Origin of the sequence: Arthrobacter sp. 49Tsu3.1M3 (genome assembly GCF_900168135.1) — a bacterium.
Lineage (GTDB): Bacteria > Actinomycetota > Actinomycetes > Actinomycetales > Micrococcaceae > Arthrobacter.
In genome coordinates this window covers 166,834-212,661 of sequence record NZ_FUZD01000006.1, presented here as the reverse complement: position 1 = coordinate 212,661, position 45,828 = coordinate 166,834, and the positions used below count along the sequence as shown (strand labels likewise).

At 67.6% G+C, this 45,828-nt stretch carries 34 protein-coding genes and 1 pseudogene (1 of these 35 only partly in view); 17 read left to right on the top strand and 18 right to left on the bottom strand.

What is annotated here, in order from left to right; translation table 11 throughout:
* The 14 genes and pseudogenes from B5X90_RS09955 to B5X90_RS09890 all read right to left on the bottom strand — a co-directional run.
* Positions 1–653: pseudogene (locus B5X90_RS09955) on the bottom strand (bifunctional D-altronate/D-mannonate dehydratase); the annotation flags it as partial.
* A 34-nt stretch (positions 654–687) separates the two neighbouring features.
* A complete protein-coding gene (gene uidB, locus B5X90_RS09950; RefSeq protein ID WP_079552468.1) occupies positions 688–2,118 on the bottom strand; it encodes a glucuronide transporter in 1,431 nt (476 codons plus the stop codon).
* Positions 2,119–2,176: 58 nt separating this feature from the next.
* The gene (gene uidA, locus B5X90_RS09945) at positions 2,177–3,988 is read right to left on the bottom strand and encodes a beta-glucuronidase (protein WP_079552466.1); all 1,812 of its coding nucleotides are present in this window, start codon (positions 3,986–3,988) and stop codon (positions 2,177–2,179) included.
* A gap of 209 nt (positions 3,989–4,197) precedes the next feature.
* Positions 4,198–5,631 (bottom strand): mannitol dehydrogenase family protein, encoded by a 1,434-nt coding sequence (locus B5X90_RS09940; RefSeq protein ID WP_079552463.1) that lies wholly within the window; start codon positions 5,629–5,631, stop codon positions 4,198–4,200.
* Entirely contained in the window at positions 5,628–7,034 is a 1,407-nt protein-coding gene (gene uxaC, locus B5X90_RS09935) for a glucuronate isomerase (RefSeq protein WP_079552461.1), read from the bottom strand. Before uxaC ends, B5X90_RS09940 begins: the two co-directional genes overlap by 4 nt.
* 85 nt (positions 7,035–7,119) lie before the next feature.
* Positions 7,120–8,196 carry a LacI family DNA-binding transcriptional regulator gene (locus tag B5X90_RS09930; protein WP_079552459.1) on the bottom strand — a complete coding sequence of 359 codons (1,077 nt, stop codon included), beginning with the start codon at positions 8,194–8,196 and terminating at the stop codon, positions 7,120–7,122.
* 94 nt (positions 8,197–8,290) lie between these two features.
* Positions 8,291–9,457, bottom strand: a complete 1,167-nt coding sequence (locus B5X90_RS09925; protein ID WP_079552457.1) for a Gfo/Idh/MocA family protein — start codon at positions 9,455–9,457, stop codon at positions 8,291–8,293.
* 31 nt (positions 9,458–9,488) lie between these two features.
* Entirely contained in the window at positions 9,489–10,349 is an 861-nt protein-coding gene (locus B5X90_RS09920) for a sugar phosphate isomerase/epimerase family protein (RefSeq protein ID WP_256860154.1), read from the bottom strand.
* A gap of 99 nt (positions 10,350–10,448) precedes the next feature.
* The gene (locus B5X90_RS09915) at positions 10,449–11,324 is read right to left on the bottom strand and encodes an ATP-binding cassette domain-containing protein (protein ID WP_079552452.1); all 876 of its coding nucleotides are present in this window, start codon (positions 11,322–11,324) and stop codon (positions 10,449–10,451) included.
* Complete coding sequence (locus B5X90_RS09910; RefSeq protein ID WP_079552450.1) at positions 11,321–13,186, bottom strand: dipeptide/oligopeptide/nickel ABC transporter permease/ATP-binding protein; 1,866 nt, start codon at positions 13,184–13,186, stop codon at positions 11,321–11,323. Before B5X90_RS09910 ends, B5X90_RS09915 begins: the two co-directional genes overlap by 4 nt.
* Positions 13,183–14,124 carry an ABC transporter permease gene (locus tag B5X90_RS09905; protein ID WP_079552448.1) on the bottom strand — a complete coding sequence of 314 codons (942 nt, stop codon included), beginning with the start codon at positions 14,122–14,124 and terminating at the stop codon, positions 13,183–13,185. Before B5X90_RS09905 ends, B5X90_RS09910 begins: the two co-directional genes overlap by 4 nt.
* A 106-nt stretch (positions 14,125–14,230) precedes the next feature.
* A complete protein-coding gene (locus tag B5X90_RS09900; protein ID WP_079552446.1) occupies positions 14,231–15,760 on the bottom strand; it encodes an ABC transporter substrate-binding protein in 1,530 nt (509 codons plus the stop codon).
* Positions 15,761–16,067: 307 nt separating this feature from the next.
* Complete coding sequence (locus B5X90_RS09895) at positions 16,068–17,075, bottom strand: Gfo/Idh/MocA family protein (protein ID WP_079552443.1); 1,008 nt, start codon at positions 17,073–17,075, stop codon at positions 16,068–16,070.
* 52 nt (positions 17,076–17,127) lie between these two features.
* Positions 17,128–17,976: a sugar phosphate isomerase/epimerase family protein gene (locus B5X90_RS09890; RefSeq protein ID WP_079552503.1), complete on the bottom strand. Its 849-nt coding sequence runs from the start codon at positions 17,974–17,976 to the stop codon at positions 17,128–17,130.
* A gap of 233 nt (positions 17,977–18,209) precedes the next feature.
* Here B5X90_RS09890 and B5X90_RS09885 point away from each other — a divergent pair, with 233 nt between their 5' ends.
* A complete protein-coding gene (locus B5X90_RS09885) occupies positions 18,210–19,235 on the top strand; it encodes a LacI family DNA-binding transcriptional regulator (protein ID WP_256860153.1) in 1,026 nt (341 codons plus the stop codon).
* A 216-nt stretch (positions 19,236–19,451) separates the two neighbouring features.
* A complete protein-coding gene (nadE, locus tag B5X90_RS09880; RefSeq protein ID WP_079552438.1) occupies positions 19,452–20,273 on the top strand; it encodes an ammonia-dependent NAD(+) synthetase in 822 nt (273 codons plus the stop codon).
* Positions 20,274–20,326: 53 nt separating this feature from the next.
* Here the strand turns inward: nadE and B5X90_RS09875 are convergent, their stop codons facing one another.
* Together B5X90_RS09875 and B5X90_RS09870 are read right to left on the bottom strand one after the other, a co-directional pair.
* Positions 20,327–21,232 (bottom strand): NADP-dependent oxidoreductase, encoded by a 906-nt coding sequence (locus B5X90_RS09875; RefSeq protein WP_079552435.1) that lies wholly within the window; start codon positions 21,230–21,232, stop codon positions 20,327–20,329.
* 136 nt (positions 21,233–21,368) lie between these two features.
* Positions 21,369–22,151 carry an IclR family transcriptional regulator gene (locus tag B5X90_RS09870; protein WP_079552501.1) on the bottom strand — a complete coding sequence of 261 codons (783 nt, stop codon included), beginning with the start codon at positions 22,149–22,151 and terminating at the stop codon, positions 21,369–21,371.
* A 249-nt stretch (positions 22,152–22,400) separates the two neighbouring features.
* Between B5X90_RS09870 and B5X90_RS09865 the strand changes: the two genes are divergently transcribed.
* The 8 genes from B5X90_RS09865 (at position 22,401) to B5X90_RS09830 (ending at position 31,137) form a co-directional block, all read left to right on the top strand.
* Positions 22,401–23,147 carry a CoA transferase subunit A gene (locus tag B5X90_RS09865; RefSeq protein WP_079552433.1) on the top strand — a complete coding sequence of 249 codons (747 nt, stop codon included), beginning with the start codon at positions 22,401–22,403 and terminating at the stop codon, positions 23,145–23,147.
* A gap of 81 nt (positions 23,148–23,228) precedes the next feature.
* Positions 23,229–23,909, top strand: coding sequence for a CoA transferase subunit B (locus tag B5X90_RS09860; protein WP_079552430.1), 681 nt, complete (start codon positions 23,229–23,231; stop codon positions 23,907–23,909).
* Positions 23,906–25,102, top strand: coding sequence for an acetyl-CoA acetyltransferase (locus B5X90_RS09855; RefSeq protein ID WP_079552428.1), 1,197 nt, complete (start codon positions 23,906–23,908; stop codon positions 25,100–25,102). Before B5X90_RS09860 ends, B5X90_RS09855 begins: the two co-directional genes overlap by 4 nt.
* Positions 25,103–25,247: 145 nt before the next feature.
* The gene (locus B5X90_RS09850) at positions 25,248–26,303 is read left to right on the top strand and encodes a zinc-dependent alcohol dehydrogenase family protein (protein WP_079552425.1); all 1,056 of its coding nucleotides are present in this window, start codon (positions 25,248–25,250) and stop codon (positions 26,301–26,303) included.
* Between the two features lie 145 nt (positions 26,304–26,448).
* Positions 26,449–26,766 carry a hypothetical protein gene (locus B5X90_RS09845; RefSeq protein WP_079552423.1) on the top strand — a complete coding sequence of 106 codons (318 nt, stop codon included), beginning with the start codon at positions 26,449–26,451 and terminating at the stop codon, positions 26,764–26,766.
* 126 nt (positions 26,767–26,892) lie between these two features.
* Positions 26,893–29,754 carry a PEP/pyruvate-binding domain-containing protein gene (locus B5X90_RS09840; RefSeq protein ID WP_256860152.1) on the top strand — a complete coding sequence of 954 codons (2,862 nt, stop codon included), beginning with the start codon at positions 26,893–26,895 and terminating at the stop codon, positions 29,752–29,754.
* Positions 29,755–29,838: 84 nt separating this feature from the next.
* On the top strand, positions 29,839–30,786 hold the full coding sequence (locus tag B5X90_RS09835) for an alpha/beta fold hydrolase (protein ID WP_079552419.1): 948 nt from the start codon (positions 29,839–29,841) through the stop codon (positions 30,784–30,786).
* A 147-nt stretch (positions 30,787–30,933) separates the two neighbouring features.
* Positions 30,934–31,137, top strand: coding sequence for a cold-shock protein (locus B5X90_RS09830; protein WP_009357211.1), 204 nt, complete (start codon positions 30,934–30,936; stop codon positions 31,135–31,137).
* A 121-nt stretch (positions 31,138–31,258) separates the two neighbouring features.
* Here B5X90_RS09830 and B5X90_RS09825 read toward each other — a convergent pair whose 3' ends face one another.
* Complete coding sequence (locus tag B5X90_RS09825; protein ID WP_079552499.1) at positions 31,259–33,235, bottom strand: amino acid transporter; 1,977 nt, start codon at positions 33,233–33,235, stop codon at positions 31,259–31,261.
* Positions 33,236–33,422: 187 nt separating this feature from the next.
* On the opposite strand from B5X90_RS09825, the gene B5X90_RS09820 reads away from it, so the two are divergent.
* From B5X90_RS09820 to B5X90_RS09810, 3 genes are read left to right on the top strand one after another with little or no spacing between them, the layout of a single operon-like run.
* A complete protein-coding gene (locus B5X90_RS09820) occupies positions 33,423–36,143 on the top strand; it encodes a DUF4118 domain-containing protein (protein WP_079552417.1) in 2,721 nt (906 codons plus the stop codon).
* The gene (locus B5X90_RS09815; RefSeq protein ID WP_079552415.1) at positions 36,140–36,814 is read left to right on the top strand and encodes a response regulator; all 675 of its coding nucleotides are present in this window, start codon (positions 36,140–36,142) and stop codon (positions 36,812–36,814) included. Before B5X90_RS09820 ends, B5X90_RS09815 begins: the two co-directional genes overlap by 4 nt.
* Before the next feature lie 40 nt (positions 36,815–36,854).
* Positions 36,855–38,702, top strand: coding sequence for a sensor domain-containing diguanylate cyclase (locus B5X90_RS09810; protein ID WP_179129096.1), 1,848 nt, complete (start codon positions 36,855–36,857; stop codon positions 38,700–38,702).
* A 15-nt stretch (positions 38,703–38,717) separates the two neighbouring features.
* Here B5X90_RS09810 and B5X90_RS09805 read toward each other — a convergent pair whose 3' ends face one another.
* Complete coding sequence (locus B5X90_RS09805; RefSeq protein WP_256860162.1) at positions 38,718–39,851, bottom strand: acyl-CoA dehydrogenase family protein; 1,134 nt, start codon at positions 39,849–39,851, stop codon at positions 38,718–38,720.
* A gap of 342 nt (positions 39,852–40,193) precedes the next feature.
* Between B5X90_RS09805 and B5X90_RS09800 the strand changes: the two genes are divergently transcribed.
* The 4 genes from B5X90_RS09800 to B5X90_RS09785 form a co-directional block, all read left to right on the top strand.
* Complete coding sequence (locus tag B5X90_RS09800; protein WP_079552408.1) at positions 40,194–41,951, top strand: AMP-binding protein; 1,758 nt, start codon at positions 40,194–40,196, stop codon at positions 41,949–41,951.
* 2 nt (positions 41,952–41,953) lie between these two features.
* Complete coding sequence (locus B5X90_RS09795; RefSeq protein WP_028277447.1) at positions 41,954–42,460, top strand: MarR family winged helix-turn-helix transcriptional regulator; 507 nt, start codon at positions 41,954–41,956, stop codon at positions 42,458–42,460.
* A gap of 47 nt (positions 42,461–42,507) precedes the next feature.
* Complete coding sequence (locus B5X90_RS09790) at positions 42,508–43,506, top strand: zinc-binding metallopeptidase family protein (protein ID WP_079552406.1); 999 nt, start codon at positions 42,508–42,510, stop codon at positions 43,504–43,506.
* Positions 43,507–43,681: 175 nt separating this feature from the next.
* On the top strand, positions 43,682–45,828 hold the 5' portion of the coding sequence (locus B5X90_RS09785) for a bifunctional cytochrome P450/NADPH--P450 reductase (RefSeq protein WP_079552404.1). The gene runs 1,033 nt beyond the window's last position; 2,147 of the gene's 3,180 nt are visible here — the first part of the coding sequence; the start codon lies at positions 43,682–43,684; the stop codon falls past the right edge of the window.

The following is a 45,828-nucleotide window of genomic DNA, read 5'->3' as shown; positions in this document are numbered from 1 at the left end:
CCGTCATGCAGCAGCGGGATGTCCGGGCCGAACTCGTTGCGCACGGCCTCGAACACGGTCGGCAGGTGGCGGAGGTAGGCGCGGGTGTCCCAGTCCTCTTCCTGCGGGAACGCCCCGCGCCCGGCCGGTTCGTAGTCATAGCGTTCCCCGGAGGCCTGGGCCTGGGCCGCGACGCCGTAGACGGCCTTGATCCCGGGCACGGCGGTCTGGATCCGGATCGACTTGTAGCCGAGCTCGAGGTGTTCGCGGACCGAGTCGAAGAGCGAGGGCAGGTCCGCGCCGGAGGCGTGGCCGTAGGCGCGCAGCCCGTTCCGGGACGCCCCGCCCAGGAGCTGGTAGACCGGCATCCCGGCGAGCTTGCCCTTGATGTCCCACAGCGCCATGTCCACCGCGGCGATCGCGGCCATCGTGACCGGGCCGCGGCGCCAGTACGAGGACCGGTACAGGAACTGCCAGGTGTCCTCGATCCGGTGCGGGTCCTTGCCGATCAGCAGCTGCGCGACGTGCTCCTTCAAATACGCGGCCACCGCGAGCTCGCGCCCGTTCAGGGTCGCGTCCCCGATCCCGGTCACGCCGTCCTCGGTGGTGATCCGCAGGGTCACGAAGTTCCGGGAGGGGCTGGTGACGAACACTTCAGCGGCAATGATTTTCACAACAGGTCCTTATCTGCTCTAACGGGGGGGTGTCTTAGTGGCCCGGCGCCAGCGGCCCGGCCTCGGCCGAAACGACCGGCGCGGCGTCGGAGGTTCCGGCAGCGCTGCCGGTGCTTCCGCCGGACGAAGCTCCGGCGCCGGTGCGGCGGGCCTGGATCTCGGTGAGGATGCGGGCGTGCATGGCATCGGTGAGCGTGTACTTGGCCATCACGATCACGGCCAGGATGGTCATGACCGCGGGCAGGGCGCCGGCGGCGAGCTGGATGCCGAAGACGGCGTCGGGCGTCTGGACGGCGCCGGACTTGTAGCCGCCCAGGGCCAGGGCGTAGGCCGCGAGCGCGCCGCCGACTGCCTGGCCGGTCTTGCGGGTGAAGGAGAACAGCGCGTACGTGATGCCCTCGGTGCGGACGCCGGTCTTCCATTCGCCGTACTCGACTGTGTCGGCTTCGAGGGCCCACACCACGATGTTGACCGCGAGGACGCCTACGAGGCTGATGACCAGGCCGGTGAAACCGATCCAGACCTGGCTGGCCGGGGTGAAGAAGACGATGGCGCCGCCAATCACCGTGAACAGCGACGAGAAGATGTAGACGCGCTTCTTGCCAAGGCTTCGGACCAGCCTGGGCATGAAGGCCGCCAGCACGAAAGTGAGGACGAGCTGGGTGATGGACAGCACCGGGTACAGGTCCAGCCGTCCGAGGACGTCGCGGAGGTAGTAGAGCTGGACCGAGGTGAGGGCCAGGTAGCCGGTCAGGAAGAAGAAGGAGCTCAGGCACAGCATCAGCAGCGGCCGGTTGCCCCTGAGGGTGTCCATGCTCTGCTTGAACGTGACATTGGGGACGGCGCGGTAAACCCGCTCCTTGGCGGTCAGGACGGTGAAGAAGTACAGGGCCGCACCGATAACGACGAAGGTCAGGGTGATCGTGGTGAACGTTGCCTGCAGGTCGGCGCCGGGCTTGATCAGCGGGGCCACGAAGATGCCCAGGGCGGAGCCGACCAGCAGCGCGCCGATCATCCGGGCGGAGCCGAGCTTGGCGCGTTCCGCCGGGTCCTGGGTCATGGCGCCGGCGAGGGAGCCGTAGGGGATGTTGACCAGGCTGTAGGCCAGGCCCAGGGCGGCGTACGTGACGTAGGCGTAGAGCAGGGTGCCGGATTCGCCGAGCTCAGGGATGGAGAAGGTGGCCACGCTCAGCAGCAGTAACGGGATGGATCCGAACATGATGAACGGACGGAACTTGCCGAACCGCTTGCTGTAGGTCCGGTCCACCACGCGGCCGGCAAAGACGTCGGCGAAGGCGTCGAAGATCCGCACCACCAGCAGCAGGGTGCCGGCGGCCGCGGCGGAGATCCCGGCCACATCCGTGTAGTACACGAGCAGGAACATCGTAGCGGTGGTGAATGCCAGATTGTTTGCGGCGTCGCCGGCGCCATAGCCGACGATGCTGAGCTTGTTCAGCTTTTTCATGATGGGGCTCCTTTACCCGTTGCCGGACCTGGGTCCGGCGAAAAATGTGCGGTGAGGCCTACGCCCTGGAGGTGCTGTTCTTGGTGCCGGCCAGTGCCGTCCACCGTTGGCGCAGGGCATAGGCGGCGGGTTTGGGCCGCCTGTCCCGGGTGAAGACGCCCTTCTTGTTGCCGTCCACGCGCATGATGCCGTTGGAAGTCTGGAAGTCCGCGAAGTTCCAGACCTGTTCACCGACCATGGCGTCGACCCGGTCGAAGACCCGGTGGTACATGGCCAGGAACGCTGCCTGGTATTCCTCGCTCCAGGGCTGTTCATAGATGGAGTGGAAGCCGGGCATGGTGTCCGGTCCGTACTCGGTCATGATCATCGGCTTGCCGTACTTGGCTTCCCACTCGCGCAGCTCCTTCTCGAGGTGCTGCTCGGCGGTTTCGAGGTCGCCGTTATCGACGTACCAGCCGTAGTAGCGGTTGAGCATGATCACGTCGAACAGGTCCCCGAGCAGTTCCTTGTCCGGGGTGTCGAACAGGACGTTGACGTAGCCGACGGGCCGGGTGGGGTCCAGGCTGCGGGTCAGCTCCGCGAGGGGTGCGAAGTACTCGCGGGCGCCCTCCTCGGAACCGTTGGGTTCGTTGGCGATCGACCAGATCACGACGGAGGGGTGGTTCTTGTCGCGGGCGACGAGTTCGGTAATCGCCTGCCGGTGGTTGGCGGCGGTGTTGGCGTCCACTCCGCCCTCGACGTAGGTCTTTTTGGCGATGCCGCCGAAGACGGCGCCGAAGCCCAAGTGCAGCCCGACGGCGGCGGTTTCGTCGATCACGACGATCCCGTGCCGGTCCGCGAACTCCATGACTTCCTCGGCGTAGGGGTAGTGAGAGGTCCGGAACGAGTTGGCGCCCACCCAGTCCAGGAGCTGGAAGTCGTTGACCATCTGGGCGTTGCTGTGGCCCTTGCCGATGGCCACGTGGTCCTCGTGCATGCCGAAGCCGGTGAAGTAGAAGGGTTCGCCGTTGATGAGGAATTCCTTGCCGCTGACTTCCACCGTGCGGATGCCGACCGGCAGGGTGTAGCTGTCCAGCAGCCTGCCGCCGTCGCGGATCACCGCGGTGAGGTTGTACAGGTAGGCCGCGCCGGGCTTCCAGAGCACGACGTCGGCGACCGTCAGGGTGCCGCGGGCGCCGTCGGCGCGGCCGACCTCGACGCCGTCGGCGTCGCGGAGGGAAACGGTGACCGTTTCGCTGCCGGTCCCGCCGGCGGTGGCAATCGTGTAGTCGACGCTGCCGGTGGTTCCGTCGAAGCCGGTGACGACGGTGATGTCATCGACCGTGACGGTGGGGGTGCTGAACAGCCAGAGGCTGCGGTGCAGTCCGGCGTAGTTGTAGAAATCGTGGAGGTAGCTCTGCTGGCGGCGGCCGTCCCCGGTGACGGTGATGGTCCCGGGCGGGATGGTGGCCTGCGTGAGCTCGTTGTTGACCGAGACCGTCAGCCGGAAGGCCTGTCCGGGTGTCACGTGGTCCGTGATGTCCGCGCTGAACGGCATGTAGCCGCCGGTGTGCTGGGCCACCAGGGTGTCATCCACCCACACCATGCCTTCGTGGGTGGCCGAGTCGAGGCGGATGTGGATGCGCTCCCCTGCCCAGCCGCGCGGGACGCGGACGTCGCGCTGGTACCAGACGTAGCCCACGTGGTCCCGGACGGCCTTGTCGGGGAAGACGTCGTTGTAGCTGGCCGGGACACCCATTTCCAGGCCTGTGTCCAGGGGCGCCTTGAACCATTCGTCCCGGTGGCCGGAGCGGTCAAAGTCGACCTTGAAGCGGTACAGGCCGTCGAGATTGACGATCTCGCGGGTTTCGCTGGCCTGGGGCTTGAGCATTGGGAGGTCCTATCGCGTCTTTGCGGGCAGTGCCGGGGTGTATTTTTTGGGGTCCGGCGGCGGGGCCGGTTTGTGCTCTTGCTGTAATCCTAATCACTTGGCAATCAAATGGCAAGCGGTTGCCATACCTTTGTTGAAAGTTCATCGAAGCACTGCTGCCCGGCTCCCGATGATCCGGGAGCCGGGCAACAGCGCTTGCATGCGGGGCGTTACGGGGAGACAGCCTGCTCCCCGAATGTTCCGTGCAAGCTTTCAATGAGGTCCAGGACGGAACCGTCACCGGCCAGTGCCGGATCCACCAGGGCCAGCAGGGCACGGGTCCGCTCGGCGCCCGCGAGCCGGTTGGCTGTGGCTACCTCCTCGGCCAGCGGATCCTGGAGCGCGGCGGAGGCGGCGCTGTAGTCCATCCAGGCGGCAATCATGAGCGCTGCCGCCGCGCCGGGCCTGCCCGCGGCACGCTCGGCCTGCAGCACCGGAACGGCGCGCATCCGCAGCTTCGTGCTGCCGTCCATGGCGATCTGTGCGAGGTGGTGGGCAATCCGGGCGTTGCCGAATCGCTCCAGCAGGGCGGCGCGGTAGGCCGGAATCTGCAGCTCGGCGGCATGTCCCGCAGGCCCGGACAGATTTGCCTCCGCCTCGTCCCAAAAGCTTTCAATGGCCTGTAGGCACAGCGGGTCCGCCAGGGCCTGGGCCACGGTGGTGTGGCCGCGCAGTTGGCCGGCGTAGGCCAGCAGGGAGTGTGCGCCGTTCAGGAGCCAGAGTTTGCGGTTCTCGTAGGGCTCGATCTCGGCGACGAACACGGCTCCGGCGTCTTCCCAGCGCGGCCGCCCGGCGGGGAACTCCCCGCTGAGCACCCAGTTGGAGAAGGGCTCGGCCACCACGGGCGAATTGTCGCGGTAGCCGCACGCGGCCTGGACGGCGGCGATGTCCGCCTCCGTGGTGCGGGGAGTGATGCGGTCAACCGAGGTGCTGACGAAGCTGACGTTGGCGTCGATCCATCCGGCCAGGTCCGCGTCCCACGCCCCGGCCATGCCTGCGACGGCGTTGTGCGCGACGGTGCCGTTGTTGGAAAGGTTGTCGCAGCAGACGACGGCGAGCGGTCCCGACCCGGCAGCCCGGCGGGCGGCGAGGGCCAGCACCAGCCGGCCCAGCGGCGTCGCCGGGTTGGCGCTGCCGGACGCCAGCAGCGCAAGGTCGGCGGCGACGTCGGGCGCGGTGCGGTCAAGCTGCCCGTCGGCGCGGAGCCGGTAGGCCGCCTCGGTGATGGTCAGGGTGACCACCGCGGTGGCCGGCGCGGCAACCAGCTCCGCCAGGCGCTGGACATCCGCCCCGTCCACGGCTTCGACGATGCTGCTGACAACGGTGAAGGAGTCGCCGCCGTCGGCCCTGTTCACGATCGTGTAGAGCCCGTCCTGCTCGGCCAGCGCCAGGGCGGCGTCGGGGCGGCGTCCGGTAAAGGCCGCGATGCCCCAGTCCGCGGCGTCGGACGCCTGGTCGGTGTACCACCCCTGGTGCGAGCGGTGGAAGGCGCCCAGCCCCAGATGGACGATCCGCACGGGCGCCGTGGCACCGGGGCGCAGGCGGCGGCCCAGCTGGGGAAGGTCCACGGCGGCCTCGGCTCCGGGGTGCTGTTCGACGCTCACAGCTTGAACACCCGTCGGGGTGCGCCGTCCACGATGTCGATGATCAGTTCATGGGCGCGGTCCTCGCTGACGCGGTGCTCCGCGACCAGCCGGGCCAGGAAGGAGGCCTCGATCCGGCGGGAGGCATCGTGGCGCGCGGGGATGGAGCAGAAGGCGCGGGTGTCGTCGATGAAGCCGGACGAGCGGGAGAATCCTGCTGTTTCGGTCACGGCCGACCGGAAGCGCAGCATGGCGTCGGGTGCGTCCAGGAACCACCACGGGGCGCCGAGGTAGACCGACGGGTAAAACCCCGCCAGCGGCGCGAGTTCGCGGGAGAACACGGTCTCATCGAGGGTGAAGAGCACCAGGTGGAAGTCCTTGGCGGTGCCGAAGTCCTGCAGCAGCGGACGGATAGCCTCGGTGTAGTTGACGGCGAACGGGATGTCGTGGCCGGTGTCGGCGCCGAAGGCGTTGAACGTGGGTTCGTGGTGGTTTCGGTAGGACCCCGGGTGGATGGTCATGACCAGGCCGTCATCCACGGACATCCGTGCCATCTGGTACATCATGTGGGCTTCGAAGTCGTCGCGGTCGGCCGCCGTGGCCTGGCCTGAGCGGGCGCGGTCGAACAGCCTGGCCGCGTCGCCGGCGTCGAGCTTGAGCGTTGCCGGGGTCCGGACGCCGTGGTCGGCCGAGACGGCGCCGTGGTCCACGAAGTAGCGGCGCCGGTTTTCCAGGGCGGTGATGTAGCCGGCGTAGCCGGTGGCGCCGTCGCCCGCTGCCGCGATGAGCCGGTCGACGTTCGCCGACCAGGTGGGGTGCGCGATGTTGAGGTAGGCATCGGGGCGGAAGGTGGGCAGGACGCGCCCGTGGAACGTGGGGTCCCCGGCGATCGCCGCGTGGCTGGCGAGGCTGTCCAGGGGATCGTCCGTGGTGGCCAGCACCTCGATGTTGAAGTCCTTGAAGAGCTGGCGGGGACGGAAGCCGGGCTCCAGCAGCTTGGCGGAGATCGCGTGGTAGCTGGTGTCGGCGGTCTCGGCGCTGATCTCCTGGCGGAGGCCGAAGACGCTGCTGAACTGGGTGCGGAGCCAGTAGCCGGAGGCCGTGCCTTCGAAGAGCGGCCAGGCCTTGCAGAACTCGCGCCAGACCGTGCGGGAGTCCGGTTCCGCCGCGGCCGAGCCCCGGAGCCGGTCCAGCGGGACGCCGCTGGCGTGGATCAGCCGGGTGACGTAGTGGTCCGGGCTGACCAGCAGCGCTGCGGGGTCCGGGAAGGGGCTGTTGTGCTCGATGACTGCGGCGTCAACGTGCCCGTGCGGGGAAATGATGGGGAGGTCCTGGACGCGCTGGAGGAGGTCGCGCGCAATGCTGCGCGTTCCGGGATCCGCGGGCAGAAGCCGGTCTGGGTTGGCGGCAATCGACTGTGACATAGATCAATGGTCCGGCTTGCTTCCGGCGTTTGTCAACCGGTTGCCAAAAATTGCCATCAAGATGCGGATGGCCTCACAGGTGTGGCTAGCCCGCGGGCAGCAGCCGCCCGCTCGAGCCGCGCAGCACCAGCTCCGTCTCGACGCGCAGCGTGGCGGCAGTTTCCCCCGCGCCGTGCAGGAGATCTCTGTGCAGCAGATCCAAGAGCAGCGTCGCGGCGCCGGAGCCGCACTCCCCCAGCGGCGAGCGCACGGTGGTGAGCGGAGGCGTGGTGAAATCCGCGCCGAAGATGTCGTCGAAGCCCACGATGCTGATCTGGTCCGGGACCACCATGCCGGCGGCCTGGAGTTCCTGCATGAGCCCGATGGCCAGGAGGTCGTTGTAGGTCAGCACCGCCGTGGCGCCGCTTGCCCGGACGTCGCGCGCCACCTGGCGGCCGCCGTCGACCGTGGGTTTGGTGGATTCCAGCCGCACGGCTTCGAGCCGGGACCACTCGCAGGCCGCCTGCACGCCTTCCCAGCGGCGTGCGGACATCCAGGACTGCGGCGGCCCGGCAACGAAGGCAACCTTGTGGTGCCCGTTGGCGGCCAGGCTGCGGACTGCCTCGCTGATGCCCTTGTTGACGTCGGGAACCACGCACGGCACCCCGTCGACCTCGCGGTTGATGACCACCACCGGCTTGTCCCGGGCGATGGCGCGGATGTCGTCGTCGTCCATGCGGGGGCTGGCCAGGATCAGGCCGTCCACGGTGGCCATCATCCGGCGTGCTGCCGTCAGTTCGGTGACGCCGGACTCGGCCGACTCGGCCAGCACCAGGGTGTAGTCCCGTAGCGTGGCCGTCGTTTCCGCCCCGCGGATGATGTCGAAAAACGTGGGGTTGGTGATGTCCGCGACGATCAGGCCAAAGGTGTTGGTGCGGCCGGTGGGCAGCGCGCGGGCGAACGGATTGACCTGGTAGTGCAGCTCGGCGGCCGCGTCCTCGATGAGTTTCTGCGTCTTGGCGCTGACCCGGCCGGGCTTGCTCAGGGCCCGTGAGACGGTGGAAGGATTGACGCCGGCAACCTTGGCAATGTCGTAGATGGTGGCGTGGGACTTTCCGGACCGGGAATGCTTCTTGGCCGGGTCTGTTGTTGCGGCAGCGTCCGGCGTCTTGGGTTCAGTCACCGCCCCATCCTAACGAGGAATCAAGCCAACCAGCCCGCAGCAGGGGCCGTTTTGAACGCTCAAAACGGCCCCCGCTGCGGCGGGGCCGGGTGGGCTAGGAGCGCTCGGGGAACTTGCCCTCGTCCGCGATGCGCTTGTTCAGCTCGGCGAGGAACTCGTCCTCGTCGAAGTCCAGCGCCACCTCCGTGCCGGTCCAGCTCGATAGGTGGATGGCGTTGGCCAGCCGGACACCCTTGATGCCGTCCGACCCTGGGGCCAGCAGCGGCGTGCCGTCCAGGATGTTGGCGGCGAAGTTCGCCAGGACGCCGGAGTGCTGCGCGCCCCAGGCGGACTCGAACTCGATGACTTCCGTGGTGTAGTACTCGCCGGGATTCAGCTCGCCCATGAAGAGTTTGCGGACATCGTCCATGCCCATGCCGTCGCTGAGTTCACGCTCGGGCTTCTTCAGGCGGGTCACGGTCGCGGTCTTGCTGTTTTCCACCACGATCTTGCCCTGGTCGCCCAGGATCTCGAAGCGGTCGGTTCCCACGAGATCGTGGGTGGCGGTGACGAAGACGCCGGTGGCGCCGTTGCCGTAGTCCACCATGGCGGTGACCTCGTCCTCGACGGCGATGTCGCGGCGGAAACCGTAGGCAACCTTGGCGTAGACGGACTTCGGCGCGCCGCAGATCCACTGCCACAGGTCCAGCTGGTGCGGGGCCTGGTTGACCAGCACGCCGCCGCCCTCGCCGCCCCACGTGGCGCGCCATTCGCTGGAGTTGTAATAGCCCTGCGGGCGCCACCAGTTGGTGATGATCCAGTTGGTGCGGCGGATGCCGCCGATCTCGCCGCCGTCGACGATCTCTTTCAGCTTCTGGTACAGCGGGTTGTTGCGCTGGTTGAACATGATGGCGAAGGACAGCCCGGGCTTGCCGGCGGCAAATTCGTTGAGCTCCCTGACCTGCTTGGTGTACACGCCGGCCGGTTTCTCCACCAGGGCGTGGATGTTGCGCTTGAGGGTCTCGATCCCCATTTCCGGGTGCAGGAAGTGCGGCACGCACGTCACGACCGCATCGACGTCGCCGCTTTCCAGCATGGTGATGTAGTCGTCGTAGAAGGGCGCGTCGGGGTACCTGGCGGCCGCCAGTTCCTTCTTCGCGGGGTCGGTGTCGCAGATGGCGCCGATCACCATGTTCGGGACCAGCCCGTCGGTGATGAACTGGGCGTAGGCGCCGCCCTGCTGGCCCAGGCCGATGATGCCCAGGCGTACTTGCTTGCTCATGTGGGGATTCTCCGTAGTCAGTGGGGGTGGGTTAGAAAAGGTCGGCGTGGCCGAGCGCCACCAGGTTGTCGTAGGAGGTCTGCAGCGCGTCCCAGACGGTGCGCCCGTAGAGTTCGTCCTGCTCCACGAGGAGGTACCGGGCGCCGGCGGCCTGGGCGCCCGGAACAATGGATGCGAAGTCCAGGTTGCCTTCGCCCACTTCAGCGAACTGGACCACATTCTTGAACTCGGTCATGAACCCCATGATGTCCCCGGAATCCAGGAGCCCGAACGAGGACTCCGGCAATTCTCCGATCCGGTAGTCCTTCAGGTGGACCATCGCCGTGCGGCCGGCATACTTCTGCAGCGTCCGGACCGGGTCCAGGCCGCCGCGCTGCACCCAGTGCACATCGATTTCCATGCCCATGGCCGGGGAGTTCTCGGCAATGATGTCCAGCATGAATTTGCCGTCAAACTTCGCGAACTCGATGTGGTGGTTGTGGTAGTACAGGCTCAGGCCATGCTCCTGCAGGCGCTCCGCGTACTCGTTGGCCTCCTTGGCGAAATCTACGACTGCCGCGATCGACTTCATGGCCGGGAACGGCAGCATGCCGATCCGCAGGAGGCTGGAGTCCAGGCGCTTGGCGTCGGCCACGATCTTGTCGAAGTGCTCCGCCAGGGAATCTCCCGGACGGCCCTTGGGGGTCTCCATCGCGACGGACAGGGCCGCGATGTCCATGCCCAGTTCACTCCGGGCGCGGTCCAGCTCGGCGACGTTCTCCGGGGTCATCGGGATCTGGGAGATCTCGACGGCGTTGTATCCGATCGCGCTCACCTTGCGGAGCGTCTCGAACGCCCCCACTTCGGCGAAGCTGTCTTTCAGCATCATCGCTTGTACGCCAATCTTGGCCACTGTATTCCTCCGTGGTGTTACGGACCCGCACGGGCCCTCGTTGCCGGTTAGGTGCTGCCGCCAGGGCGCCGGCCGTTCGATCTGACGGCGCGGGTGGCCTCAGGCGAGGGCGCCCGCTTGTTCGTGCTGCATGCGCTGCGTTTCGAGCAGGCGGTGCCGGTCCGCGCGGCGCTGTTCCTGCCGGTCCGGGTCCGGGACCGGGGAGGCGAGCAGCAGCCGCTGGGTGTAGGGGTGGTCGGGGTCGGTGGTGACGACGCCGGCCGGGCCTTGTTCGACGATCTCCCCGTGGTACATCACGGCGACGCGGTGGCTGATGTGCCGGACGACGTCGAGGTCGTGGGAGACGAAGAGGTAGGACACCCCGGTGTCCTTCTGGATCTGCAGGAACAGGTCCAGCACCCGGGCCTGGGTGGAGAGGTCCAGGGCACTGACCGGCTCATCGCAGACGATCAGCTTGGGCGAGAGGGCCAGGGCGCGGGCGATCGCCACGCGCTGGCGCTGTCCGCCGCTGAATTCGCGCGGCAGCCGGTTGATGGCGTCGGCGGGCAGACCCACCTGGTCCAGCAGTTCCCTCACACGCTTTTTGGCCGCTGCGGCTTCCATGCCCTGCACGCCCAGTGGTTCGGCGAGGATGTCGCCGATCTCCAGGGCGGGGTTCAGCGAGGTGTAGGGATCCTGGAACACCACTTGAAGGTCACGGCTCAGGACCCGCCGGTCCTTGCGGGTGGCGCGGCTGATGTCCTTGCCGTCGAAGCTGATTGTCCCGCCGGTCACCGGGGCCAGCCCCAGGATGGCACGGCCCAGGGTGGTCTTGCCGGAACCGGACTCCCCCACCAGGCCGAGGGTTTCGCCGCGGCCGATGGTGATGTTGATGTCCGTCAGGGCGCGGAAGGGCTTGGCCCGGAACTTCTTGCTGGGGTACTCGACCACCAGCTGGTCGACCGCGACCAGCGGTGCGCTGTCGGTGGGGCTCATGCGACTGGCTCCTTCTGGCCGGCGGAAACGAGCAGGGACATGGGTTCCTTGCCTTCAAGCATCGACGCCAGAAGCGTCTGTGTGTAAGGGTCCTGCGGATTGCGCAGAATGTCGCGAACGGATCCTTCCTCCACGAGCCGGCCGTTCTGCATGACGGCCACGCGGTCGCAGAGATCCGCCACCACCCCGAAGTTATGGGTCACCAGAATGACGCCGATGTTCAGGCGCTGCTGGAGCTCGCGCAGCAGGTCCAGCACGTCCGCCTGCACCGTGACATCCAGGGCCGTGGTGGGCTCATCGGCGATCACCAGGTCCGGTTCGCAGCTGATGGCGCCGGCGATCAGGACCCGCTGGGCCATGCCGCCGGAGACTTCGTGCGGGTAGGCGTTGAAGGTCCGTTCCGGGTTGGCGATTCCGACGTCGGTGAGCAGCTTCAGTGCCCGCTTCCTGGCCTCGGGCTTGGAGATGCCGAGGACGCGGACCATGGGGGTGACCAGCTGGTAGCCGATGGTGAAGGCCGGGTCCAGATTGCTCATGGGCTCCTGCGGGATGTAGGAAATCCGCCTGCCGCGCAGCTTGGACAGGCGCTCCTGACTGACGCGCTCCTCGCCCGGGGCCACGGTGTACTTGCCGTCGAACTGGATGGAGCCGGCCACGATGCGGGCATTGTCCGGCAGCAGCCCCAGGATGGAGAAGGCGGTCTGGGACTTGCCCGAACCGGATTCGCCCACGATGCCCAGGATTTCGCCGCGGTCCACGTGGAAGGAGACGTCGTCGACGACCTTCTTGATGGAACCATCCGCCTGCGGATAGCCGACGCCGAGATTGGTCACCTTGACCAGGTGGTGTTCGGTTCCGGGGTCGACGGCGGCCACTGATTTCCGCGACGGGCGGGCGGGGAGGCGCGCCGGCGTCGAATTGTCCCGCATGGCCTTCTTCTTGGGGGGCTTGATCTTTTCGCCGTCTTCAAGGGCGTCGCGGATGGCGTTGCCCAGCAGGACCAGGGCTCCGATGGTCAGCGCCATGGCAAATGCGGGCCAGAACAGCAGCGTCGGGTTCAGGTAGACGTTCTTGAAGCCCTCCGAGAGCATCACGCCCCACGTGGCCTTGGCCGGATCCCCCAGTCCCAGGAACTCGAGCCCGGACTGGATAGCGATGGCAACACCGGCGATCGCCGCGGTCTGGATGATGATCGGGGCCCGCACCACGGAGAAAATGTGGCGGGTTACGATGCGGAGGTCCGAGAGGCCCGAGACCCGGGCGGCATCAACGTACAGCTCGTTGCGGACGGACTGAACGGCTGAACGCGTCAGGCGGAAGTAGGAGGGGCTGATCAGGACGCCGAACGCGATCATGGCGATCCAGACCGACGGGCCGAAGGCGGCCCGTATGGTCAGCAGCACAATCAGGCCGGGCAGGCTCATCAGGATGCTGACCACCCAGTTGGAAACGGCCTCGAACTTGCCGGCGTAGTACCCTGCGACCAGGCCGGCGGGCAGGCCTATCGCAATGGCGACGGCGGCGCACAGCAGCGCTGAGGTGAGGGTCAGCTGCGCGCCGAAGAGCAGTCTGCTCCAGACGTCGCGGCCGGAACTGTCCGTGCCCAGAATGTTGACCGCGTCCGGAGCTGCCAGCGTCTTGGAAATATTGGCGAAGTTCTCATCGAACGGCGCCAGGACGTCGGCGAAGACGGCCAAGATGCCCATGCCCAGAAGGATAACGATGGCGATGAGGCCGAGGGGATTCTTGAACAGGCGCTTGAGGACGGTTGACCGGACGACGGTGCCGGTCTGACCGGATTTTTCTGGAACAGCGCTGCCGGCGGCGGGCGTCAGGGCTGAGGTTTCGACGGACTCGGTCACGAGGCACGCACCTTCGGGTTAAGCCAGCCGTTGAGCAGGTCAACGATGAGGTTGACCACAATGACAACGGCGACGGTGTACATTACAACGCCCATGACAACTGGCTGGTCGCTCTGGCCGGTGGCGGCTACGGCGAGCGGCCCCATGCCGGGAAGGGCAAAGATCTGCTCGATGATGACCACTCCGCCGAGCATGCCAATCAGCTGGAGGCTGAGCACAGTCAGGCCGGCCGGAGCGGCGCTGCGCAGGACGTGCTTGAACAGGACCTCGCGTTCGCCGATGCCGCGGCTGCGCAGGGTCCGGACGTAGTCTCGTTCGAGTTGCTTAATAACGGCACTGCGGATCTGCTGCGCACCTCCGGTGACTCCGTTGATCAGCAGTGCTATTACCGGAAGGGTCAAGGAAAGCAGCCAGGCATCCGCTCCGACTCCGGGCGAAATGGTGCTGGTGGCGGGGAACAGGCCCATCTGGATGGCCAGGATGGTCACCAGGATGATGCCGATGACGAACCCGGGGATGGAATCGCCGATAATCGCCCCGATTTGGACCACGCGGTCCACCCAGCCGCGCTTGACCGCCGCGGCAACCCCGATGAGCGTCGCGACAATGGCGATGAGGATCATGGCCGAGAAGACCATGGTCATGGTGACGGGGATCCGGGTCGCGAGCGCATTGGCCACGGGCTCGGAGGTGAACCACGATGTGCCCAGGTCCCCGCCCAGGGCGCCCGTGAGCCAGCTGAAGTAGCGCGTGATGATGGGCTGGTCGAGCCCCAGCTCGGCTTCCTTGACGGCGAGCTGCTCCGGTGTTGCCTGGTCGCCCAGGATGTTCCGTGCGATGCTGCCGCTCGATACGTAAAGCAGGGAAAAGGTAAGGATCGATACGGCGAACAGGGTTACGAGTCCGCTGCCGAGGCGTTTGAGGATGAATGTGATCATTGCTGGGCTCCATTGACTGGCATGGTCTGACTGCCGGTTCCGGCAGCCCGCCGCTTATGGTGGCGGGCTGCCGGAACTGCGCCGGTTTTGTGGCTGCTACCCGCCGCTATGAGGCCGGCGAGTAGTTGTAGATCGACGGGACGGCCTGCTGGATCTGCGGGGTGACCTTGATCTTGGCGTTGTGGTAATACATCTGGTTCACACGGAACAGCGGCGCGAACCACGCCTGGTCCACCACGTACTTGTTGACTTCCTGGGCCAGTTTGGCAGCATCCTTGCCGCCGTTCTGGACGGCATCGATCTTGGCCTGCAGTTCAGGGGCGGTGTTCTTGAAGGGGTTGTACAGCGCCTTCGTCGAGACGATCTGGTTGATGGCCACCCACGGTTCTCCTTGGAAAAGCGAGAAGTACATGGTGGTGAACTTCTGCGCGGCGATATCGGTGGTGTACGTGTTGGTGATCGCTGCGCCCACTTCGAGGGTGACTCCCACGTCGGCCAGCTGCTGCTTGATTACTGCCAGCTGCGTTTCAAAGCCGGGGACGCTCGGGACCTGGAGAACCAGTCCGGTCTCGTAGCCTGCTTCTTTCAACAGGGCTTTGGCCTTCGCCGGATCGTACGGGTACTTGTTTTCGAGCCCTTCAACCCAGGCGCCACTTGCCTTGCCGAATGGCTGGGAGGTGGGGGTGCCCTGACCCAGCAGGACCTGGTCCAGGATGGTCTTGCGGTCAAAGGCGTAGTTGATGGCCTGGCGGACACGGATGTCCTTCAGGCCCGGGTTCTTGGTGCCGTCCCGGTCGAACAGGGTCAGGCCCTGCCAGTCCACTTCGTTCCCAGCCAGGATCATCTTTGCGCCTTCTGCCTGCTTGCCGGTCTTGGGATCCAGCAGCGTGGCATCGACCTGTCCCGAAACGAGGGCATTGGTTCTGGCGGTCAGGTCTACAAGGGTCTTGAAGGTAATCTTCTGGAACTTCTGAATGTCCTTGTTCCAATAATCCTTGCGGGCTGTGAACACCGACTGCGAGTCCTTGACCGTGGCAGCCTTGTCCATGACGTAGGGGCCGCTGCCCACGGGCTCGGTCTTGATGCCCTCAGTACCAAGCGCCTTGGGGCTGCCCATGAGGCCGGCGGCCTGGCTGAGGTAGAACTCCAGCGAGGGATCGGGCGTCGTCAGGTCGAGCTCGATGGTGTCAGCGTCCACCACCTTGACCTCCGAAACCGCTGTGAGCTGGGCCATCTGCGGGCCGTTGGCCTTCTTGAAGTGATCCAGGTTCGCCTTGGCCGCGGCGGCGTCGAACTTGGCACCATCACTGAAGGTCACGTCAGTGCGGAGATCAACGGTGAGCTTGGTGTTGGCCGCGTTGTTCTTCCACGCGGTGGCCAGCATGGGGCTGAGCTTGCCGTCCGGTTCCCGCAGCAGCAACGAATCGTATGCCGCCTGGTACGGCTGAAGGAAGTGACCTACGTGCGCCTGCGCCGGGTCCCATGAGCGGATTTCCTGGACGGCACCCAGCGTCAGGGTCGTGGCCGGGGCGCCGGCGGCCGCACCACCGGTGCCGGCTCCGCCGCCGCAGGCAGTGAGCGCGAGGGATGCGCTGAGGATGAGGGCAGCAGATGCTGCCTTGGGACCGAACTTCATTGTTGGCTCCTTTGGATCATTTGACGAGATCCGTTGCACGGACCATGGCGGCGGCAATGTGGCCTGAGCCACATTGCCGCTTGTGAGATCAGCGTACGTTGGGTTGCCAGATCTGGCAACCGGTTGTCATCACTTCTTGGATTATTGCGGCACGGAGTGTCGCCGGGCAATTGGACGGAGCACGACGGTGCGCCTGGAGAGCTCACGCAGTGCCAGGCACGACGTTCGCAGCGGAAAAGAAAGCGCAACGGAAGTCCGCGCGCCTGAGCCGGCGCAAGGCCTCGCCCGGGCGCGGAGGCGGCTGCGGTCAGGACACTTTTTCCTCAGAGCCGGGGTAGGACTGCCGGTAGAGTTCCTTCACGATCCGCAGCGATTTCGCCCCTTCGGCGGCGTCAATCCAGAACGGGCCCGGCTGCGCCAGTCCGGCATAGAAATCTGCGATCAGCAGGGCATGCGAAACGCCCCAGTAGGAACGGCCGCCCGAGCCGGTGACGCGTTCCCGCACCGCCTCGCTGCGCCCGTCGTCGTAAGTGACTGTCAGGTCCCCGCGCAGGTTCAATGTTGCCCTCTCGGTGCTGATGTCCAGCGTGACGGGCGCGTTGACGGTGTTGGCCAGGGTGGCGTAGAAGACCGAGCGCGCCCCGCTGCTGTGCAGCGCGGCGAACTCCGCCGTGTCCTCCACCTCGATGGTTTCTGCCAGTGCATGGGTCGAGGCGCTCCCGGCGAGCGCGACGACGTCGCCCACCAGCCATTGCAGCAGGTCAACGGTGTGGATGGCCTGGTTCATCATCAGCCCGCCTCCGCCCTCGGCCCAGCTTCCGCGCCAGGGCCGGCTAAGGTAGTAGTCGGCGTCCCGGTGCCACATGACCGTGGCCGAGGCCCCCAGCACCTGGCCCAGCTCGCCGGAATCCAGCAGCCGGCGCATTTCCTGCACCGGGGCATTGTAGCGGTTCTGGAAACACAGGGCAATTTTCGCCGTGCTGTCGGCAGCCGCGGCCAGCAGCCTTTCGCCTTCGGCCAGGGTGTGCGCCAAGGGCTTTTCCAGTACCACGTGGACCCCGCGGCGCAGGCATTCGATCGCGATCGCCGCGTGTTCGTGATGCGGGGTGGTGATGTGCACGACGTCGGGGGCTGCCACGTCGAGCATCTCGCGGTAGTCCTCGAAGCCGGGGACGCCATGGGCCTCCTGCGCCGCCACGCGGCGCGCCGGATCCGCGTCACAGACAGCCACCAATTCGGCGTCGTCCATCCCTGCAAGTGCTTCAAAATGAACGACCGACACGTCGCCGCAGCCGATGATTGCCGCCTTTGGCATCCGGAGCTCCCTACTTCCTAGGTGGTGTTACGTTCCTGCCAAATGAGGCCGGCTAGACGAGTTCGATCTGGTTCTTCGCGGCCAGCGCGGCGAAGGCACGGGCCGCAGTGCCGAAGGCCGCCGGGCCCGAGAAGCCGCCGAGTTCGTGGGCGCTGGCCAGGTGGGGTTCGAGCGAGGCGAAGCCGGCGTAGCCGTCCGCCTTGAGGGCGGCAATGGTGGCGTCGAGCTCGCCGTCGCCCTCGCCGGAGGGGACCACTTCCCCGGTGGTGGCCAGCGCGTCCTTGACCTGGAAGTACTCGAGGTAGGGGCGCAGCATCGCGTAGCCCTCGGTGTAGGGCTTGACGCCCACCTGGACGAAGTTGGCGTTGTCCCACGCGATGCGGAGCGCGGGCGAGTTCACGGTTTCCATGATGTCCAGCACGCGCTGCGGGGTATCGCCATAGATGCCTTTTTCGTTCTCGTGCAGGAGCACGACGCCGGATTCCGCGGCGAGCGCCGCAAGGGCGCCCATGCGGACTAGGACGTCCTCGCGGATGTCTTCCGCGCTGCGACCTTCGGCCCGGAAGAAGGAGAAAATGCGGACGTATTGTGTATCCAGCCCCCGGGCCACTGAGATGATCTGCCGGAGCCTCTCCACCTCGTGCTCCACCGGCAGGCTCACGTCCACCTTCCCGATGGGGCTGGCCACGGCCGAGACCTTGAGGCCCTTTTCATCCAGGATCTCCTTGAGCCTGGCAATCTGCTCGGGCTCCAGCTCGGAGACGTTGGTGCCCCAGGCACTGCGAACCTCGATGTGGCTCGCGCCCAGCGCCAGGAGCACGGCGGCCTGAACTGCGGGGTCCGGATCTATTTCGTCGCCGAAGCCAGACAGCGACCAGACTGCGGGTGGTGTTTTGCTCACGCGGATCTCCTGGGTTTCGCGGCCGCCGCGGGCAGCTTCCGGCTCCGGCGCGGTGACGCAGTTCACAAACGGTGTGGGCCCCAGTCTAGCCATCGCCATGCCTGAATGACAACCGGTTGCCGACTTCTAGCAATCTGTGGCATTCTTTGCTGACCGGCCCCGTGGCGGCAATCACAGCCCGGCCACCAGCCCCGGCCGCCACGGCCCGGACACCACGTTCAGAGAGGAGCGCCGTGGCGACGACGCAACCAGCAGCCGTGGACCGCCCGGCCACCATCCATGACATCGCCGCGCTTTGCGGCGTGGCGGCCTCCACGGTTTCCCGTGCCCTCTCCACGCCGGATCGGGTCAACATCAGGACGCGGCAGCGGATCGAGGCGGCCGCGGCCCGGCTGCACTACACGCCCAACAGCCAGGCGAAGGCGCTGAGTTCCGGACGCACGGGCGCGGTGGGAGTCCTGGTTCCGGATATCACCAACCCGTTCTACTTCGACCTCATCCGGGGAACCCAGCTCCAGCTCAAGGCGGCCGGGTACACCCAGCTGCTGGTGGACACGGAAGAATCCGACGAGGTGGAGGCCAGCACCGTGGAGCAGCTGCGCAAGAGCGCCGACGGCATCATCGTTGCCGCATCCCGGCTCAGCGACGAGGCTCTGCTGAACGCGGCGGCGAAGATGCCCCTGGTCGCGATCAACCGCGACGTGGCCGGCGTTCCCGCGGTCCTGATCGACACCCCGTCCGGCACCAGCCAGGCGCTGGACCACCTGATCTCGCTGGGACACACCCGGGTGGCCTATGTGGCCGGCCCGACGACGTCGCAGTCCAGCGAACGGAGGTGGACCGCGTTGTCCCTCGCAGCCGAGGAACGCGGCGTGGAGGTGCGCCGGCTCGGTCCGTTCGCCCCCAAGACCCAGTCCGGCGCGGCAGCGGCGGACGCCGTCGTCCACAGCGGGGTCACGGCCTGCCTCGCGTTCAACGACCTCATCGCCATCGGCATGCTCCAGCGCCTGCGCGAACGCGGCATCCGCGTCCCGCAGGACATGAGCATTGTGGGCTGTGACGACATTTTTGGCGCCGACTTCTGCAATCCGCCGCTGTCCACCATGGCCTCCCCGATCGAGCAGGCCGGCCGCGTGGCGGTGTCCATGCTGCTGGCCCAGCTGAACCCGTTCGCCGGCGGCGGCACCCGTAGCCGGTCCGTGATGCCCACCCACCTCACGGTCCGCGGCTCCACCGGTCCGGTGCGGCAGCCGGGCTAGGCCGGATCGCGGCGGGCCATGCGATTCGTTGGCCGTGCGCCGTGGCAGGTTCGTCGGCGCAGCGTGGCGGTTTTCGCCGCGGGTCCGGACACAGGCGCCGAAATCGGACCTGCGCACCCAGGATCCGCGTAGCGGCACCCCGAAATCGTAGCGGTGGTCCGAAGCCGTAGCCGCAACAGTTGAGCGTTGTTGACACCGCTGACTAGGCTGTGAGGCATGCGTGAACTCCAGGCGAAGATCATCGAGGAAATGGGCGTGCAGCCCCGGATCGACCCTGCCGGGGAGGTGCGCAAACGCGTGACGTTCCTGAAGGAATACTTGGCGGCCACCCACACCAAGGGCTTTGTCCTGGGCATCTCGGGCGGCCTGGACTCCTCCCTGGCCGGGCGGCTGGCCCAGCTGGCGGTCGAGGAACTCGGGGCCGAGGGCACTGAGGCGAACTTCGTGGCCGTGCGGCTGCCCTACGGTGTCCAGCATGACGAGGACGACGCCCAGGCGGCCTTGGACTTCGTGCGCGCCAAGACCGAATGGACGTTCAACATCTCGGCCGCAGTAGATGGCTTCGAGGACGAGTTCGAGAAGACCGTGGGTACGGAGATCTCCGATTTCCACAAGGGCAACACCAAGGCCCGGACCCGGATGATTGCCCAGTACGCCCTGGCCGGCGAGCACAACTACCTGGTGATCGGCACGGATCACGGCGCCGAGTCCGTCACGGGATTCTTCACCAAGTTCGGCGACGGCGGCGCGGACATCCTGCCGCTGTTCGGCCTCAACAAGCGCCAGAACCGCGCCCTGCTGGCGGAGCTCGGCGCACCGGCCCGGATCTGGGAGAAGGTTCCGACGGCGGATCTGCTGGACGGCAAGCCGGGCCGCACCGACGAGGACGAACTCGGCCTTGGCTACGACCTGATCGATGATTACCTCGAGGGCCGTGACATCCCCGAGGCCGCCGCCGAACGGCTCGAGGCGATGTACCTGCGGACCCGCCACAAGCGCACGGTCCCGGTGACGATTTTCGACACCTGGTGGAAATAGCCTGAGCCGAGAGCCCCAGGACGGGGCTGCCGGCCGAAACGGGGCGGTTCCAATTAGGGGATCAGCACGAGTTTGCCCCGGACATGGCCTGCGCGGCTGATGCCCAGTGCCCGGGCCGCGTCGGTGAGGGGAATCCGCTCCTGGATGCTGAAGCGGAGCTTTCCCTCGGCCGACAGCCGGGCCGCGTCCGCTACCCGTCCGTCCAGCAGCCTGACCGGTGCAATTCCGGCAGCGTTGGCTTCCTTTCCAGGCACCGTGGTCACCGCGGCGCCGTGGCCGCCGAGCAAATGGACCGTCGCCGTCGTCGTCTCCGCCCCGCCTAAGGTGTCCACGACGGCGGTGATGGTGCCCAGTGCGCGGACGCGTTCCACGAGCCCTCCGCCGTAGGCCACAGGCTCGGCCCCGAGGCCACGCAAATAGTCGTGGTTCTGCCCTGATGCAGTGCCGATGACCTGGGCGCCGAGGTGCCGCGCGATCTGGACTGCCGCCGAGCCGACCCCGCCCGCTGCGCCGTGGATGAGGATCGTGTCCCCGACGCCGATGCCAAGCTGAACCAGCGCCGAATACGCTGTGCCGCCAGCTATCGCGACGCACGCCGCCTGCTCAAAATCGATGCCCGCGGGCTTCGGCGTCAGCTGGTTGGCCGGAAAATTGGCCACGGCACGGTAGCCTCCGGAAATGCCATTCCAGATGACCTCGTCGCCCACCTTATAGCCGGTCACGCCGGGGCCAACGGCGGTCACGATCCCTGCCGCCTCACACCCGGGAACTGCCGGGAAGTCCAGCGCAAGGTACGGCTCCAGGTAGCCGGCCACGACTTTCCAGTCCACCGGATTGACGCCGACGGCGCGGATTCCCACCTGGACCTCGCTCTCCGCCGGAGCGGGCGGTTCCTCCTCGCCAACGGTGACGACGTCCGGGCTGCCATAGTGATCGAAAGAGATCTTGATGTCTGTCATACGGCTTTGCTCTTTCGGCTCGACGCGATGCGGCCTGTGCTGCCAGCTTCTGGTACAAGCGGCGGCTGCGCAAGAGTCGCCCGGCACGATGAACTGTCCGAGGTGGCCTGAGCCGAACCGGGGCCTTTGACGAGGGTCAGGCGCCTGGCGGGTGGGTCAGCAGCGTGGAGATCCGGTGCGCTTCCTCCATGAGCAGCCGCCCCAGCTGCGCACGCCGGTCCTCCCGGAAGCGCGGTTCGATGCCGGTCAGGGACAGCGCCCAGGCGGGGCGCCCCCGCTGGTCGAAGACCGCCGCGCCCATCCCCCAGCTGCCTTCCAGGACCAGCCCCGGATTGACCGAATAGCCGGCCTGCCGCGTCGCTTCGAGGTTCGCTCTGACCAGTGCTGCGGTGTGCGCGGCCGCAAAGCTGCCGGCGTGGGCTGGCCAGTTGGCAAGCAGCTCTTCCTGTTCTTGTGCCGGCAGGAAGGCCATGATGGCGGTGCCGGCGGAGGCGACGCCCAGCGGGAACCGCACCCCCTCGTGCAGCACGAAGGATCGGACCGGGAAGCTGCCTTCCTCCCGGAGCAGGCACACGGTCTCGTTGCCGCGGCGGATGGAGAAGAACGCGCTTTCGCCGGTCTCTTCGGCGAGGCGGCGCAGGCTCGGCCGCGCGAGGTCCTCCAGGGGGAAGCGCGCCGAGGCCACAGACCCCAGCAGCAGGATCTCGGGGCCCAGGACCCAGTTGCCGCTGCCCGGATCCTGGTCCAGCAGCCCCTCGGCCGCGAGCGAGCTCAGCAGCCGGTGAGCGGTGGGGCGGGTCAGGCCCGATTCGCGCACGAGCTCCACCAGTGGACAGCCCTCCGGCTTCCGGCCAACCAGGCGGAGCAGGCTGGCTGCCCGGCTGACCACCTGGGCGCCCTGGACGGGGATTGTATTCATTGCTTGCCTCACGTCGGCCCGGAACTGGATGATGCTTTCACCCACGCTGCTTTTACCCAATTTTCCCATCAGGTATCCACATAATGGATAGTCTCAAGGGTAGCGCCCACACTGTAAACTCCGCCAATTTGCGGGGAAACTTCACGTTGACAGTGGTCCGCGAGACACCATAGGCTTCTTCTTCAGGCATGGAGTCCACAAAGTGGATTGCCGGAGTGGATAGCAAGACCAGCTCAATGAGGAGATGCAATGTCAAAGGTGAAATCCGGGGCAGCGGCCGCTTTGCAGGACGTCCTGCGCGACGGCATGACGCTCGCCGTCGGCGGTTTCGGGCTCAGCGGGATCCCCGCTGACCTGATCGAGGCGGTGCGGGACTCCGGGGTGAAGGACCTGACGGTCGTCTCCAACAACATGGGCGTGGACGGCAAGGGCCTCGGGGTCCTGATCGAAGGAGGCCAGGTCCGCAAGGTCATCGCGTCCTACGTCGGGGAAAACAAGCTCTTCGCCGAGCAGTACCTCGCCGGCCAGCTGGAGGTGGAGTTCACCCCGCAGGGCACCCTTGCCGAGCGGCTGCGCGCCGGCGGCGCCGGCATCCCGGCGTTCTACACGAAGACCGGCGTGGGTACCCTCGTCGCCGAAGGCAAGCCGCTGGCGGAGTTCGACGGCGAGACCTATGTCCAGGAACGCGCCATCAAGGCCGACGTCGCCCTGGTCCACGCCCACACGGCCGACACCGACGGCAACCTGATCTACCGGTACACCGCGCAGAACTTCAATCCGGTAGTGGCTACCGCCGGAGCCGTGACGGTCGCCGAGGCCGAAGTGATCGTCGAGCCCGGCCAGCTGGACCCGAACCGCATCATCACCCCCGGCGTGTTCGTCCAGCGCCTGGTCCAGGCCAGCGGCCGCGTCAAGGACGTCGAACAGCGCACCGTCCGCCCGCGGCTCGCAGCGGAAGCCGAGGCGGCGCACGCCGCCCCCGCCGTCACCGTCTAATCCGGCCCGAGCGCCACCCGCCCCGGGCGCGCCGGCATTGGCGCCCACCCTTTGCACTCTGACTTTCCAAGGAGAACCCCCATGGCCTGGACCCGAGATGAAATGGCCGCAATCGCGGCCGAAGAACTGAACGACGGCGACTACGTCAACCTTGGCATCGGCATCCCCACGCTGGTGGCCAACAACCTGCCCGGCGGCGTCCGAGTTGTCCTGCAGAGCGAGAACGGCCTGCTCGGCATGGGCCCGTTCCCCTTCGAGGGCGAGGAAGACGCGGACCTGATCAACGCCGGCAAGCAGACCGTCACGGTCCTGCCCGGCGGCAGCATCTTCGACTCCGCGACGTCCTTCGGCATGATCCGCGGCGGGCACGTGAAGGTCGCGATCCTGGGCGCCATGCAGGTCTCCGGCAACGGCGACCTCGCCAACTGGACCATCCCCGGCAAGATGGTCAAGGGCATGGGCGGCGCGATGGACCTCGTGGCCGGCACCCCGCGCGTCGTGGTCCTCACCGAGCACAACGCCAAGGACGGCACCGCCAAGATCGTCAAGGAATGCACGTTGCCGCTCACCGGGCTCAGCTGCGTCGACCGCATCATCAGCGACCTCGCGGTCTTCGACCTTGTGAAGAATGAACAAGAAGCAGGCGGCGGGCGGAAGCTCACGCTCACGCGCCTCGCGCCCGGCATCACCGTGGAGGAAATCCGCGAAAAAACCGAAGCCGACTTCGATGTCGCGCTCGAATTTGAAGGAGCGACGGCATGAGCCTCAAAGACCAGTTCGGCAAGGACGTCCTGCTCACCGGCTGGGGCCACAGCCGGTTCGGCAAGCTCACCGATCAGACCCTCGAGTCCCTGATCGTGCAGGTCGCCATCGAGGCGATCGGCAACGCCGGGATCGAGCCCGGCCAGATCGATGAGATCTACCTCGGCCAGTTCAACTCCGGCATGATGCCGCTGGCCTTCCCGTCCTCCCTCGCACTGCAGGTCTCGGATCAGCTGGCCAACGTACCCTCCACCAGGGTGGAGAACGCCTGTGCCTCCGGCTCGGCCGCGTTCCAGCAGGGCACCAAGTCGCTGCTTGCCGGCACCGCGAAGACAGTCCTGGTGATCGGCGCCGAAAAGATGACGCAGGCCGGGGCGGACGTCGTGGGCGCGGCCCTGCTCGGCGCGGACTACGACATGGCCGGCAAGGCCTCCACCACCGGGTTCACCGGGCTCTTCGCGGAGGTCGCGAAGCACTACGGGAAGCGCTACGGCGACGGCAACGGAAAGCTCGGCGACGTCCTGGGCACCATCGCGGCGAAGAACCACCGCAACGGCGTCGACAACCCCTACGCCCAGCTCCGCAAGGACCTCGGCGAGGAGTTCTGCCGCACCGTCTCGGACAGGAACCCGATGGTTGCGGATCCGCTGCGCCGCACCGACTGCTCCCCCGTGTCCGACGGCGCCGCCGCCGTCGTCCTCTCCGTCGCCCCGACCGGCGGCGCCACCGCGCCGGTGCGGCTCGCCGGCTTCGGCCAGGCGAACGACTTCTTCCCCGCCGAGCGCCGGGACCCCACCGAATTCGCCGCCACACGCGCCTCCTGGCAGCGGGCCCTGGGGATGGCCGGCGTCGGGCTGGAGGAGCTCGACTTCGCGGAAGTCCACGACTGCTTCACCATCGCCGAACTGCTCATGTATGAGGCCATGGGGCTGACCGAACGCGGCCAGGGCGCCCGGGCGCTCGAGGAAGGCTGGGTCTTCAAGGACGGCAAGCTGCCGGTCAACGTCTCGGGCGGGCTCAAGGCCAAGGGCCACCCCGTCGGCGCCACCGGCGTCTCCCAGCACGTCATCGCCGCCATGCAGCTCACCGGCACGGCCGGCGACATGCAGCTGGCCAACCCGCGCCGGGCCGCGGTGCAGAACATGGGCGGCGTGGGCATCGCCAACTACGTCAGCGTGCTCGAAGCCCTCTAAATCAACGCGGGGTCAGATACGGCTCAGCCCGCCGGGCTTAAGGGCCCGGATCTGACCCCGCGTTGCTTTGTCCTCGCCTACGTGGCCGGCATGCCACGGGACTAAACTCGTTCCCAGCCCATCCACCACAATGCGAGGAGCACCCATGCGCGCCACCATCATCCACGGCCCCGGCGACATCCGAGTCGAAGACCGCGACTACCCCACCCTCCAGCTGCCCACCGACGTTATCGTGAAGGTCACCGCCTCCTGCGTCTGCGGCTCGGACCTCTGGCCGTACCGCGGGGTCAAGCCCACCCACAAGCCGTCCGCGATCGGACACGAGTTCATCGGGACGGTCGAAAGCATCGGCGACGACATCAAAGACCTCGCCGTGGGCGACTTGGTGATCGCGCCGTTCGTGGTCAGCTGCGGCGCGTGCCCGCAGTGCCTCGACGGCGTCACGGTCGCCTGCGACCACCTCGCCGGCTGGGGCGGCAAGGATGACACCGGCCACGGGATCGACGGCGGCCAGGGCCAGGCCGTCCGCGTACCGCTCGCCGAGTCCACACTGGTCAAGGTCCCGGGCGTCACCGACCCGGACGACGCCCTCCGCGCCAGCTTGCTCACCCTCTCCGACGTCATGGCCACCGGCCACCACGCAGCCCTCGCGGCCAAGGCCGGTCCCGGCCGGACGGTCGTGGTGGTCGGCGACGGCGCCGTCGGGCTTTGCGGCGTCCTGGCCGCCAAGCGCCTCGGCGCGGAGCGGATCATCGCGATGTCGCGGCACGCCGACCGCCAGGCGATCGCCCGCGAATTCGGGGCCACGGACATCGTCGCCGAACGCGGGGACGAGGGCGTCGCCAAGGTCCGCGAACTGCTCGGCGGCGTGCTGGCCGACTCCGTGCTGGAGTGCGTGGGGACCAAGGAATCCATGGAGCAGGCCCTGCACAGCGTCCGCCCGGGCGGCGCCCTCGGCTTTGTCGGCGTCCCCACCGGCGGCGCCGAAGCTCCGCTGCGCTTCCTGTTCGACACCAACATCTCGATCGGCGGCGGCATGGCCCCGGCCCGGACGTACATCCCGGAACTGCTGGCGGACGTGCTGAACGGCACCATCAATCCGGGCCGCGTGTTCGACTCGGTCATGCCGCTGGAGGAGGCCCCCGAGGCCTACCGCGCCATGGACGAACGGCGCGCCATCAAGGTCCTCCTGACCCCGTAGCCGGGATTTCGACGGCGGCCGCGCTTGCACCCGCGCGGCCGCCCGCGGCGGCCCCGGCTGTACTGCTAACTCCCGCCCTTGCAAGGGCAAGGACGAGGGTCTAGCGTGAAGCGCATCAGCATCCGCCGCCGTCAAGGGAGACGTCATGGCCAGGTTCGTGCAGATCATCGAATTTCAGACCTCCCGCATTGAGGAGATCGAGCAACTCGGCCGGCCCTCCAGGACGGAGGGAACCACTGCCCCGACCTTCCGCCGCATCATGGCCACCGCAGACCGCGACCGCCCCGGAACCTACCTCACGATCGTGGAGTTCGACTCCTACGAGTCGGCCATGGAGAACTCCAACCGGCCTGAGACCTCCGAATTCGCCGCGCAGATGGCCGCCCTGTGCGACGGCCCTCCGGTCTTCCGCAACCTGGATCTTATGTGGGAAGACACCGGCGAGGCCGACGCCGGCCAGTAGGCCGGGAGGCTCGCTTGGCAGAGGTGCCGCAGCGCCGCCGGGCTCAGGGCCGGCGGCCGCCCGCGGCTTGAATACGTGGCGTGAACACGTGGCTTGAAGACGCGGACAGGACGTGGGAGCAGGGAAATGGGTTCTGCAGATGGCAGGGCGCCGGAAGGTCTCGTCATGGATCTCAGCGGACTGGGTTCCGCTCCCCTGCCGCTCGTGGGCGGAAAGGCCCTGAACCTCGGCAAGCTCACGGCCGCCGGGTTCCGCGTCCCCCGCGGATTCTGCCTCACCACGGTTGCCTACCGCAAGGCGGCCCCGGCCGAACTGGACGCGCTGGCGGCCCGGCTGGACGCCGCGCAACCCTCGCCGAACGACGGCGAACCAGACGACGACGAACCAGACGACGGCGAAGCAGACGACGGCAAAACAGGCGACGGCGACTCCCGCCTCGGCCGGCCAGGCCGCCCCGGGTTGGCCCGGCCCGGACCGGACCTGGGCGAACTGGCCCGGCAGGCGCGGGAAATGATCGTGACCGCGCCGATTCCCGCCGACGTCGATGCCGCCCTCCGCGGCGCGTATGCCGCGCTCGGCAGCCGGGCCACAGTAGCGGTCAGATCCTCCGCCACCGCCGAGGACCTGCCGTTCGCCAGCTTCGCCGGCCAGCAGGATTCCTTCCTGAACATCTCCGGAGCCGACGCCGTGGTCGAGTCGGTCCGGCGCTGCTGGGCCTCACTCTGGACCGAACGGGCCGTGGCCTACCGCGCCGCCAACGGGATCAGCCACCGTGAGGTGGGGCTCGCCGTCGTCGTCCAGGATCTCATCGCCGCCACCAGCGCCGGCGTGCTCTTCACCGCCAATCCCGTGACGGGCACCCGGACCGAAACGGTCATCGATGCGAGCGCCGGGCCCGGCCAGGCGGTGGTCTCCGGCAGCGTCAACCCGGACCATTTCGTCGTGGATACGGCCACGGGACAAATCCTCCTCCGTTCACCGAAGGGGACGGCAGGCCGGCAGCGGCCGAGCCTGGACGACGCCCGGATCCGCGAGCTCACGGCCCTCGGCGATACCGTCCAGGGGCTGTTCGGTGCACCCCAGGATGTGGAATGGGTGATCGACGCCGCCGGCAAGATCTGGGTGACCCAGTCGCGGCCCATCACCACGTTGTATCCGCTGCCGGAGCCTGAGGCCGCCGAACCCCAGGGTGCGGAGGCAGGGGCCGACGCCGACCCCCGCGTGTACCTGTGCGGCACCCTGCTCCAGGGGCTGACCAGGCCGCTGACACCCATGGGGCTCTCCGTGCTGGGCTCAATGCGGAACCGCAACGGGCCGTGGCGGTACGTCAACCCGGGATTGCGGATGTATGTGGACGTGACGGCCATGGTGCGCAACAGGTACGGCCGCCGCTACCTGCTGCGGATGCTGCCGCTGGCGGACGGCAGGTCCGGCGCGGTTTTTCCGGCACTCCTGGATGACCCGCGGTTCGGCGTGCGCAAACGGCCGTCCCGGCGGGCAGGACGCGGCGCGGCGGGCAGGCGGGCCCCCCGGCAGCCGGGGACGGGCAGCGGCGCGGCGGGCAATAGCGCAGGGCGCGATCCCGGAACCCTGGCCGGCCTGGGCCTGACGGTCCGGCTGCTTCCGTCCCTGGTGCGGGCCGTGGTGCGGCCGTCCGCCGAACTGCGCCGCGCCTTCGATTACGGAACTCGACTTCAATCCGAGCTTGTCCTGCCGGAACCGGCCACCACTTTTGGCCGGCTCGATCACGCCCAGCGCATCCTGGAGAACACCGTGGACGGGCTGATCCTGGCGACGCTGCCCGGACCGTCCGTTGGGTACCTCATGCTGGCCGGGGCGCGCAGGCTGCTGCGCGGCATCGCGGCACCGCGGGAACTCGAGGCCGTGTTGCGGGGGCTGCCCAACAATGTCACTACCGAGATGGACCTCGAGCTCTGGCAACTGGCCGTCACCATCGGCGCGAATGCCGCATCCCGGGAGGTGTTCCTGGCCCACGGGCCAAGGGAACTGGCCGCCCTGTACAAGGCCGGCTCGCTGCCCGCAGTGGCACAGACCGGCCTGCACGGGTTCCTGGACCGCTACGGCCACCGCGCCGTGGCGGAAATCGACCTTGGCATGCCGCGGTGGTCGGAGAAGCCGGACCATATCCTCGGCATGATCTCGAACTACCTTCATGTGGTGGACCCCGAGCAGGCCCCCGACCGGCAGTTCGCCCGCGCCGAGGAACATGCCGAGGCCAGGATCCGCAGCCTGGTGGAACGGACCAGGGTCCGGAGCCGGATCCGTGCCCGGCTGGTGGAATTCTGCCTGCGCCGGACCCGCCAGCTGTCCGGGCTGCGCGAACTGCCCAAGTTCTGCATCATCCTCGCCCTCGCGGAGATGCGCCGCCAGCTCAACGCGATCGGCATCGAGCTGGCCCGGTCCGATGCGATCGCCGCCGCGGACGACGTGTATTTCCTGGAATTCGACGAGGTCCGTGTCGGTTTGCGGGGCGCCGACCTCAAGGGCATCGTCGCGGGCCGCCACCGGATCTACGACGTCGAACTGCGCCGGCGCCGGATTCCCCGGCTCCTGCTCTCCGACGGCACGGACGTCGAGGCGGCCGTGATGGCCAAGTCCCCCGTTTCCGGCGCCCTCGCCGGGACACCGGCGTCGGCAGGTACTGCCACCGGAACGGTCCGGGTCATCCTGGATCCGGTGGGCGCGCACCTCGAGCCCGGGGAAATCCTCGTTGCACCCTCCACCGACCCCGGCTGGACGCCGCTGTTCATGACGGCCGGCGCCCTGGTGATGGAAATGGGCGGGGTGATCTCGCACGGCGCCGTGGTGGCCCGCGAATACGGCATCCCGGCGGTGGTGGGCGTGCCGGATGCGACCACCCGTTTGCGGACCGGGGAGACCGTGACCGTGGACGGGTCGGCCGGAACGGTACGGCAGGTCGACGCTCCGCTCTCGCCCGCGACGGCCGCCGGCAGCCTGGCTGGCTGAGCTGAACCTCCGGACCGGCCGGCGCCGGACCGTTGAATTGCAGCGACCTCCGCCACGCCGCCGGCAGGGGGCTATGTTAGATAGATGGTGTCTGCCGGGAGTAACGCACAGGGCGGCCAGGTTCCCGAGGGCTTTGGTTCGGGGCTGGTGGACGATGCCGCCCGCCGGGACGCCGCGTTGCCCGACTTCGACTGGGCCGCCCTTCCGGCAGGCGTGATGCGCGGTGAGTTCGAGGCACCGAGCGGGACCCTGGCGACGATCGCTGCCGGAGTTCCCGGGAAGCCGCGCGTCGTGCTCGTCCCGGGCGCGACCGGCTCCAAGGAAGACTTCATCCTCATGCTGCCCGAACTCGCCGCGGCCGGCTACTTCGTCCTCAGCTGTGACATTGCCGGGCAGTATGAATCCGCCCAGGCCGGGCCCGAAAACCTCGTTCCGCCCCGGCACTGCTACGACTACGAGCTGTTCCGCGACGATCTCCTGGCCATGCTGGACACCGATGAAGGCGCGGTGCACGTCGTGGGATATTCCTTCGCGGCGGTCGTTGCCCAACTGGCGTTCGTCCAGCGGCCAGAAAAGTTCCGCAGCCTGACCCTCATCAGCTGCCCGCCGGAGCCGGGGCAGAGCCTCCGCTATGTGCGCCTGGCTGGCTGGATCAGCTGTTGGGTCACCTCCAGGGTCGGTACCGCATTAATGATTTGGGGTATCCGCAGCAATATTGCCCGGGTGGCGCCGCAGCGGCTGCGGTTCGTCAGGAGCCGGTTCGCGTTTACTCGCCGCACCTCGGTGGTCGACATCATCGGCCTTATGAAGCGCACCCCGGATCTGCGCCGGGTGCTGGCGGCCGCGACGCTGCCAAAGCTTGTCGCAGTCGGTGAACACGACCTCTGGCCGCTGGCGTTGCACCGGAGCTTCGCGCAGTCGATCGGTGCGCGGATTTCGGTCTACCGCGCGGGCCACAGCCCGTCCGAGACCTCGCCGTACCAGATCAGCCGGGACCTGATTGCGCTCTTCGACGCCACCGTCTCGGCCTGACGAAAGCGGCCGTCCGGGACGAAGACCCCCGTCAGACCCTTGCACCGCGGCCCGTCGCACCGTACGTTGGGGACAGCGGACGAATGTCTCCGCAGCCGTTGGCCTTATGGCCGCCGGAGATCAGCAGCATTTCAGAAGGATAAAGGCATGGCTACAGGCACAGTTAAATGGTTCAACGCCGAAAAGGGTTTTGGCTTCATTGCCCCGGATGACGGGTCGGCCGACGTTTTCGCCCACTACTCGGCAATCGCTACCAGCGGCTACCGCTCGCTGGACGAGAACCAGAAGGTTGAATTCGACGTCACGCAGGGCCCGAAGGGCCCGCAGGCTGAGAACATCCGCCCGCTCTAAGTACTCCGGAAAAAGCCCCGGCCGCCTGGCCGGGACACTTTCCCCGAAGACCACAACGCCCCTCCGGAGGATTCCTCCGGAGGGGCGTTTGTGCGCCGTGCCCCTGCTGCCGTGCGGGGTGTCAGCCGACGTGGACCCACGGACGCCGGGTGACGTCCGGCTCGGCCTCCCGCAGCACTTCGCGCGTCACCGGGGCGATCTCGCCTTCGCCGAAAGCCAGGAACCGCAGGAGGTTGGTGAACGGATTTCCCTCCGTCCAGCGGAAGTAGATGTGCGGCATCAGCCCGGTGACGTCGCGGATGTGCAGCAGCACGGAGGCGATCGTGTTCGGAACAACCGGCCCGTGGACCTCCAGGATCTGGTACCCGTGCCGGGTGACCCCGCGGACCTCGAGCGCGGTCTCGAAGTCGGAGGAGTCGTCCACCACGACTTCGAGGAACAGCGCCTGGGAATCCAGCGGGAGGTGGCTGACCTCGATCGCGGACGTGAGCTTGTCCAGGTACGCCTGGGCACTTAGCCTCAGCGGCTCGTGGGCAATGATCGCGATCGGGCCGGATTCGTTGGCGGCCAGGAATTCCAGCGCCGGGGTGTCCATCCGCACATGCGTGGCATGGAGCTCGAAGGAGCGCCGGATGCGCGAGAGCAGGGAGATCACGATGTTCCCGATGATAAAGAACGCGGCGATCCGGATGCCTTCGGGCCGCTCGAAGATGTTGGCCACCGTGGTGTAGATGAACACGACGGCGATGATGCCGAAGCCGATGCTGCGCTTGCGCTGCCGGTGGCTACGCGCGGACAGCGTCACGGCAATCGCCGCCGACGTCATCAAAACCAGGACGCCGGTGGCGTAAGCGCCGCCCTGGGCATCGACGTCGGCGTCGAACAGCCAGGTGATCAGGAACCCCACCAGGGTGAACACCAGGACCAGCGGCCTGACCGCACGGGCCCATTCCGGAGCCATGCCGTACCGGGGCAGATAGCGCGGCACGAGGTTCAGCAGCCCGGCCATGGCGGAGGCGCCCGCAAACCACAGGATGCCGATGGTGCTCAGGTCATAGACGGTGCCGAATCCGTTTCCCAGGTATTCGTGCGCGAGGTAAGCCAAGGCGCGCCCGTTCGCCTGCCCGCCGGGCTGGAACTCCTGCGCCGGGATCAGGACCACCGTGGTGAAGCTCGTGGTGACGAGGAACGCGCTCATGATCAGGGCCGCCGTCGTCAGCAGCCGGCGGGCACCCTTGATCCGGCCCTGGGGGTTCTCCTCGGTGTCATTGGCGTGGCCGCGGATCTGCGGCATCACGGCGACGCCGGTCTCGAAGCCGGACAGGCCCAGGGCCAGCTTGGGGAACACGAGCAGCGCGATGCCCACCACCATCAGTGGGCTCCCGTGCTGGGTGGTCAGGGCCAGCCACCAGTTGTCGACCGCCACCGGGTGCTGCAGGACCTCGAAGATCGTGGTGATGACCACGACGACGTTCAACCCGAGGTAAATGCCCACCAGGACGACGGCGACGCCGATCGCCTCCTTGAAGCCGCGCAGGAACACGGCGGCGAGCAGGGCCAGCAGGAACAGCGTGACCGCGACGTTCTGGCCCTGCATCCAGGCGGGGGCGAACGGGTTCTCGATCGCGTGCGCTGTTGCGTCCGCGGCGGAAAGCGTCATGGTGATCATGAAATCGGTAGCCGCGAACCCCAGCAGCACCAGGACGAGCAGTTTTCCGCCCCAGCGCGGCAGCAGCCGTTCCAGCATGGCGATGGAACCTTCGCCGCGCGGGCTTTCGCCGGCCACACGGCGGTACACCGGCAGCGCACCCAGCAAGGTCACTGCAACCAGGACCAGGGTGGCCAGCGGCGAAATCACGCCGGCCGCGAGCGCGGCGATGGCGGGCTGGTACCCCAGGGTGGAGAAGTAGTCCACGCCCGTCAGGCACATGACCTGCCACCACGAGTGCTTTTTCAGGTGGCTGTCGCTCACGGCCCCTGGCCCCTGATGGATTCCCTTGGCGTCCTGCAGGCCGAACAGCAGCCAGTTCCTGAAGTGTTCCCCGGCGCCGGGCCGCGGCGCCGAAGGGTCTGCCGGGGGCCGGCTGAGGGTGGTCATGATGTCCTTTCCACGCGGCACACCGCGCCGCTTCCGTCCGCGACAGTACCAGCCCCCGCAGCCGCTGCGACCGTCCGGCGAACAATCCTGACAGTTCCTTAACGCGGCCCTCTATCCCGGTGTTTCTGGTGCCGGTCCGGGTTCCTGCCGCGTCGCCGGCATCGCCTCCAGGTGACAGAATGACGGCATGGCACGTGGAACGCTGCGGATCTTCCTGGGGGCCGCGCCCGGAGTGGGCAAGACCTACGAAATGTTGGAGGAAGCCCACCGCCTCGGCGGGCGCGGCGACGACGTTGCCGTGGCGCTGGCGACGGACCACGGCCGCGCCGGAACACGGGCACTGCTGCAGGGCCTCGAGGTCATCCCGCCCCGCCGCGCGAGGTACGGGGGTTCCACGCACGAGGAAATGGATCTGGACGCGGTCCTGACCCGGGCCCCCGGGACTGCGGTGGTGGACGAATACGCCCACTCCAACGTCCCGGGTGGCCGGAACCCGAAGCGCTGGCAGGATGTCGACGAACTCCTCAGCGCCGGGATCAATGTCCTGTCCACGGTCAACATCCAGGACCTGGCGTCCCTCGGCGACGTCGTCAGCGCCGTCACCGGGGTCCGGCCCGCGGAGACAGTGCCGGACGACGTCGTGCGCCGCGCCGACCAGATCGATCTGGTCGACATCCCGCCTGATCTGTTGCGCCAGCGGTTGAGCGAGGGCAAGATTTATGCCGCGGACAGGATCGATGCGGCCCTGTCCAGCTATTTCCGGCTCGGCAACCTGAGCGCGCTGCGCGAGCTCACTCTGCTATGGCTGGCTGACCGGGTTGACGAAGGGCTGGCGAAATACCGGGCCGAAAACGGAATCCTGGACAGCTGGCCTGCCCGCGAGCGCATCGTCGTGGGTCTGACCGGGGGTCCGGAGGGCGAAGCGCTCATCCGGCGTGGGGCACGCATCCTGACCCGTGTCAGCGGCGGAGATCTCCTGGCAGTCCACGTCCGCGCAGCCAAGCGGGTCGCCTCGGAATCGCCGCAGGCGCTCGAACAGCAGCGGCGGCTGGCCCAGGACCTCGGCGGCAGCTACCACATCGTGGCCGGAGAAGACCCGGCGGCCGCCCTGCTGGACTTTGCCCGCAGCGTCAACGCCACCCAAATCGTTGTCGGCATCTCGCGGCACAAAAACCTCGCTGGCCTGCCGGGCCGTGTCCTGGGCGGCGGGGTCGGCACCCGCGTAGTCCGGGGTTCCGGGGACATCGATGTCCACATGGTCTCGCACCCGCTCGGCGCCCAGGGCACGGGTTGGCCGCGCCCCGGCGATCTTGGCCGGGCCCGAATCGCTGTAGGCCTGCTCTTGGCGGTGCTCCTGCCCGCGCTGCTGCAACTGCTGCTGGTCTTCGTGAATCCTGACCACAGCGTCGCCACCGCTATGCTCGTCCAGCTGAGCGGCTCCGTTGCGGTCGCCCTGGTGGGCGGCCTGTGGCCCGCGGTCCTGGCGGCCCTGTGGAGCAGCCTGCTGGTGAACTACTTCTCCACGCCCCCGACCGGCAACCTGATCATCAGCGATCCGCAGAACTTTCTGGCGCTCTTCGTCTTCCTGGGGGTGTCGTCGGCGGTGGCAATGGTGGTGGATCTGTCTGCCCGTCGTTCGAAGGAGGCCGCCGGGGCCAGGGCCGAGGCCACCACCCTCAGTGATCTCACCCGCGGGGCAGCCGGCTCCGAGGACACTGTTCAATCGCTGCTCGAGCAGGCCAGGACCGTCTTCCAAGTCCGCGGGACGGCCCTCCTCAGCCGGGGGAACAAGGGCGACGGAGCCTGGCGGCTCCTCGCGTCCGCCGGCGAGGTCCCGGATCCGGCACCGCGGCCGGCCCCGGACGGGCACGACCCGGAGGGGCACGACCGGGCCACCGGCGAAAGTGCTGACCGCGAAAACATCGAGGAGATCGACTCCTCGACCAGGCTGGTCCTCTACGGACGGATCCTGCCGGCCAGTGACCGGCGCCTCCTCGCGGCGTTCGGTATGCACTTGGCCGCCCAGCTGGAACGACAGCAGCTCGTGGCCAGCCGGCGGGAAATGATGCGCCTGGCCGAGAGCAACACCATGCGCACCTCCATCCTCCGCGCGGTATCGCACGATCTGCGGACGCCGCTGGCCGGGATCAAGCTCGCCGTCGGCGGCCTCCGGCAGACCGGCGTCCCGTATACCCCGCAGGAAGAACAGGAACTGCTGGCCACGATCGAGGAATGCTCTGACCGGCTCGATGTGCTGGTCGGCAACCTGCTGGACATGTCCCGTCTCACGTCCGATTCGGTTCGCCCACACCTGCATCCCCTCCGCTGGTATGAGGTCATCCCCGGCGCACTGCACGGCATCCCGCCGGACCGGGTGCGCGTGGAGCTCCCGGCCAACATGCCCGAGGTCGATGCCGATCAGGGCATGCTGGAGCGCGTCGTCGCGAACATTGTCGAGAACGCGGTCAAGTACGCTCCGGATTCAGACATTGTGGTGGCGGGGGCCGCCGGCGGGCTCAGTCCTGCCGCCCTCGCTGGCCGGCCCGCGGGCGAGCTGCGCATCATCGACCACGGCCGCGGCATCCCCGCGGAACGGGTCCTGGACATGTTCCGCCCGTTCCAGCGCCTCGACGACTCCGCCCAGGCCGCCGGCGTCGGGCTGGGATTGGCCGTGGCAAAGGGATTCACTGAGGCGATGGCCGGCCGGCTCTCGGCAGAGCCGACGCCGGGCGGCGGCCTGACCATGGTGATCACCCTCCCGCTCTCCACCGGGGAGCCATTCGACGCCTCACCCGGCGGCGCCCCGTTCGCGCCCCAATCGGCGCTGGCCGGCCGCCGCACCCTGCCCGCGCCGGCGCCGTCAGCGGCGCCGTCAGCGTCGTCGGTTTCCCCGCAGGACACCGTATGACGGCCGTCCTCGTCGTCGACGACGACCCGCACCTGTTGCGGGCCCTGAGGATCACCCTGCAGGCCCACGGCTACACGGTCACCACCGCCGTGGACGGGACCTCGGCGCTGCTGGCAGCCACCCAGAACCCGCTCTCACTCATCATCCTGGACCTCGGCCTGCCTGACATTGACGGGACCCGCGTCCTCAAGGAGCTGCGCGGGTTCAGCAGCGCGCCGGTCCTGGTGCTCTCCGCAAGGCACGGCTCCGAAGACAAAGTCGAGGCTCTCGACGCCGGCGCGGATGACTACATCACCAAACCGTTCGGCCTCGATGAGCTCCTGGCCCGGCTCCGGGCGCTGCTGCGCCGCAGCGTCGAACCGGAGCACGAAGCGGTGGTCAGGACAGATGCCTTCACCGTGGACCTGGCCAAGCACCGGGTGACCAGGGACGGCGCGGACGTCCGGCTGACCCCCACGGAATGGAAGATTCTGGAGGTTCTGGTCCGCAATCCGGAAAAGCTCATCACCCAGCAGCAGCTGCTCTCCAGGGTCTGGGGTCCGGCCTACGCCAAGGAGACCAACTACCTCCGGGTTTACATGGCGCAGCTGCGGCGCAAGCTGGAGCCGGATACCGCCAGCCCGCGCCACCTGCTCACCGAGGCCGGCATCGGCTACAGGTTCATGCCGTGATGGTTTTTCGATGCCGCCGCCGGCAATGGATACTGGGGCAATGACTAATCGCAGCCCGCTCAACAGGGACGATGCCGATCCGTCGCCACTGCCCGAGATCCCGGCGCAGCTGCGGGCCGTCCTGAACGGAATCCCGGCACTCGTGGGCTATTGGGACACGGGACTGCGCAACCGCCTGGCCAACGACGCCTACTGCGAGTGGTTCGGATTCGCGCCCCGGCAGCTCCACGGCATGCATGTCCGGGACGTGCTCGGCGAGACCGTCCTGGAGGCCAACCTGCCGCACATCGAGGCGGCACTCGCCGGGGAGCGGCAGCAGTTCGACCGGACCCTGGTGGATGCCGCGGGCCAGTCCCGCTTCACCGAGGTGACCTACACCCCCGACACCCAGGGCGGCGCGGTGCAGGGCTTCTTCGTCCTGGTCACGGACATCACCGAGCGTGTGCTGGCCGACCGGCGCCGGCAACGGGACATGGACCGGTACCGTGCCCTGGCGCGGAGCGTCCCCGGCGTCTTCGTCCTCCTCTTCGACGCCGAGCTGCGCTACCTGATCGCCGAAGGCCAGGAACTGGAGACCTTCGGCTACCGCAGGGAAGAGCTCGAGGGCCAGCGCATCCAGGACGTGCTTAAGGGCAACCTGGCCAGCGAGCTCGAGCCGCGCTACCTCGCGGCCCTCGCCGGCCGCGAGGTGTCCTGGAACCGGCAGATCGGCCACCGCACCTACCGGCTGAACGCCGGGCCCGTCTACTCCGACGACGAGGCCGCTGCCGGCATGGTGGTGGCGGTTGATATCACCGAGCGCCTGCAGCAACAAAAAGTTTGGGAGGCTTTGCACGAGATAGCCACCGAAGTTGCCCGCAACGCGGCCCCCGCAGCCATCTCCGAGCGGGTCGCCGCGATTGTCCGCGACCTGTTCAACGTCGATTCCGCCGCCGTCGTCCGTTTCACGGGCGCGTCCTCGGCGGAAATCGTCGCCATGGCGCCGATGCTCCCGCCGACGCTGAGCCGGCGGCAGATCTTCGCCCCGACGGACGAGTCGGCCACTGTACGGGTGGCCGTGACCGGCAAGCCGGCCCTGGTTCGCTACCGGGCGGAAGGTGGACAGGCAGCGGAGCAGATGCGCGCCGGCGGCTTCCAGTCCGCGGCGGCGGCACCGATCCGGGTCGGAGGCAGCCTGTGGGGCGCCGTGAGCCTGACGTCGAAGTCGCGCACCGGGGTCACGGAGGCGATGATGGAGCGGCTGGCCCAGTTCGCGGAGCTTGTCGAGATCGCCATCGGCAACACGGAGGCCCGGACCGACCTCGAACAGCAGGCCACAACCGATGCGCTCAGTGGCTTGCCCAACCGGCGGGCCCTGGAACGGCACCTCGCCGAGCACGTTGCGCAGGCCCGCAGCCGCGGGACACGCCTGAGTGCCGTCGTCCTGGATATCGACCACTTCAAGAGGGTCAACGACACCCACGGCCACCTGACGGGCGACGTGGTCCTGGCGGAGGTCGCGGCCAGGCTCCGGACGCTCGCCCGCGCCCAGGAGATCGTGGCCCGATTCGGCGGCGAGGAGTTCGTGTGGCTGCTCCCGGAGACGGACGGCGCCGAGGCCCTGCGCGCCGCCGAACGCGCCCGCAAGGCCATCGCGTCCGAACCGTTCGGGGAAGTAGGTTTCCTGACAATCTCCGCCGGAGTCTGCGAGCAAAGCGACGCCGCGGCCGGCTCGCTCCTGGACTGCGCGGACCGGGCCCTGTACGAGGCCAAGAACGGCGGCCGCAACCGCACGTCCCGCTACGGCCACGCCAGCCCGGCGGTTCAGTCTGCCCCCGCCGGTCAGGCACAAAACGGGCAGGCACGGAACAGGCAGGCACCGAACGGCACTGACACACTCGGAGCCTAGATCTCCGCGGGGAGCCTAGACGAAAGCGGACTTTCCCGTCACGGCCCGCGCCACGATCAGTGAATTGATTTCGTAGCTGCCCTCATAGGTGTAGAGAATCTCGGCGTCGCCGAAGAGCTTGCCCATTTCATAGTCGCTGCTGATGCCGTTGCCGCCCATGAGGGACCGGCCCATCGCCACCGAGGCACGCGCCAGCCGCGTGGTGGTCGCTTTGGCCATGGCGGCCTGGACCATCTCGAGCTTGCCCTCTTCCTGGATGCGCGCCAACTGGGCCATCAGCGCCAGAGAGGCGGTCGCGTTGCCCAGGATCTCGGCGAGCTGCTGCTGGATGAGCTGAAAGCGGGCCAGTTCCTTGCCGAACTGGCGGCGCCGCAGCGAATAGGCGCGCGCGACGTCGAACGCGGCCAGCTGGATGCCGGCACCCTGCCAGCCCACCCAGGCCCGCGAATCGCGCAGGAGCTCGTTGGCCTTGGAGAAGCTGGTGGCGCCGGGCAGCAGGTTGGCCGCCGGGATCCGGACCTCGTCGAGGACGATGTCCGCGTTCTGCATGATGCGCAGGCCGATCTTGTTGGCGATCTTCGTAGCGGTGTAGCCGGGCCGGTCCGTCTCCACGATGAAGCCCTTGATGTGCTGGTCAGCGACGTCCCGGGCCCAAACGAGGGCGAAGTCCGCGATGGTGCCGGCGCCGATCCAACGCTTGGCACCGTTGAGGACCCACTCGTCGCCGTCCAGCCGCGCGGTGGTTTCCAGGCCGCCGGCGATGTCCGAGCCGTGCTCCGGCTCCGTCAGGGCGAACGCCCCGAGCTGGGTGAACGCGGTGAGGCCGGGAAGCCAGCGCGCCTTTTGTTCCGCCGAGCCCAGCTCGTCGATCATGCCGACGATCAGCTCATTGTGGATCCCGACGAGCGCCGAGAGGGACACGTCGGCGCGCGCCACCTCGACGTACATGAGCCCCTTGAAGAGCTTGGACGTACCGTCCGTCTGCAGCCCGCCCAAACCGTATTTGCCGAGTTCAGCGAGCAGCCCGAAGGGAAACTCCTCGCGGTTCCAGTAGTCGATTGATGCGGCCCGGATCCGGGACTGCAGGAATTCGCGGACCTCCTGGTACCGGAGCTGTTCGTCCGGCGGCAGCAGGTCCACGATGTACATGAGGTCGGCGTCGGGAAACGGCGGCTCCGCCACGGCAACGGGTGCGGCGACCGCTGTGTTGGATCCCGCTGTGTTTGATTCCGCAGTACTTGATTCGGCTGTGTTGTCCGCTCTCGCGACCGGTCCGCTGGCACGTCCTTGTGGCTGCACGGGCACGTATCCCTTCGTCATGCAACGCCTGCAGAGCAGCGCCGCCCTTCCAAACCCTTGGATGTCCTAGTATATTGCACAGTGACGGGGATCACTAGGCGGGCAGTGTGCCGGGCCGGTGGATCCCAGGCAACGACGCCGTGCCACCGACCGCCCGGAACGGCAGCGCCAGAGGACTTCGAAAGGTGCACCATGACCGTGACTGAGGAATTCCGGGCCGCGCGGGACCGGCTGCTGGCCCTGCGCGGGGACTACGACGGCGCCCGCAACGAATTCCAGTGGCCCCGCTTTGAGGAGTTCAACTTCGCACTGGACTGGTTCGACCAGCTCGCTGCGGATCCGGCGAAGGCGGACAGGCCTGCGCTGGTGATCGTCGAACAGGACGGGTCCGCGACCCGGCGCAGTTTCGCTGACCTCTCCCGGCGTTCGTCCCAGGTGGCCAACTGGCTGCGCGGGGCAGGTGTGCGGCGCGGGGACCGGATGGTCATCATGCTGGGCAACCAGGTGGAACTCTGGGAACTCATGCTGGCCGGCATCAAGCTGGGGATCGTCATGATTCCCACCACCACGCTGATGGGACCGGCCGACCTCCAGGACCGGGTGGAGCGCGGCGGTGCGGCCTGGGCCGCCGTCGGCAGTGCCAACATCGCGAAGTTCGCCGACGTCGCCGGTGACTACACGCTGATTGAAGTCGGCGCCAGCGCCGGGGACTCCGCCGCTGCCCAGGACAATGCCCAGGTCAATGCACTGCAGTACTACGGCGCGGATGCTGCCGCGGCCGGTGCGGATTTCACCCCGGACGCCCCCACCCTGGCCGACGAGACGCTCCTGCTGTACTTCACCTCGGGCACCACGTCCAAGGCCAAACTCGTCGAACACACGCACACCTCCTACCCGGTGGGACACCTGTCCACGATGTTCTGGATCGGGATGGAACCGGGCGACGTGCACCTCAACGTGGCCTCGCCGGGCTGGGCCAAGCATGCCTGGTCCAATGTGTTCACCCCCTGGATCGCCGAGGCGTGCGTGTTCATCTACAACTACGAACGCTTCGACGCCAGGGCGCTCATGGAGCAGATGGACCGCGAATCCGTGACCAGCTTCTGCGCCCCGCCCACGGTCTGGCGGATGCTGATCCAGGCCGATCTCACGCTGCTCAAGAATCCCCCCACCAAGGTGGTGTCCGCCGGCGAACCGCTCAACGCCGAGGTGATCGACCAGGTCCACCGCGCATGGGGGCAAACCATCCGGGACGGCTTCGGCCAGACCGAATCCACCGTGCAGATCGCGAACACGCGGGGCCAGCCAATCAAGATCGGCGCCATGGGCAAGCCGCTGCCCGGCTACGACGTCGTGCTGGTGGACCCCGCCACGGGTGAGGAGGCCGACGACGGCGAGCTCTGCCTGCGCCTCGACCCCCGCCCCGTGGGGCTCATGAAGGCGTACTACGGCGACCCGGACAAGACGGCGGAGGCTTTCCGTGACGGCTACTACCACACGGGCGACATGGCGAGCCGGGACGAGCGCGGCATCATCACGTATGTGGGCCGCGGCGACGACGTCTTCAAGTCCTCCGACTACCGGCTGTCCCCGTTCGAACTGGAGAGCGTGCTGATTGAGCACCCGGCGGTGGCGGAGGCCGCCGTCGTCCCCTCCCCTGACCCGCTCAAGCTGTCAGTGCCCAAGGCGTTCGTGGTCCTGGCGGCCGGCCACCAGCCGGGCCCCGAGCTGGCCGAAGACATCCTGCGGTACTGCCGGGAGCACCTGGCGCCGTTCAAAAGGATCCGCCGGCTGGAGTTTGCCGAGCTCCCCAAGACGATCTCCGGCAAGATCCGGCGCGTGGAGCTGCGGCACAGCGAGGAAATGCGCCACGGCGGCGGGCCCGTCCCGGAAGGCCTCGGCGTCGAGTACTCCGACTCCGATTTCCCCGGGCTCAAGGGGCAGGGCTGAACATGGGAACACCGCTGCCGCGAGATCCGATTGCCGACGCCCGGCTGAACTGGGAGCGCCACGGCTGGTCCGACGTCGCCGCCCCGATGGCCGCCATCACCGCGATCATGCGGACCCAGCAGATCCTGCTCGGCCGGATCGAGGCGGTGCTCAAGCCGTTCGGGCTCACCTTTGCCCGGTACGAGCTGCTCGCGTTGCTCAGCTTCGCCCGCAGCGGGGCGCTGCCCATGAACAAGGCGAGCGCGCTGCTGCAGGTCCATCCCACCTCAGTGACCAACGCTGTGGACCGGCTCCAGGAGGCCGGGCTGGTGATCCGCTCGCCGCACCCCACGGACGGCCGCACCACCCTGATCGAGCTCACCCCGGAAGGCCGCACCCTGGCCAAACGGGCGACGGCGGTGCTGAACTCCGAGGTCTTTGGCCAGTCCGGCTTCGCGGACCAGGACGTGGACCAGCTGATCCGGATCCTGGGCACATTCCGCCGGAACGCCGGTGATTTCAGCGGCTGAGGCCCGGGCCACGGGTGAAGCCCGGTGGCCGCGGCTAAGATCATGGAGTGAAAAAGCAATCCTGCGGTGTCTGCGGTTCGAGCGTGTACTTTGAAAATTCGGTCTGCCTGCACTGCGGAACTAACTTGGCATACCTGCGGGACGCCCGCGCCATAGTCGCAGCAGGCAGTCAGGGACAGTACACCGATGAGTCGGGAGCCATCTGGCACCGGTGCGCCAATTCTTTGCTTTCCGGTTGCACTTGGCTTGCCCCGGAGGGCGGCGGTCAATGCTTCAGCTGTGAACTCACGCGGACTCGACCAAACGACAGCGACGCCAAGGGCCTATCGCAGTTCGTTGCGGCTGAGCGGGCCAAGCGTCATCTCATCGCGGAGCTCGATGGGCTGGGCCTGCCGATCATCACGCGCGCAGAAGACCCTGACGGGGGACTTGCTTTCGACCTGTTGTCCAGTGTCAAGGAAAATGTGGTGATCGGTCATGCTGACGGTGTGATCACCATCAATCTGGCCGAAAGCGACGATGCCTATCGAGAACGAATGCGTACCCAACTCGATGAACCCTACCGGACGATGCTCGGGCATTTCCGGCATGAAGTGGGGCACTATTTTGAAACGGTGCTGGTATTCAGCGATGACGGACGGACTCGCGAGGCGCGCCATCTCTTTGGCGACGACACCAAGGACTACCAGGCAGAGATAGACCGCCACTACAGCGAAGGCGCCCCGGCGGACTGGAACGAACGGTTCATCTCAAAGTACGCAACCATGCACCCGTACGAGGACTTTGCGGAGTCGTTCGCCCATTACCTTCACATCTGCGACACCCTCGAGACCGCCCGGGAATTCGGACTCATCCCCAGCACTCCCCGGGGGACCTCTTTCCAGGAACGTGTGGAAACCGAATGGCTGCCGCTCTCCCTTGCCCTGAACCAGGTCAACCGCAGCATGGGGAAAGACGATCTTTACCCCTTCGTCCTTTCCGGCGCAGTTATCGACAAGCTTGAGTTCGTCCACGGGCTGCGCACCTCCGCGTCGGCCGCCGGATAGGGAATGCCCCGCCCGCTGACAACGAGGGCGTCCCGGCAGGCAGCAGGAGGCCGGGCAGGAGCTATTCAGTGCAGGATTGGACCGGAGTATCGTGGTGCGGAGCCGGACAGTGCCGTCCGGCCAGGCAGCAAGCAGTGCTCACAGCGCGTCCATTGGCGATCGCCTAGGAGTGGCCATGACTTCGCCCAGCGTCCCCATACCGCAGCCTCCCACGAAGCCGGTCGTCGGCAATTTGCCCGACATCGACTCCAGCAAGGGAATCCTGGGAATAGTCGAGGTGGCCGAGCGGTATGGCCCCATTGTCCGCATCCAGTTCTTCAACCGCAGCGTCATCGCCATCTCCTCCCAACAGCTCGTCAACGAAGTGTGCGACGAGTCCCGGTTCGGCAAGGTTCTCGGCGTCTCCCTGCGGCAGGTACGGGACTTCATCGGCGATGGCCTTTTCACCGCAAGGACCGAAGAACCGAACTGGCAAAAGGCGCACCGGATTCTGATGCCGGCGTTTGGGCCCGCCGCGCTGAAACGAATGTTCGCCGGCATGGACGACATCGCCGAGCAGCTGCTCCTGAAGTGGGAGAGGCTCGGCCCCGCTGCCCGGATCGACGTTCCGGACAACACCACCCGGCTGACCCTGGACACCATTGCCCTGTGCTCGTTCAGCTACCGTTTCAACAGCCTCTACCGCGAAGAGATGCACCCCTTCGTCGGAGCCATGGTCCGCTCCCTCGTTGAATCGGGGGAACGGGCCCGCCGGCTGCCGGTTCAGAACAAGATCATGCTGCGCCGCCGCCACCAACTGGAGGAAGACCACGCCCTGATGTTCGAGGTCGCCGACCAGATGATCCGCGACCGTCGGCGCAACCCCAGCCCGGCGGGCAGCGAAGACATCCTGGACACCATGCTCAACGCCGCCGATCCGGTGACCGGGGAGCGGCTGAGCGAGGAAAATGTCCGCTACCAGATGGTCACCTTTCTGGTGGCCGGGCATGAGACCACCAGCGGCCTGCTCTCCTTTGCGCTGTATGAGCTATTGCGCCACCCGGAGGTCATGGCCAAGGCGCGCGCCCAGGTGGACGAGGTCCTCGGCACCGAAAGCGCCCGGTTCGAACACCTGCCCCGACTGGGGTACCTGGACCAGATCCTCAAGGAGACCCTCCGGCTGTGGCCTACCGCCCCGGCGTTCAATGTCGCCCCGTTCGAGGACACGACACTTGGCGGCCGCTACGAAGTCCCGGCGGGCCAGCCCATCCTGGTCCTGATCCCGCAGCTGCACCGGGACAAGGCGGCGTGGGGCGAGGACGCCGAAATCTTCGATCCTGACCGGTTCTCCCCCGTTCGGGCCGCCGAAATCCCTGCCAATGCCTGGAAGCCCTTCGGCAACGGGCAGCGCTCTTGCATCGGCCGGGGATTTGCCCTGCAGGAGGCCATGCTCTTCCTGGCCAAGCTCCTGCAGCGCTTCGAGGTCACGGCGGCGGACCCGGGTTATGAGCTGCAGATCAAACACACGCTGACCATGAAGCCTGAAGGGCTGTTCATCCACGTGCGCAGGCGGGACGTCACCATCGCGCCCGGCCCCCGGGCCGACGTCGAACAGGCCCGGCATGCCGAAGCCGCAGCCGCGGCCGCCGCGCCCAACGGCGTCCCGATCCGGGTGCTCTACGGTTCCAATGCAGGCACGTCCAAGGACTTCGCCCAGCGCCTCGCCAACGACGCCGGACGGCGCGGCTACAGCCCCACCATCGGTCCGCTCGACGAGGCGGCCGGCGGGCTGCCCACGGAGGGGCTCGTCGCGATCGTGGCGTCCTCCTACGAGGGGCAGCCGCCGGACAACGCCCGAAAATTCGTGGCCTGGACCGAGGGCCTGCGGCCGGGTGCCCTCGCCGGGGTGCGGTACACGGTCTTCGGCAACGGCAACAAGGACTGGGCACGGACGTACCAGGAGGTGCCCAAGGCCATCGACGCCCGGCTCGAGGCTGCCGGTGCCACGCGGATCTATGCCCGGGGCGAAGCCAATGCCCGCGGCGATTTCTTCGGCGATTTCGAAGAGTGGTACGCGGGATTCTGGCCCGCGGTGGACGCCGCCCTGGGGCAGCGGACCAGCCCGCCGACAGCGCAGCCCGAGCTGGAACTGCAGTTCGTCGGGAACGTCCGGGACCCGATGCTGCGCCAGAACGGGCTGGCGCTGGGCACGGTCGTCGCGAACCGGGAACTGGTCGATCTGGCCAAGCCCGGTGCCCGGTCCAAGCGGCATGTCGAGATCGCCCTGCCCGAGGGAATGAGCTACCGGACCGGGGATTATCTCGCCGTGCTGCCCCTGAATCC

Bases quoted from the DNA above. Each gene is read 5' to 3' on its own strand.
- uidB (WP_079552468.1), bottom strand. From the start codon at position 2,118: ATGAAAAAGCTGAACAAGCTCAGCATCGTCGGCTATGGCGCCGGCGAC.
- uidA (WP_079552466.1), bottom strand. From the start codon at position 3,988: ATGCTCAAGCCCCAGGCCAGCGAAACCCGCGAGATCGTCAATCTCGAC.
- uxaC (WP_079552461.1), bottom strand. From the start codon at position 7,034: ATGTCACAGTCGATTGCCGCCAACCCAGACCGGCTTCTGCCCGCGGAT.
- B5X90_RS09925 (WP_079552457.1), bottom strand. From the start codon at position 9,457: ATGAGCAAGCAAGTACGCCTGGGCATCATCGGCCTGGGCCAGCAGGGC.
- B5X90_RS09915 (WP_079552452.1), bottom strand. From the start codon at position 11,324: ATGAGCCCCACCGACAGCGCACCGCTGGTCGCGGTCGACCAGCTGGTG.
- B5X90_RS09905 (WP_079552448.1), bottom strand. From the start codon at position 14,124: ATGATCACATTCATCCTCAAACGCCTCGGCAGCGGACTCGTAACCCTG.
- B5X90_RS09900 (WP_079552446.1), bottom strand. From the start codon at position 15,760: ATGAAGTTCGGTCCCAAGGCAGCATCTGCTGCCCTCATCCTCAGCGCA.
- B5X90_RS09895 (WP_079552443.1), bottom strand. From the start codon at position 17,075: ATGCCAAAGGCGGCAATCATCGGCTGCGGCGACGTGTCGGTCGTTCAT.
- nadE (WP_079552438.1), top strand. From the start codon at position 19,452: ATGCGTGAACTCCAGGCGAAGATCATCGAGGAAATGGGCGTGCAGCCC.
- B5X90_RS09875 (WP_079552435.1), bottom strand. From the start codon at position 21,232: ATGACAGACATCAAGATCTCTTTCGATCACTATGGCAGCCCGGACGTC.
- B5X90_RS09870 (WP_079552501.1), bottom strand. From the start codon at position 22,151: ATGAATACAATCCCCGTCCAGGGCGCCCAGGTGGTCAGCCGGGCAGCC.
- B5X90_RS09865 (WP_079552433.1), top strand. From the start codon at position 22,401: ATGTCAAAGGTGAAATCCGGGGCAGCGGCCGCTTTGCAGGACGTCCTG.
- B5X90_RS09860 (WP_079552430.1), top strand. From the start codon at position 23,229: ATGGCCTGGACCCGAGATGAAATGGCCGCAATCGCGGCCGAAGAACTG.
- B5X90_RS09855 (WP_079552428.1), top strand. From the start codon at position 23,906: ATGAGCCTCAAAGACCAGTTCGGCAAGGACGTCCTGCTCACCGGCTGG.
- B5X90_RS09850 (WP_079552425.1), top strand. From the start codon at position 25,248: ATGCGCGCCACCATCATCCACGGCCCCGGCGACATCCGAGTCGAAGAC.
- B5X90_RS09845 (WP_079552423.1), top strand. From the start codon at position 26,449: ATGGCCAGGTTCGTGCAGATCATCGAATTTCAGACCTCCCGCATTGAG.
- B5X90_RS09840 (WP_256860152.1), top strand. From the start codon at position 26,893: ATGGGTTCTGCAGATGGCAGGGCGCCGGAAGGTCTCGTCATGGATCTC.
- B5X90_RS09835 (WP_079552419.1), top strand. From the start codon at position 29,839: ATGGTGTCTGCCGGGAGTAACGCACAGGGCGGCCAGGTTCCCGAGGGC.
- B5X90_RS09830 (WP_009357211.1), top strand. From the start codon at position 30,934: ATGGCTACAGGCACAGTTAAATGGTTCAACGCCGAAAAGGGTTTTGGC.
- B5X90_RS09825 (WP_079552499.1), bottom strand. From the start codon at position 33,235: ATGACCACCCTCAGCCGGCCCCCGGCAGACCCTTCGGCGCCGCGGCCC.
- B5X90_RS09820 (WP_079552417.1), top strand. From the start codon at position 33,423: ATGGCACGTGGAACGCTGCGGATCTTCCTGGGGGCCGCGCCCGGAGTG.
- B5X90_RS09815 (WP_079552415.1), top strand. From the start codon at position 36,140: ATGACGGCCGTCCTCGTCGTCGACGACGACCCGCACCTGTTGCGGGCC.
- B5X90_RS09810 (WP_179129096.1), top strand. From the start codon at position 36,855: ATGACTAATCGCAGCCCGCTCAACAGGGACGATGCCGATCCGTCGCCA.
- B5X90_RS09805 (WP_256860162.1), bottom strand. From the start codon at position 39,851: ATGTACATCGTGGACCTGCTGCCGCCGGACGAACAGCTCCGGTACCAG.
- B5X90_RS09800 (WP_079552408.1), top strand. From the start codon at position 40,194: ATGACCGTGACTGAGGAATTCCGGGCCGCGCGGGACCGGCTGCTGGCC.
- B5X90_RS09795 (WP_028277447.1), top strand. From the start codon at position 41,954: ATGGGAACACCGCTGCCGCGAGATCCGATTGCCGACGCCCGGCTGAAC.